Genomic DNA, 57,671 nt, shown 5'->3' with positions numbered 1-57,671 from the left:
AGCAATTGGTATTCTAGATATAGGAGGCGCTTATTATGACGAACCAAGTACATTTTAGAATGAACGAAGAGGATAAAGAAAAGTTCAGAAAGGTAATGCAAAGCATAGGTTTAGAGCCTAATGAAGCTTATCGTATCTTTGTAAAACGTTCAATTGAAGTAGGCGGAATTCCCTTTGAAGTCTCTGTCCCAAATTCTCAATTAGAAGAAGTAACGAAAAGCCAGGATTATATTGAATTTGAAAACGGGAAGGAAGGTTTGGATTGGTTAAATGAAGAATAGGCCTAAATATAAGTCTGCGTTCGAATGAAAATTTAAAAAGTATTATAAAAATGCTTAAAGGTGATCGTTATGAAAGAGAAGATTTTGAAAGAGTTTATTGGAAACTTTTTTGTGATAAACCTCTGGAATCTCAATATAATGATCACTTTTTAGTCAGCCGGACTGGGGATTAATTTATAAGTATGATGGAGCATTTGTCCGATTTATTGATACAGGCACGCACGCAGATCTTTTTAGCTAAGAGGTAACTTTAACGCTATAACAAAATCGTCTTTGTGTTAGTAATTAATACGGTTAGTTTCGAAATAGGGAGAGGCTCACTTTGATCCTTTGACAAAAATTCTTTTTCATTTCTTTTTTAGAATTTAAAAAAAGAAATGTCATAATTTATTCACTTTTTATCGTTACATTAAAAGTGTACCAACGAAACACCCTGAAACACTTTTTCATTTTTTAACTCCTTTCCCGTCAGTTACCCGCTGGCGGGTCTTTTTATGTTTTATTGTCGCATGTCAAAAAACCAACGCAAAGTGTTATTCATTTCATCTATGACCTCTTTTTTTGAAATCCTTTCTTGATTTTTTAACCACCAAAAAGCCGCTTGTTTAAAGGTACCTAGTAAAACTTGTAGACTAAAGTCGATATTGGTTGGTAGTTGATAGCCCATATCATAGAAATGACGTAACCGTTTTTCTAACTGCTGATGTAGCTTGTCATCTACTGTTTCAAAGATAAAAAAGCTTGTGGCATCAATTTTTAAAGGTAAAAGTACTTTTTGGTACTCGTCGATGGCATCAATCATGGTTTGAAAAAGGGTTGTGAAATAACGGACGGGATGTGCATCATCTGTTTTTTCTTCTACTTTAGCTAGATAGTGTTCTTGTAATGATTGGACAGTAAAATGAAAAAAGTCGTACTTATCATTAAAGTGTTTATAAAAGGTTGGACGACGGATTCTAGCTTTTTGGCACAGTTCATTGACTGTGATTTTATCGAGGGATTTTTCCTTTGTTAATTCTAATAAGGCAGTAATAAGTGCATCATATGTTTTTTGAACACGTAGATCGAGTGAGCTTTCCATGCAAAGATGTTCCTTTCTTAAAATTTTAATAAACAATTTTGGTAAATCTGTCATTTAAGTTCCATATTCTGCCAAGTTGTTTGTTGTAATTTTTACCAAGCCTATTATAATCAATAAATGAACATATGTAAATAAACGGTCATATGTCATTTAACATACTTTTGTAAATGAGGAGCGAAAAGATATGTCAGTGATTGAAGTCGAACAACTAACAAAAGATTACGGTTCTCATCGTGGTGTATTTGATGTATCTTTTGAGGTTGGAGAAGGCGAAGTTTTTGGCTTTTTAGGTCCAAATGGCGCTGGAAAAACCACAACGATTCGTCATTTAATGGGCTTTTCGAAGCCACAATCGGGAGCAATTAAAGTATCGAATAAAGATTCATGGAAAGACGCAGCGGCGATCAAACGGGAAGTCGGTTATTTGCCCGGGGAGTTAGCTTTTCCTAAAAATATGACAGGAAAGGCCTTTATCGATTTTATGGCAAGAGAACGTCAAATTTCAGATATGACCAAGACGGATCATTTAATCGATATGTTTGAATTAGATATTTCTCCTAAATTAGATACGATGAGTTTGGGAACTCGCCGGAAAGTGGCGATTGTGACAGCTTTTATGCATGATCCAGATATTTTGGTGTTGGATGAACCCACCAGTGGTTTGGATCCCGTCATGCAAGAACGCTTCATTGAATTTCTATTAGAAGAAAAAAGAGCTGGCAAATCGATTCTTTTATCGAGTCATATTTTCAGCGAAGTGGATGCAACCTGTGATCGGATTGCCATTATTAAAGAAGGCGAAGTGGTTTCGACGGTGGTTGCAGATGATATTCGGAAAAATGAAAATAAGACTTACAAAATCGAATTTGCTGATGAAAATGAATATCAACGTTTTGTTGACAATACCTCCTTAGATACGACAGTCAAACGACCAAGACAAAATCAGGTGAAAGTTGAAATCAAAGATGAAAATATCAAAGAACTATTTACCGATTTGAGTCAATATCAATTGAATTTTATTACCGAAGAGAAGTTCTCATTAGAAGATTACTTTATGAACTTCTATGATACCAACAAAAGTGTTTCATCTGGAGAAGAGGTGTTGAGCCATGGGATACATTGATTTAGAAAATTTAACCAAGGATTATGGACAAGACAGCGGCGTATTTGATATTTCTCTTTCAATTGAACAAGGAGAAACCTTTGGGCTGGTAGGTATTAACGGTGCCGGGAAGACGACTACTATTCGCCAATTGATGGGTTTTATCAAGCCTGATAGTGGACAAGCTTTTATTAATGGTATGGATACGCAAAAAAGTAGTGCTCAAATCAAACGTTTTGTCAGCTATGTTCCTGGAGAAATCAATTTTCCAGCAGACAAAACAGGTGAAACCTTCTTAAAACGGCAGATGGAAAAAGCCGGTCGCGGTAGTTGGCAACGCTGTAAACAAATCTGTGAAAGACTGCAGTTGGATTATACCGCAGGACTTAAAACGATGAGTAAAGGTATGAAACAAAAAACAGCCTTGGCTGCGGCGTTCTCTTTAGACTCTGATGTATTGATTTTAGATGAACCTTCCACAGGGTTAGACCCTTTAATGCGTGATGTCTTTATTGATTTGATCAAAGAAGAAAAAGAAATGGGGCATACGATATTCTTGTCGAGCCATATTTTTGAAGAAATCGAACAAACTTGTGATCGCGTGGCCATGATCAAAGATGGTCGTATTATTGATCAACTCGTCATGAAGGATCTCCTTCATAATAAAAACAAAACCTATAAATTAGAATTTAAAACGAAGGAAAGCTTCCAACAATTCCAAGCGTTGGGTTATGAGTTGTCAAATGTCAAAGAAGAGGATCTGCAGTTAAATGTCAACATCAATGATAAAGATATCAATGACTTGATGAATGACCTTCAATATTACGATGTTTTATTCTTTAAAGAAATCAAAACGAATTTTGAAGATTACTTTACCAATGTATTCAAGGAGGAAGTCGCCAATGTTTAGTAAACCAATTTTTAAACAAAGTGTACGCAGTAATGGGCCCTTATGGTTAGTCATCACTGCTGTTTTAAGTATACTTATTACTATTTTTATTGTGAGTTTTGATGCGGATGATATCGGTCAGATCGTCAGTGCAGCAGAAGATACGTCCTTTGGTGATCAAGTTTCTGATCTAGGTACCTTAATGGGAACGTTAGAAATGTTTTTTAAGATGGTCGCCATTTTACTTGGTTTAATCTATGGCGTATTTTGCGCCAATAATTTAGTGGTAAGTGAAATCGATAGTGGTTCGATGGCTTATACCTTATCCACACCGATCAAAAGAGGCACGGTCATTTTTACCAAAATGGTTTATATGATTGGTTCCATTATCTTGATGTTTGCTGTCACAGCAGGCGTTGGTATGGGCGTCACAGAAATTGTTCATAATAACCTTTCGGGCAATGCCATTACAGAAGATGTGGAAGAAGCTGCGGCCGCTCTTGATCGCGATCCTTCTTATGTGCGCGATAATCTTTATATGATTAAAGATGACGATTATGCGCTACAATCTGGAGCAGATGCGCGAGGTATGGATGAAACGGCCTATGGCAAATATCTAGATGAAGCGATGAAACGTGATAGTTTGGATAAAGCTTCTGATGAGATTACAGACAGTCGTAAAGATGAATACGATGATGACGACGATATGGATAAAGATGACATCGAAATTACCACAGACGAGTTAGCTGATGATCCAGGCATGATTTTAAACGATAGCGATGCCTTGCAAGAAGGTAGTAAACCTCTAGGTATGAACGTGAATGAATATCGTAATTATGTTAATGATTTAGTGGACGAAAATGAAAATGAAGAAGATGAAGATACAAACGGTCAAATGAACCCATCCGCTGTTTTATCCACAGCTAAAGAAGTCACTGAAAGTGAGCTAGACGTAAGTTCAGCTACGGTAGATGACAATATGAATCTGATGAAAAATGACAATGCGCTAGAAGCCACTTCTGAAGCTACCGATGTTCCAGAAGATCAATTGTCTGATATGATAGATGAATCCATGGTCTCTTCTGCGATTGATTCTGATGAAGGCACTGAATTTGACCTTGAAACCTTTGGCTGGTTGATTTTAGGCTCATGCTTATTGACATTAGCTATGGGAAGTATTTCTTTTTTTGCAAGCACGTTATTCAATCGGACCAATGCGGCAATGGCCGTAGGTGGTGGCTTGCCACTGGCATTTTACATTGTCAGCATAGTGATTGAACAAAATGATAATCTAGAAGATTTGAAGTATATTACGATAACTACTTTATACAATACAAGCGAAATCATTGCTGATGGTGATTTCTTAATTCAAATGGGTGTACTTGCCGTAATACCTGTTGTCTTGTATACAGTTAGCGGATTTATCTTTACCCGTAAAGATTTGCCGCTTTAATAAAAAATAACTTGGGATGAAAAATAGATTCTCTTATCCTCTTATCTAAGAAAATAACTTTTTAGATAAGGGGATTTTATTAATTATTTTTTAGAACTATTCTAATAGAAAAAAACATATAAGCTATTGCCAATGATTATCGTTCTCAATTACGGTTTTCTAGTATCAATTGGAAAAAATAAGTGCTAAGCTGGGATGGAAAGTTGGAGGGTGATGAAGTGAGTAATTTTAAAAAATTTGTCCTAACGATTTTTATTGGCATTATTGCTTTAATTATGGAATTTATGTTTAATCAACCGCAAGTTGCCTTTTGGATTATCGCTATTGCAGGAGGCGTCATGGCAATTTCTATGTTTATTGGCATGATTCAGACCTTAAAATCTGGGAAATACGGGGTAGATATCTTAGCGATTACGGCTATTGTCGCCACCTTGTTGGTTGGTGAGTATTGGGCAAGCTTAGTAGTATTGGTAATGCTTACAGGCGGAGACAGTTTAGAAGACTATGCCAGTCATCAAGCGGGTCGTGAATTGCGCACCCTTTTAGAAAATTCACCGCAAGTTGCCCATAAAATCGTGAATGAACAGTTACATGACATTGAAGTAGAGGAAGCCAGTGTCAATGACCTTCTTTTGATTAAGCCAGGCGAAATTGCTCCGGTAGACGGGACAGTAGAGACAGGAACAACGCTGGTGGATGAATCGTCTTTAACAGGAGAATCCCGACCCATTGAAAAATCGGCTGGTGATGAAATAATGTCGGGCTCCATTGTGAAGGATGCTTCAATCCGTATACGAGTAATCAAAAAAGCAAGTGATAGCCAATACCAAAAATTAGTCAAATTAGTGGAGGAATCGAAAGCCAAACCTGCTCATTTTGTACGGTTGGCGGATCGGTACGCAGTTCCTTTTACTTTAATTGCCTATATTATCGGAGGCTTTGCTTGGTTTATTTCTAAAGATCCCGTACGTTTTGCGGAAGTTTTGGTTGTAGCTTCGCCTTGTCCATTAATACTAGCTGCGCCGGTTGCTTTAGTGGCAGGTATGAGCCGTTCGAGTAGAAACGGTATTGTCGTTAAAACAGGAACAACGATTGAAAAATTAGCTAAAGCAAATACCATTGCCTTTGATAAAACGGGAACTTTAACTAAAGGAAAGCTTTCTGTCGATGAAATTCAATCTGAGAATAAGCAACTTTCTGCAAAAGAGTTACTAACTTTAGCAGCAAGCGTCGAACAAGAATCGACTCATATTTTAGCACGATCGTTAGTTGCGCAAGCAAAAGAAGAGAGCCTTCAACTGCGAGCTGTGAAAAACCTACAAGAGGTGACTGGAAAGGGCGTAGAAGCTTTTGTTGCTGGAAAAAAAGTTCGCGTTGGCAATGCTTCATTTGCTGGAAATGGTTTTGTAGGGCAAACGAACAAAACGGTTGTTTATCTTACAGTAGATGAACAGTATGTTGGTTATATTACTTTTAAAGACGTACTTCGTTTAGAAGTCAGAGAAACCATCAATCAATTAAATCAGCTAGGGGTCGAAAAAACCGTAATGTTGACAGGTGATGATGCAGAAATTGCTTATCAAATTGCGGAAAAAGTAAATATTTCTGATGTTCATGCTCAATGTTTGCCTGAAGAAAAAATTCAAGTCCTAAAAGATCTAGAAGAAAAGCAACGTCCACTTATTATGGTAGGCGATGGTGTCAATGATGCGCCGGCTTTGGCTACGGCAGATATTGGCATTGCCATGGGCGCGCATGGGTCGACTGCGGCCAGTGAAAGTGCGGATGCGGTTATTTTAAAAGATGACTTAACACGAGTATCAGAAGCCATTCGTTTGTCAAAAGATACCATGAAAGTAGCCCAGCAATCTGTTTTGATTGGAATATTTATTTGTGTAGCTTTGATGTTGGTTGCAAGTACTGGTCTTATACCGGCATTGTTAGGGGCAGCTCTACAAGAAGTGGTGGACACGGTGTCGATTTTGAGCGCTCTGCGGGCAAGAAGGGAAAAAAGCCATACAAGAATGCATATGAAGCCCAGAATAAGTTAACAATTGAGAAAAAGTAGTATAAGAAAGGGTAAAAAGCATGAATAATATCGTACCTGTCTGAGGAGGTTAATGTTTATCGTATCTTATCCACAAAACAAGATTATATTAAAATCTTGAAACTGGAAAAACTTTAGAATGGAAAAAATGTCTATCAAGGCTTTGGTAGGCGTTTTTTTATGGCTAAAAATTTAGCTTTTTTCGCTCATTTGATAAAATACGTACTGATTAAATTCGTGTGATAACGTTGATAAAGCGTTTGTATAAACATTTACTGCGTTGTTTCCTTCTGGAAAACTTCCTTGTTATAGGAAAGAAAATTTTACGAAAAACACTTTATCCTGAATGATTTATAAATTTTTCCCAGGATCATTCAATCCTTGGCATGTGCTTTTTTCTAAAGGTTGAGTTGCTTCACCTTCTGGGTGTACAAAAAGAACGCACTTCGTGTTATTGTAAAGTCAACGAAACATAACAATAAGGAGTGCGTTCTTATGTCTTTCACTTTACAACAAAATTCTCTTACATTCAATAAGCAAAAAGCCATCTTGATCGCCAATGACGGTGGCACCTTAACCAATGACGCGGGGCTCGTCTTACTTTCGGAGTTTCTAAATCAAATTCGTTTTGATTCCCTGTTAGCGCAATACGTTCATATTCCAGAGTATCGTGCCTTCGCCCAACATGAATGGCTGGATGTCGTAAAACAATGGCTATATCAATTGATCGCTGGTTATTCTCGAGACCGAGACGCCAACACCTTACAATATGATCGCCTTTTTAAGGAAGCATTGAAACAAGAACGCCTTAGTTCGCAATTTATGATGTCTACTTTGCTTCATACCTTGACAGAAGAAAATGTTAATCAACTATTACAAGTGGCGAAAAAACTTGGCGATTTAGGCATGGACCAGCAAAACAGCCAACAACTCGTGCTTGATCTGGATTCCACCTGTTGTCCCACTTACGGAAAGCAAGAAGCAGGGGAATATATTTACCACTATGGCCTCAATGGGTATCATTCATTTGTGGCATTTGAAGGTTTAACCGGATTGGCATTAGATGTTCGCCATCGTCATGGCAAATCTTATACCTCCACCCACGCCGAAGATTATCTCGTAGAAATGTTGGCGCATTACCAACAACGTTCGAGTGATCCCACAATGCTTGTACGCGGGGATAGTGGCTTTGCCAAACCGGAAATTTATAAACAATGTGAGTGTCGAGGCGCCCATTATGTGATTAAATTGAAAAATAACGTACGGTTGATTCATTATGCGCAACATCTTGTCCAATATACCAACGGTACGGACTACACAAAGTCCGAACATCAATATTTTAAGATGGCTTATCAAGCAGATTCTTGGGACCGATCTCGAACAGTAGCCATCAAGGCTACTCGAAAAGCCGAAACTTTACTTTTTTCCGAATTTCAATTTGTGGTGACCGATTTCGCTCATCTTTCGCCCCAAACCATTTTTCAGCTCTATCAAAAACGAGGGAATATGGAAAACTTCATTAAAGAAATGAAGACCGGATTTTTCGCTGATAAAACGGACAGTCCTTCCTTTTTAGCGAATAAGGTTCGCTTAGCCCTAAGTTTTATCGCCTATAATATCATCCACTTGATGAAACAGCTGACTTTTCCGCAAGAGAAAAAGACGACGGTGATTGACACGATCCGTTTTCAACTATTTCATATTGCTGGAAAAGTCACAGAACACGCGCGTCAAGTGCAAATTCACTTATCAAGTACGAATGTTTACAACACGCTTTTTTGGGAAGTCCTTACACGAATTCAGCGATTGAATCTCTAGTTTACTTTTCCCCTTTTCCTCTTGATAAAAAAGGCTTGGCTTTCATTCTCTAGGAAGAATTTTATCTTTTTTTAGCGTCGTTCGATCATCCCTTTCTATTCTTTATTCAAAAGCGGCGATAAAAAGGGAAAATAACATAAAAGTCACCTCGTTGAACAGTCGAATGCGTTATCCACAAATTTTTATAAATCATTCAGGTTTATAATTGCAAAAAACACTGGTAGGATTTATACGATGAACAAAAAAGGGATGTTAATGGTGTTAATAACAAAGTTATACATTTGTAACTGTTAGATCCCTTTTAAATTTTATGGAATGGAAGAGGCGCTTAGGAATGCAATTCGTGTTTTTATTGACCGGTTTAGCTTTTGTTTTTGTGGTGGGCTGGCTAGCAAGTAGTAATCGGAAACAGATTAAGTTTAAAAAGATGGGCATGATGTTTGTCTTGCAACTCATTATTTCTTTCCTCTGTTTGAATACGTCAGGTGGCGTCCATGTAATGGAAAGCATTTCTGTCTTTTTCGGTTGGCTAATGGAACAAGCCGCAGGTGGTGTTGACTTTGTTTTCGGCGGATTGATGGTTCAAAAAGGAGCATCTGTCTTCTTCCTGGACGTTTTAATGCCCATCGTTTTTATTTCGGCATTAGTGGGGATTTTAAATTATCTTAAAATTTTGCCCTTTATCATCAAATGGACAGGGTATTTATTAAATAACTAAAACTTGAAACCTATTTTTCGATACGTATCCCTTGGTATACTAAGCATCTTATGCACAAAATTAACTTCAACCTGCTTGCTTGAGCTGTTTTTGTATAGAGGAAGGTAGTTTTTCAAGGAACTGTTCGATAATGTTATTTAATACGGCTTCATCCAAAACATATTCATCCGCAAAAGCTTCTTGGAATAAAACGAGTAATTGCAGAATGGCTTCCGATACAGAAAGCTCAGAAAGCTCATCAATGAGAAGATAAAATAACTCGCCAAGCGTTCGGTCGTCTTTACTTTCACGTTCTTGCACCGCTAGGATCATATAACCGATAGCTACCAGTGTCGTATGCGCAAAGATCCCGTCATAAGAAATCCCTTGGTACTTGGCTAATTTTAAGTATTGTTTGCACATCTTGAAGTAGACTTCCACCGACCAGCGTCTAGCATAGAGCTGAATGATCTCGTCTTCGGTCAGATCGATATCGGTCGAAGCTAAGACCAAATAGTCGTTTCGTTTATTGCGATTGCGAATATATACCAACTTAATGGGAAGGATTTTCCCTTCTACGACAGCTTCTACTTGGACACTCAAAAGATAGCGAGAACGACCGCGGCGCTTTTTATTTCGTTTGAAGATTTCTTTGACATCCATCTTTTGGCCTTGATAACGGTAGTAGATCTTTTGACTACGTTTGACCATCGCTACGCAGTGGCATTTCAGGTCACGGATCTGTTGGAACATTTTGGGACTGGAAAACCAAGTATCGAATAAGACATAATCCGCATGGATCCCTTGGTTCAAAGCCGATCGAAGCAGTTCCAGTGTCACTTCTGTGCCTTTACGAAGCGCTTGAGCTTTACGTTTCCCCCTATTCGTGCGTTGGTCCCCGATATCAAGATCAGATTGGAGCTTTCTTTTCCCGGAGAGCAAGGAAAAAGCGACGGGGACAAAGCTGTTGCCATCACTCCAGCCTAATTGTAAATAACGAAATCCTTTGAAATATTTTTTCTTGGCATGGTCGTATTGTAAAGCGGCACATTCCACTTTTTTCGCATTCGAGCGGGTATACATGGAGTCATCCACGATAAATGTGGTTTTTCGGGCATCATCCGTCAATGGACGTAGGAAAGTAATGACGGATTTAGCCACTAAGATCAGTAATTTTTGCCAATGAATGTGCGGATCATTCAAAACGTTGCGAAATGTTTTATCTGAAAATGATAGCTGTTCCTTTTGCTTTTGGTAAAACCGATAGGTAGAACCGTTGGTAAAGATCGAAGCTAATAGGAACGAAAAAATAACAGAAACGGAGAAACCCTTCCTGTGCACGGCATTCGATTTTTTAAGAGCAGAAGCTACATGGAACTGATGAAAAAAATCAGACACAGAGGTAGAAATTTTTTCTGAGTTTGGCGTTGTTTGTGTTATAATTGACATGGCATGAACACTCCTTGGTTAGTGGTTTTTCGTTGATTCTATTATACCAGGATTTGAGTGGTTCATGCTATTTTTGTATAAAAAAACGTTTATTTATCAAGGGATGAACTGTATTTTTGAACTTTCAAGTTTTAGTTAAATAAGATAGCCGGGATGGGAGAGCTCGAAAGTTACTTTGCAGTATCTACTGCTATATTAGGGCAACCTGAAGTATTTCTCACCATTAAAGACAAAATTCCAAAATTAGATGAGAAGCGTCTCTATACGATTTGTGCTTCTGCAATGAGTGCGGTGTCGGCGACTGTTTTAGCTTCTTATATGCAATTAGTACCAGCTAAATTTGTGGTGACAGCAGTATTTTTAAATATTTTATCTGCACTGATCGTCTCTTGTATCATCAATCCTTATGATGTGGCCCCTGAAGAAGAGCTTTCCATGAACACGAATGAGTCGCTAAATGTTAGTAAAGAACCGTTTTTTCAAGTCCTTGGCAATTATATCCAAGATGGGTTTAAATTAGCAACCACAGTTGCAGCGATGCTCATTGGTTTTGTCGCTCTAGTTACCTTTTTAAATAGTACTTTTGTAGCGATTTTTAATGTCGAATTTACGACTGTCTTAGGTTACATATTTTCACCGATCGCTTTTTTGATGGGCGTTCCTTCAGAAGACATCACACAAATTGGTAGTTTAATGGCAACAAAAATTTTAACCAATGAATTTGTTGCTTTAGGTGAACTCAACCAAGTAGCTGAAGCATTAAGCCCAAAAGGCAATGCAATTATTTCTTCTTATTTAATTTCGTTTGCCAATTTTAGTGTGGTAGGTATTATTACTGGTTCCATTAAGTCTATCAGTGAAAAACAAGGAGGATTTGTAGCCAAATTTTCTATGAAGCTTTTACTAGGTGCTACCTTAGTTTCTATTTTAACGGGAACAATTGTAGGTGTATATTTTTAATAAGGCTGAAATAAGAAAAGCAGAAGAAGTTGACAAAGCGAAGTTCAACTTTTTCTGCTTTTTTTATGGGTAATAATGCTATTCTTTCAACGCTTAATTCGTTTCCTCTTTATAAGAATCATCGTTTTCAATAGAGATGATTTCGTTCATATCATTAAGGTCTAAAGCTTCGGCTATTCTTTGCATATGACCAAGGTCAATACGCTTCCGGTCGTTTCTGGCTAAATGGCTTAGTGAAGAAATTTGAATGTCCGTGTCTATCCCCATATCCCTTAAAGAGTCATAATTTTCTTTGGCAAGTTTATCAATATGTAAAACGATCTTCTTAGGTTGGTATCCAGCTTTCATGGCAGTCTTCCTCTCGTGATTTATTTAACTACCAAAAGCATAGTATAGCCGTAGTAAAGAAGTGTTATACGTATCTATATCAAAGGATGAAAAATATAAAAAACGCATAGAAATTCTATGCGTCTTCTTCATCATCTTCAATGGAAATAATTTCGTTCATATCATTTATATCTAAGGCTTCCGCAATACGTTTAAGATGACCTAGGTCTATTCGTTGTTTTTTTCCACTAGCAAGCGGGCTTAACGCAGATATTTGGACATCTGCTTGCCTTCCTAGTTCCCGTAAGCTTATATTTTCTTGTTCAATGAGTTCATTAATATGTATCACTATTTTTTTTACTTTCATCAAATAAGCTCCTTCACTAGTTGCATTTAAAAAAATTATAGTATATAATAACTTCAGAAGTGATATAGATTCCTATATCAAAGTGCTTTTCATTTAATTGTTAACTTTTTTATTGAAAAAGTTTTTTACATCATGTGTTAATTACAGAAAGAATTAATGAGGAAACAATAGTTTTAGTCAAAAAGGTATAAGTTTTGAAGGAGAGAGGAGAATGTACCAATAAAAACATGGTCGCTAAGATTTATGTAGGGAATAAAAGGTAGTAGTTAATGTAGAAAAAAATAGGTTTATTTTTTTGCCTAAAAATAATCACTATTTATAAGTAATTATTTAATTAATCTATTTGAAAATAGGATACGGGGGGTAACTAGACAGAAGGCTTAACCCAATTTCTCCTAACTTTGTTTAGGAGAAATTGGGTTTTTGTTTGTCCACGTTTTAGTAAAAGTGATTCATCATAGATTTTTTCAAAATTTATATTTAATTTCAATTTTATGAAAGCGCTAAATTTAATATCACTAAAATATTCACATGATACTAATGCTTGGTTGTTAGCAGGTAACAAATTTCGATTGTCATGATCAGTAGTGAGCAATTTTTTGAGAAAAATGAAAAATTAAAAAAAAGGAGTGGTAGAAATCGATGGGAGCAACGGTTAGTAGCACGCAACTATTAGTTGGTTTATTAATTGGTATAGCAACTTTAATATTTCTGGCAATGAAAACACGTATTCACACGTTTGTAGCGTTATTAATTGCCTCTATAATTACAGGACTAATTGGAGGTCTGCCTTTTGAAAGCGTAATGGAATCCATAACTGAGGGGTTCGGAAGTACTCTTGGAAGTACTGGTATTATTATTGGACTAGGCGTCATGATGGGAGCAGTTTTAGAAAAATCCGGCGCAGCTGAGAGGATGGCCTTTTCAATCATTAAATTGATCGGACAAGGAAAAGAAGAATGGGCCTTAAGTTTTGCAGGGTATATAGTGGCTATTCCAGTTTTTTCTGACTCAGGATTAGTTATTTTAACTCCGCTAGCTAAATCTCTTTCTAGAACTACTGGGAAAAGCGTTGTTGGGCTTGGTTTGGCCTTTGCTACTGGTCTTCAATTAACGCATGTATTTATTCCACCTACCCCGGGTCCCTTAACTGTAGCAGGAATATTAAATATTGATCTTGGAATTATGATTATGACGGGTATAGCACTAACAATACCAACAATTATCGCTTCTACGATCTATTGTATTTGGGTAGGTAAAAAAATTTATCAAGTGCCTAACGAGGATGGAACAGGCTATATACGTAAAGATTATAAAGAAGAATATATTAAATCTATTGATAATATTAAACAGATGATGGAAGAAAAAAACTTACCTAATACGATGATGTCTTTTGCACCAATAATAGTTCCGATTATTTTTATTCTTTCTGATACTGTAATGAACTTTTTAAATATACAAGGAACTTTAACTACAATAACCGGATTTATTGGGAATCCGATTATTGCTTTGATTGTAGGTTTAATTCTTTCTATATATGGTCTTGCGAGAAGGTTTACAAAAGATGAATTGATGAGTGCTATGGAAGATGGAATAAAAACAACGGGAATGATCATGCTTGTTACAGGAGCAGGCGGAGCTTTAGGATATGTAGTTCAAGATGCTGGAATTGGAAATGCACTAGGAGAAGCTATTATTTCATTAAATATTCCAGGGATCTTAATTCCGTTTATTATTGCTGCAGTAATGCGGATTTCTTTAGGAAGTGCGACAGTGGCTTTAGTAACTGCAGCCACTTTAACAGCACCATTAGTCTCTCAGTTAGGGTTAGATTCTACTCTTGTAGGAATGTCTACTTGTGCTGGGGCAGTATCTTTTAGTTATTTTAATGATAGCGGATTTTGGGTATTTAACGGTTTATATGGTTTGAAAAACATAAAAGACCAGTTTATGTGTAAGACTGTAGTTTCATTTGTAGGAGCAGGGACTGCATTGGTAGTAGTGCTAGTTGCTAACGCTTTTGTAGGTTAAGAAAGGATATTTGCGATGAGTAGAAAACAAAATGCTATAAAAGTTGATGAAAGGGACAACGTTTGTACAGTTGTTACCTCAACAGGACTCAGTCCAGGGGGTGTTCTTTTAAATGGAGTGAAAGTATTAGAAGAAATACCATATGGACATAAAGTAGCATTGAGTAGCATAAAAAAAGATGAGCCAATTATCCGTTATGGTGAAACGATAGGTTACGCTAACGCAACTATTAGTGAAGGGGGGTGGATTAATGAAGATAAGATGCATGTCTTAGAACCAGTAGACATTGCAAACTATTCAATTAAATCTGATGAGCCTGATAAAGAATATCGGTTTAGAGGAAAGGCTGTCAAAAAAAGGTATTTTATGGGGTATCTTAATAAAGATGGCACAGCAGGCACTAGAAATATTTTAGCTATTAATACAACTGTTCAATGTACTGAGGGAGTAGTAAATAAAGCAGTTGAAAAAATAAAACAAGAAATCTTACCTAAGTATCCTAATGTAGACGATGTGATAGCAATTAACCATATTTATGGTTGTGGTATAGCTATTGATGGGGAAAACGCTGATATACCAAAAAGGACTATCAGAAACATAGCTGAAAACCCAAATTTTGGAGAAGAGAGATTGGTTGTTTCACTTGGATGTGAAAAGCTTATCCCACAAGGAGCTTTCAATACGAGTCATCTAAACGAAAATGACTATTTAATTACTTTACAAGATTATAAGGGTTTTTACAAAATGATGGATGCTATTTGTAAAAAAGCTGAGGTGTTGATAAAGCGCTTAAACAAACGTAAGAGAGTGCTATGCGATTTAAGCCATTTGGTTATAGGTTTGCAATGTGGTGGAAGTGACGCGCTTTCTGGAGTGACAGCCAACCCTGCTATAGGATACGCAGCAGATTTATTAGTACAACATAAGGCTAAGGTAATGTTTTCGGAAGTGACGGAGGTACGTGATGCTGTTCACTCACTATTTAAGAGGATAAGAAATAAAGAACTAAGAGAAAAATTGATAGCCGAAATGCTATGGTATGATAATTATCTTAAAAAATCAAAGGTAGACCGTTCTGCAAATACAACTCCTGGAAATAAAAAAGGAGGACTTTCGACTATTATTGAAAAGTCAATGGGTTCGGTGGCTAAGTCGGGAACTTCTGAAATTGTAGATGTACTTTCTCCAGGAGAAAGAATTAAAAAATCTGGATTATCGTTTGCAGCTACTCCGGCTAGTGATTTTGTTTGTGGATCAGAGCAATTAGCTTCCGGTATGACGCTTCAAGTCTTTTCTACTGGAAGAGGAACTCCTTACAATTTACGACAAGCACCAGTAATTAAAGTAGCATCAAATAACGGTTTATATAACAAGTGGGAAGATTTGCTAGATGTAAATGCTGGAACAATTGCAGCAGGTGAAAAAACAATTAAAGAAGTTGGCGAAGAAATATTTGAAACAATTATTGAAGTAGCTAGTGGGAAAAAAGAAGTGAAATCTGAAAAGCATGGATTATATAATCAATTAGCGATTTTTAATCCCGCCCCTGTTACTTAAATAATTATAATTTTCAAGTAGATAAATAAAACAATAAAGGAGAATGTGAAATGTATATAGGATTTATCGGACTAGGAATTATGGGCAAGCCTATGGCAAAAAATGTTTTAAAAGCGGGTTATGATGTTTTAGTTTTTGATTTCAATGAGAATTCAATAACTGAACTTGCTAATGAAGGAGCGAACAAAGCTAGCAGCGGAAAAGAAGTAGCAGAGAAAACAGACGTTATTATCACGATGTTACCAAACTCTCCTAATGTGGATGCTGCACTTTTTGATGAAAATGGGATTGCTGAAGGTTTATCGAGTGGAAAAACTGTTATTGACATGAGCTCAATTTCTCCTGTAGCGAGCCAAGAATTTTCTACTAAACTAGAAGAATTAAACGTTGACTTTTTAGATGCTCCAGTATCTGGTGGAGAACCAAAGGCCGTTGATGGAACTATTGCCGTAATGGTTGGAGGAGATAAATCAGTATTTGATAAATATTATGACTTAATGATGACAATGGCTGGTTCAGTAACTTATGTTGGTGAAGTAGGCGCAGGAAATATTACTAAATTAGCTAACCAGATGGTGGTCGCTACAAACATAGCAGCGGTAGGTGAGGCAATGACTTTTGTTAAAAAAGCAGGAGCGGATCCAAAGCTAGTTTTTGAAGCTATTCGTGGTGGACTGGCAGGAAGTACAGTAATGGATGCTAAAATGCCTATGATTTTAGATAGGAACTTTGAACCAGGTTTTAGAATACAACTTCATATTAAAGATTTGCAGAATGCTTTAGATACATCACATGATGTAAATGCTTCAATTCCAATTACTGCTCAATTAATGGAAATTATGCAATCGCTTAAGATAGACGGGCTTGAAGGAAAAGACCACGCAAGCGTTGCTCAATATTTTGAAAAAATTAATAATATAACTATTGAAAGTGAATAAAAACAGTTAAGGAGTAAAGCGTTGAAAGTACTAAATAAATAAAGAAAGGAAGAATTAAAAGTGAATACAACTCCTAAAGTAAGAGAAATGACTGTTTATCCAGTAGCTGGCTATGATAGTATGTTATTAAATTTAAGTGGAGCGCATGGGCCATTTTTTACACGCAATATTGTAATCTTGGAAGCAGATAACGGTGAAATTGGCGTAGGAGAAGTTCCGGGCGGACAAAAGATAACTAATACTTTAATGGACGCTAAAGAGCTCGTTGTTGGAAGAAGCATTGGAGAATATAAGAATGTTTTACGTGATATCAAAGAAAAATATATCAAGTTAGATAGTAGTGGCAGAGGCACGCAAACTTTTGATCTACGAACGACTGTACATGTTATGACAGCTGTGGAGGCTCCTTTATTAGATTTACTTGGTAAGCATTTTGAAGTGCCGGTAGCTGCTTTAATGGGCGATGGTCAAGTTCGGGAAAAAGTAGAAGTCCTTGGTTACCTTTTCTATGTAGGAAACAAAGACCGAACCGATTTACCATATATTGAAAATGATGATACTTCTGATGATTGGGGCAAGCTTCGAAGGGAAGAAGCAGTTACTCCAGATTCAATTGTTCAACTAGCGAAAGCCGCTTATGACCGTTATGGTTTTAAAGATTTTAAATTAAAAGGCGGTGTCTTCGATGGAAAAGAAGAAATAGAGGCAATAAAAGCATTAAAAGAAGCTTATCCTAATGCTCGAATTACGCTAGACCCAAATGGGGCATGGTCTTTAAATGAAGCAATCGAGCTATGTAAAGATATGCATGGCACTTTGACATATGTAGAAGATCCTTGTGGAGCAGAAGACGAATTCTCTTCACGAGAGATAATGTCAGAATTTAAGAAAGCCACGGGTCTTCCAACAGCCACGAATATGGTAGCTACAGATTGGAGACAAATGAGGCACTCTGTAACCTTAGACAGTGTAGATATCCCGTTAGCTGATCCTCATTTTTGGACAATGGAAGGTTCTGTTAGGGTCGCGCAATTATCTCATGATTTCGGTATGACGTGGGGCGCTCACTCTAATAATCATTTTGATATTTCTTTAGCTATGGTTGCTCATACAGCTGCTGCAGCGCCAGGAAATGTAAATGCCATAGATACACACTGGATTTGGCAAGATGGGCAAGATTTAACGAAAAATGCCATGAAGATTAAAAACGGAAGTATTGATATTCCTAGAGATATGGTTGGTTTAGGGATTGAAGTGGATATGGATAAAATAAAAGAAGCAAACAAGCTCTATGTTCAAAACAACCTTGGAACTAGAGATGATTCGATAGCAATGAAATATCTGATCCCTAATTGGACTTTTGATAATAAAAAGCCGTCTTTCGTTAGATAGATATAGTTATCTCTGTCAATTTAGGTTCTTCTAAATCGACAGAGATATTATTTTTCTTGAAGAGTGAAGCAAAAAAGGAGATTAGAAATGAATACAGATAATTTAAAGGGGATAATTGTCCCTCTTATTACACCTATCACTAATGAGGAAGAAATAGATGAAGAAAAATTAAAATTCATAGTAGAACATGTAATTGAAAACGGAGTACACGGGATTTTAATCTTCGGAAGTAATGGCGAATTTTTTATGTTTAACGAAAAAGAAATGAAAAAAGTGATTGAAATTGTTTTGGAACAAACAAACCACAGAGTCCCTGTTTATTTTGGAATAGGAGAAATACGGACGAAAAAATGTATAGAACTAGCTAAAATGGCAGAAGAACTAAATGTAGACGGAATTTCTATTTTACAGCCTATGTTTATTGATCCAACTAGTGAAGAATTATATCAGCACTTTAAATCAATTGCTTCCACTGTACCAGAGATCCCAGTTCTTTTATATAATAATCCCGGAAAGACTGGGTATACTATTTCAGCAGATTTAGTATCAAAATTAGCAAGAGATGTTACAAATATAGTAGGGATAAAAGATTCAAGTGGAGACTTCACACAATTGTTTGAGTTTATTCGGCAAACTAAAGATCTCGACTTTAAAACTTTTGCGGGAAAAGATACTTTAGTTTATCCAGCTTTATGTGTAGGAGCAGCAGGTGCTGTTTGTTCAACGTCAAATATGCTTGGAGAATTAGTAAATGGTATTTATGACAAGTATGAAAAAGGAGATTACACAGGAGCGCTAGAAAACCAACTTATTTTAAATCCGATAAGACTTTCTCAGAACGAAGCGACTTTTCCTGCAGCTACAAAAGACATGGCTAATATAATGGACTTAAATATGGGAAATCCTGTTTTACCAGTGACCTCTTCTAAGGGACAATTACGTAAAAAAATGGAAAGCGAATTAAGTAAGGCAGGGTTTGTCCGTTAATCTATTAATAATAAGTAAATTATGATAAGGGTTGTTTGATAGCATGGATATAAATAAACAGAAAATAATTATCGCTAGTGATTCTTTTAAAGGAAGTGCTTCTTCTTATGAAGTCGCTCAGTATATAGAAAACGGAATTTTAAAAATAAATCCAGTATGTGAAGTTCTAAAATTTCCGATTGCTGACGGTGGAGAAGGAACGGTAGATTCGTTGGTAATCGGGCTAAATGGAGAATATGAATATGTAGAAGTTATAGGTCCTTATGGTAATACAGTTAAAGCAAAATTTGGTCTACTTAATGAAGGAAAGACCGCAATAATTGAGATGGCTGAAGCGTCTGGTTTACATTTGATTGAAAACGAGGTAATGGACCCATTTAAAACTACAAGTTTTGGTACTGGAGAATTGATAAAAAAAGCTCTCGATTATGGAGTCGAGGAAATTTTCATAGGAATTGGTGGAAGTGCAACCAATGATGGTGGAGCAGGGGCGGTCCAGGCTTTAGGAGTGTCTTTGAAAGATTCATATGGAGAAGAAATTGGGTTTGGAGCTGAAGAATTAAACCGGATTTTTTCTATAGAAATGAAACATTTAGATAAAAGAATTAATGACGTTTCTATTAATATTCTTTCCGATGTTACAAATCCCTTATGTGGGGAAAAAGGAGCCTCTTATATTTATGGACCACAAAAAGGAGCTTTAGAAGAAGATTTACCGGTGCTAGATGAAATATTAGAGAACTATGGAAAAAAAGTTGAAGAAACACTTGATACAAAATTAATTCACAAAAATGGAGCAGGAGCTGCAGGAGGTATGGGCCTAGCTTTGATTGCATTTTGTAGTGCGAAAATGATGAGTGGCATTGATGAAATCCTTGATTTATTAGCTATTGAAGAAAAAATGGGGGAAGCTTCACTTGTTATAACTGGTGAAGGCAAAATGGATGGTCAGTCATTACAAGGAAAGGCGCCTATAGGAGTCACTAAACTAGCTAAAAAACATAATCTACCTGTTATTGCAATTGTTGGAAGTGCAGATTATGATTTGAGTAAAGTGTATAATGAAGGAATAGATTTGGTTTTAGAAATTATATACAAACCTATGCTTTTAAAAGAAGCTTTAGCACAAACTTCGCAATTAATAGAACGAACAGCAGAAAAAGCATACCGGGTATTTCGTTTTAATAAATAGTGTGCAAACTTGGAAGTAATAATTTAAAAGAGGACGAATTGTTATAGTTGCATAACAGTTCGTCCTCTTTTCTTAAAATATATTTTTTATACTTCTTCTTGTTCCCCAGCTACGGTCCAATTAATCCAACCTCTAACATTATTAAAACAAAATACCGTGTACATAACGGCTACTTGTGTTACGCCCAGAGAAGTAAACATATAAATAGAAATAACATTTGTTAATGTCCAAATGATCCAACCGTTTTTGTTTCTATTCATGTGCATCGTTTGTGCAATAATAGCTGTAGCATTCGTTACAGCGTCTAATATAATATAATTTCCGCCTAAAAAGTAGGAAACAATAGCAATACCAACAGAAAGAAATAAAATCATAATACTTACTTGTTTCCAGTTTGTTTTCGAATGGGTAGTTACTTTACCTTCATTATCTTGATGCCCAAACCAATCTTTAATCCCCCAAACTTGAGATCCGAAGAAAAATAAAGACATCGCAGCATCTCCGAATAGCTTTGCTCGGGTATTTACAATGAATCCAACAACATTTTGGCTCATATTAAATAAGAAATTCCCTTTCCATCTGTAGGCAATCCCGATAACTCCAATAAGACCTAACCATGACATTAAATTTGCTAGGTTCAGCCAACCATTATTAAAACTTCCCCATACTGTAACGATAACCATCGCAAAAGTCACAAAATAATTAAAAAGTTTTAATCCTTTAGAATCATCACTTACTTGATGCAATTTATTTTCTGCTAAATATAACGCGTTTAATCTTCTATGTTCCATATTCCTGTCCACCTTATCTAATTTACTAATCTAACTTATTTTTATTGTTTTAATATTCTTTTCTATGTAAACATTCCTCCAGTTATTATTATGAATTCAATACTTTTTCAATATAAATCAAGTAAAAAAACACTAAATAAAGTGTTTGATTATATATTTAAGCACAATATATAGTATTTTATGCCACTAGAAATTGTACAATAAGAAATAAATGATGTGAAGAGGTTTTTTGTAAAATCACTTAAGTAGCCGCCAAGAAAAATTGTTAACAAAATAAAATTAAGCCTTTTTATCCTATTAAATAGAGAGGTTTAAATTGAAAAATCTTAGTGATTTTATAATAAAAATAACAATCTGAGAATTGATAAGGAAAATAAATAAGAATAAAATTATGGTGTTTTTGATAAATCCTTTTCTTTAATTATTACAATACTAGGGTGCTTAACTGTTAATACCTATAGTAATGAAGCCAATTGGGCATATTTTTTTTAATTAGCATATGATTTCGTAATTATAAACCGGTAAAAGACGAAAAAATTAATAAAATAAAAAGATAGCAGCTTCTCATAAAATTTTTTCAGGAAGTTGTTATTTTGTTTAGTTTACATCTCGAATAACTTACTACTTCTATATTTTCCACTTTCAAAGTGGAAAATAAAAAATTTAACTCTTTTTGGAAACGGTTTATATTTGTAATAGAAGGAAGGGGGAAAGGAAATGAGTGAAAAAAACGAAAGTAATGAATTAGATTCTATGACAATCATCTTACATATTGGTAATGCTAAAAGTGAAGCTTATGAAGCACTTAAAGCAGTAAAAGAAGGGGATATAGAAACATTTGATCAAAAATATAAATTGGCAAAAAATGAGCTTCGTATTGGGCATCGTGCACACGCTGAAATGTTACGCAAGCTTTCATCAGAAGAACGTATGAAAGATGTTGATTTACTAATGATCCACGCTGAAGGTCATTTATCATCGACAGATATTGCAATAGATATGATTGGTGAATTAGCTGAACTATATAAATGGAAGGAGACTATTAATGAATAATAATTTTTTATGGGGGAGCGCAACAGCTTCTTATCAATGTGAAGGTGCTTGGAATTTAGATGGGAAAGTAGAATCTATGTGGGACCGCTATTTGCATGAGAATAACTTGGAAAATGGAGATATCGCTAGTGACCATTATCATCATTTTGAAGAAGATATTCGTATGATGAAAAAAGGAGGACAAAATGCTTACCGTTTTTCGTTATCGTGGCCAAGAATTATAAAAAATAAAGAAGGTGAGGTAAATCAACGAGGGATTGAATTTTATCAACGTGTATTAGACGCTTGTCACAAAAATGATATCGAACCCTTTGTCACGTTATACCATTGGGATTTACCTCAATATTGGGAAGATGAAGGGGGTTGGTTAAACTTAGAAGTAGCTTACACTTTTGAACATTATGCTAAAGTTTGTTTTGAAAATTTTGGTAAAAAAGTACGTTATTGGTCAACTTTTAATGAACCCAAATGGTTTGTTGTTAATGGTTATTTTATAGGAAATTATCCACCAGGTTTGCAAGATGTACAGAAAACAATGATTGCTGCTTATAATGTTATGTTTGCTAGTGCATTAGGTGTTCGTTCTTTCCGTCAGGGAAAATACGACGGCGAAATAGGTATTGTGCACAGTTATACGCCGGTAAATGGTGTAGATAATTCAATTGAAACACTCGTTGCAATGCGCTATGCGGATAACTATAGTAATAACTGGGTTCTAGACACTGCAGTTTTAGGGGAGTTTCCAATTGATTTAATAGCGAAATTATCCGAAAACTATGATATTAGTTTCATGAAGCAAGAGCATTTAAAAGTTATTAAAGAAAATACGGTTGATTTTATTGGGTTAAATTACTACGCTCGTGCTTTAGTTAAACCTTATACTTCTGGAGAAACGCAACTAGTTTTTAATCATTCTGGAAAACCTGGAGAAAGTAAAGTTGTTATTAAAGGGTGGTTTGAACAAGTAAGAGATCCTAATAGTGAGTTTACCGCTTGGGACACTGAAATTTATCCTAAAGGTTTACAAGATGGACTGATAGAAGCCTGGGAGAGATATCATTTGCCAATTTACGTAACAGAAAACGGGGTAGGAGTTCGTGAAAATATTGAGGTAGAACAAGTAAATGATGACTACCGTATTTCATTTATGAACGATCACATTAACGCAATGATGAATGCCATAGATTATGGAGTGGAGATACGTGGCTATTTTGCCTGGGCTTCTTTTGATTTATATTCGTGGAAAAATGGTGTGGAAAAACGTTATGGTCTTGTAGCAATTGATTTCCAAAAAGAACAAGTAAGAAAACCTAAGGCTTCATTTTATTGGTTTAAAGAAATTATAGAAAGTAATGGAAAAAAGATTAAACGTAAAAAAATTAACTAAGGGAGTAAAAGGTGATGAAAAAAATTATATTAGTTTGTAATGCAGGAATGTCTACTGGGATGTTAGCTAAGAAAATTGAAGCAGCTTCAGATCATACTTTAGAAGTAAAAGCGTATAGTGAAGCAGAATATAAGGATTACTTAAAGGACGTTTCTTTAGTATTGATTGGCCCGCAAATACGTTTTTTAAAGCCTCAAATTCAAGATGCAGTAGACGTACCCGTTGAGGCGATTTCCCCTATGAAATACGGCATTATGGATGGAAAAGGTGTGTACGAAGATATAAAAAAATTGATTGGAGAGTAAATAAAGATGAATTTTGATAGTATTAGTGCAAAAATGGATCAATATATATCTCCAATAGCTAATAACTAAAACTTGAAAGTTCAAAAATACAGTTCATCCCTTGATAAATAAACGTTTTTTGATACAAAAATAGCATGAACGACTCAAAACTTGGTATAATAGAATTACCAAAAAACCAATAACCAAGGAGTGTTCATGCCATGTCAATTATAACACAAAAAACGTCAAATTCAGAAAAAATTTCTACCTCTGTGTCTGATTTTTTTCATCGGTTCCATGTAGCTTCTGCGTTGAAAAAATCAAACGCAGTCCATAAAAGGGGTTTTTCGGTTCCTGTTATTTTTTCTTTTTTATTGGCCTCGATCTTTACCAACGGTTCTACCTATCGGTTTTACCAAAAGCAAAAGGAACAGCTATCATTTTCAGATAAAACATTTCGCAACGTTTTGAATGATCCGCACATTCATTGGCAAAAATCACTGATCTTAGTGGCTAAATCCGTCATTACTTTCCTACGTCCATTGACGGATGATGCCCGAAAAACCACATTTATCGTGGATGACTCCATGTATACCCGCTCGAATGCGAAAAAAGTGGAATGTGCCGCTTTACAATACGACCATGCCAAGAAAAAATATTTCAAAGGATTTCGTTATTTACAATTAGGCTGGAGTGATGGCAACAGCTTTGTCCCCGTCGCTTTTTCCTTGCTCTCCGGGAAAAGAAAGCTCCAATCTGATCTTGATATCGGGGACCAACGCACGAATAGGGGGAAACGTAAAGCTCAAGCGCTTCGTAAAGGCACAGAAGTGACACTGGAACTGCTTCGATCGGCTTTGAACCAAGGGATCCATGCGGATTATGTCTTATTCGATACTTGGTTTTCCAGTCCCAAAATGTTCCAACAGATCCGTGACCTGAAATGCCACTGCGTAGCGATGGTCAAACGTAGTCAAAAGATCTACTACCGTTATCAAGGCCAAAAGATGGATGTCAAAGAAATCTTCAAACGAAATAAAAAGCGCCGCGGTCGTTCTCGCTATCTTTTGAGTGTCCAAGTAGAAGCTGTCGTAGAAGGGAAAATCCTTCCCATTAAGTTGGTATATATTCGCAATCGCAATAAACGAAACGACTATTTGGTCTTAGCTTCGACCGATATCGATCTGACCGAAGACGAGATCATTCAGCTCTATGCTAGACGCTGGTCGGTGGAAGTCTACTTCAAGATGTGCAAACAATACTTAAAATTAGCCAAGTACCAAGGGATTTCTTATGACGGGATCTTTGCGCATACGACACTGGTAGCTATCGGTTATATGATCCTAGCGGTGCAAGAACGTGAAAGTAAAGACGACCGAACGCTTGGCGAGTTATTTTATCTTCTCATTGATGAGCTTTCTGAGCTTTCTGTATCGGAAGCCATTCTGCAATTACTCGTTTTATTCCAAGAAGCTTTTGCGGATGAATATGTTTTGGATGAAGCCGTATTAAATAACATTATCGAACAGTTCCTTGAAAAACTACCTTCCTCTATACAAAAACAGCTCAAGCAAGCAGGTTGAAGTTAATTTTGTGCATGAGATCCTTGGTATACCAAGGGATACGTATCGAAAAGTAGGTTTCAAGTTTTAGCTAATAAGCTAAGTCAACAAAGACATTTAAAAGCCATAAGGGATGCTTTTATGTCAATGTTACCTATTACTCTATTTGGTTCAATTCCCATTATTTTAAATGCAGCTCCTGTAACAGAGGATACAACCAATATTTTTTTACTTGCTTGGGCAGATTTTGCAGAAAAAAACAGTTTAGCTTTAAACTGGATTAGCGGACTAACTCTTAACGCAATGTCATTGTTTATATGTATGGGTGTTGTCTACTTTTTGTGTCGTCATTACAAAGAAGATGTTTTAAGACCGATGATGTTTGCCATTGCGGGTTTTTTAATGCTAGTATTAACACCCATGAAGATGGGGTGGGAAGGAAACGAAGTAGAAATTAGCTTTTTAGACGGACGAGGAATACTAATGGCCCTTTTTGTAGCTATTGTTACTGTGGAAGGCTATCATTGGATGCGTAAAAAAAATATAGGTCGTATCACTATGCCAGATAGTGTTCCTGCCTCGTTATCAGAAACGTTTGCAGCATTAGTTCCAGGTGTAATATTAATGACCTTTTTTGCGATTTTATTCGTTATTTTCCATAATTTTAATACAACTGCTGTCCAATTTATATATGAAGCGATGTCCCCTAGTTTGCAAGCAGCAGATAGTCTGCCATTTACAATTTTAAGTATTTTCTTGATTCATTTATTCTGGTTTTTTGGTATTCATGATGCTGCTTTAGCTGGAATATTAGGTCCTATTCGTGATGGGAATTTGTCGATTAACGCAGCGGAAAAAGTGGCAGGGAGTGATCTATCAAGGATTTTCACAACACCATTTTGGACTTATTTTGTGATTATTGGTGGATCAGGATCGGTTTTAGCTTTGTCATTACTAATGATCTTTTCAAGATCAAAACAACTAAGCACAGTGGGAAAGGTTGGTTTTATTCCTTCAATATTCGGGCTTTCTGAGCCAATGATTTTTGGAACACCTTTAATGTTAAACCCAATTTTCTTCTTCCCATTTATTTTTACTTCTGTATTTAATGGAATTGTTACTTACTTGTGTATGGCAGGAGGAATAGTCGGCAAAACTTTTGCAGTTTTTTCTTGGCAAATGCCTGCGCCTATTGGGGCATTTTTATCGACAATGGATTGGCGAGCAGTAGTCCTTGTTATTTTGTTGATTGTTATTGATGGCTTAATCTACTACCCATTTTTAAAAGTATACGAAAAAAATTTAATTAAACTAGAAAGTGAAACAGTTTCAGAAGAATGAATTTTAATGATGAAGGTTATAAGCTGATTGTTATGGGTAATTAGATTTATATTGATAGGAAAAAACAAACAGGACTGTGTTTAAGGCAGTTCTGTTTGTTAGTTATAGATAACTACTAGATAAAAAGTTGTTATAATTAATAAATTAATTGCTTTTGAGGGGGAAAGACGATGGCTAATATCTTGTCCAGGCAAAAAAGACTAGTAAAATACCTAGCAGTTGCAAAACAACCACTAACGGCTAAGGAATTGGCAGGAACCCTAGAAGTATCTATTAAAACAGTTCGTAATGATATACAACAAATTAATTTATCATTAGATAGTAATAAAATTGTTTCAAAAAATGGGATAGGCTTTTACTTTAAGAAGCAATTGGATAATGATACACAGTTACAAATGGAAAATGATAGTCCTAATGCTTTATATGACTTGCTTTTACAACTATTAGATCATAAAAGTTGTAATTTTTATGATTTAGCGGATTTATTTTTTATTAGCGAATCTACCTTAAATCGATATATAAAAGACCTTAACTATATGTTGTTAAAAGACAATAGTTCTTCTTTACCAATACAGCGGAAAAACAACCAAATATTTATTCAAGGCAAAGAAGAAGATAAACGAAAAATTTTTAATCGCTTTTTAAATCAAGAAGTTGAAGAAAATAAATTAGACTTAGAGGCATACTCAGATTATTTTGAAAAAAGTAATTTAAAACAGCTCTCAAAATTAATTGTGTCTTTTCATCGAAAAGAAGAGATTGAAATGAATGATTTTTCTACGATTACATTTATTCTACATATAGCAGTTTTAATTGAGCGCGTTAGAAAAGGGAGTTATTTAAATATCCAGCTATCTACTATGATTGATAAGAAAAGTAGTTATTTGACGACGAAATTAGTTGAAATTTTAGAGAAAACATTTTCTATTGAGCTTCCAAAGGAGGAGTTTGCCTATATTTACCGCATGTATGCCGGATCGGTTCTTGCTAATGAAAATTTAAGTAATGAGTATTTAAAAAAAGCAGTTGAGCAAATGTTTGAAAATATTTATACAACATTTTATTCCTGAATGATTTATAAATTTTTCCAAGAATGATTCAATCCTTGGTATGCTCATTTTTCTAAAAGTTTAGTTGCTTCACCTTTTGGGTGTACAAAAAGAACGCACTTCGTGTTATTGTAAAGTCGACAAAACATAACAATAAGGAGTGCGTTCTTATGTCTTTCACTTTACAACAAAAACCATTAATGTTCAATTCTCAAAAGAAAATTTCTATCGCCAATGATGGGGGCGCCTTAACCAATGATGCCGGAATGGTATTGGTTGCCGAATTTTTAAAGAAGATTCATTTTGATCAGTTATTAAATGAACGGATTTATATCAACGATGGCCGCAAATTTTCACATCATTCCTGGCTAGAAATCTTGAAACAATGGCTTTATCAATTGATTGCGGGATATTCACGCGATCGAGACGCCAATAAAGTGCAATACGATCGCCTCTTTCAAGAAGCGCTTCAACAAGAAAACCTTAGTTCGCAGTCCATGCTTTCGACCTTTCTGCATACATTAACGACAGAAAATGTGTCGCAACTTTCACAAGTAGCCAAAGACTTAGCGGATCTATGGTTAGACCATGACAATACACAACACTTAGTGCTCGATTTTGATTCGACGGCTTGTCCCACCTACGAGGAACAAGAAGAAGCCGAGTTTATCTATCACTATGGCATCAATGGCTATCATCCGTTTGTCACTTTTGAAGGATTGACCGGGCTTGCTTTAGATGTTCGCCATCGTCACGGAAAATCCTATACGTCTACCCATGCCGAAGATTATCTCGAGGAGATGTTAGATCGATATCAGCAGCGATCCAGTGATCCTCTGATCATGGTTCGTGGAGATAGCGGATTTGCCAAGCCCGAAATTTTTTCCCATTGCGAAGACCGTCAAGTCCGTTATGTGATCAAACTCAAAAGCAACGCCCGTTTGCTCGACCACATTCAACATCAAGTCCTTTATCAAGATGACACCGATTATACGAAAACCGAACAGCAATATTTTCTAATGGACTATCGGGCTAACAAATGGCGACAATCACGTCGAGTCGCCATGAAAGCCACTCGTCTTGCCGGGTCCTTACTTTTTAGCGATTTTCAGTTTATCGTTACAAACTTTGAGAATCTCGATCCCAAGACGATTTTTCAACTCTATCAAAAACGAGGGAACATGGAAAACTTCATTAAAGAAATGAAAGGCGGCTTCTTTGCCGAAAAAACAGATAGCGCTTCGTTTACCGCCAATCAAGCGCGTTTAGCCTTAAGTTTTATGGCTTACAACATTATTCACTTGATGAAGCATCTAACCTTTCCTTCGACAGAAAAAGCGACAGTGATCGATACCATCCGTTTTAAACTGTTTCATATAGCAGGCAGAATGACGGCGCATGCACGACAAATTCAAATCCATCTTTCGAATACGAATGTTTATGACACTTTATTCTGGGACGTTCTTGCCAGAATCCAGCGACTGAATCTATAAAAATGAGAAAAAAAGAAGAAAAAATAGCGTCTTGATTTTCGCCTTAAAGACATTCTAGGAAGAAGTATGTTCACTTTTAGATATAGAAAGTTGTCCAGCACCGTCATTTGCCAAAAAAGGCAAAGAAATGATTCAATAACATCAAAAAGACGCTTTCATTCGGCACGAAAGTTATCCACAAGCTTTTTAGAAATCATCCAGGTTATATTAGCAGCCTTTATTTTATGTTTTGTTAGTATCTATGCTAACTTTGTTATTATTACTTGGTTGCCTGAATTTTTAATTTCAGAACGTGGATTTGCCGGTTCAAGCGTTGGTTTTATTTCTTCACTTGTACCATGGGCTTCTATCCCAGGTGCGTTAATTTTTGCTCGTGTAAATGACAAAATTGGAAAAGCAAAACCTTTAGTTTATACATTGGTACCTATTGCGCTGTTATCTGTCTTTGCGATTGCTTTTGTAACAAATCGTCCGCTTTTACTTACTGTATTAGTTATTTATGGTTTGACAGGAAAATTAGCTTTAGACCCAATTTTGATTACTTTTGTAACGAAAAATGCGCCAAGAGGAGCTTTGGGTACATCTTTGAGTGCTTATAACTTTATCGGAATGTCTGGTTCAATTTTAGCGCCATATATTACTGGTGCTTTATCAGATAGCCTAGGTTCTATGCAAATTGGTTTTTATTTAGCTAGTGTGTTGTTAATTGCTGGTTTAGTTGTCTTTTCATTTATGGCTAAAGATAAACCGGTGAATGGATAATAGAGGAGGAAATATATCGTGAGTGTAAATGTAATTGCCCTTGGTGGAAATGCGATTCTAGAAACAGATCCTACAGATGAAGGACAAAAAGAAGTTGTAAGAAATGCGGCGATCCATATCGCTAAATTTGTTAATGAAGGGGAAAAAGTAGTTGTCTGTCATGGGAACGGCCCCCAAGTTGGAAATTTGTTATTACAACAAAAAGCAGCAGAAAGTGAGAAAAATCCTGCAATGAAGTTAGATACTTGTGTTGCAATGACACAAGGTAGCATTGGTTACTGGCTTCAAAGTGCGTTAATTAATGAATTTAACAAATTGCAAATGTCTCAACCTGTTGTTTCATTAGTGACACAGATGCGTGTAGATGCTGATGATCCTTCATTTGATAATCCATCTAAACCAATTGGTCCATTTTTGTCAAAAGAAGAAGCAGATGAGGAAGCTAAAGCTGATGGATCTGTTTTTAAAGAAGATGCAGGAAGAGGTTATCGTAAAGTTGTGGCTTCTCCAATGCCTAAAGAAATGGTAGAAACAGAAGCAGTGAATGCACTGATTGCTTCAAATGCTGTGGCTATCTGCTCTGGTGGCGGCGGTGTGCCTGTTGTTGAAAAAGATGGTCAATTTGAAGGTATCGAGGCAGTTAATGATAAAGATTTTTCAGCAAGTGTTATTGCTGAAGAAGTTGGCGCTGAACGTTTAATTATCTTAACAGGTGTTGATAATATTTATGTTAACTTCAATCAACCAGATCAAAAAGCGTTAGAAACCATTACTGTTTCTGAAGCAGAACAATATACTTCAGAAGAACAATTCGCAGCAGGTAGTATGTTACCGAAAGTGCAAGCCGCACTTAAATTTGTCAAAGGACACAACGACCGTAAAGCAATTATTACGTCAATTGAAAATCTTCCACATATCTTTGAAGATAAGGGAACGATTATTGTAGACGACTAAAGCTTTGGATCGTTGGGTATAGTAGGAATGCTAACAGAAACTGTAAATAAAAGTAGAAGCTGGGACAAAAAGCCTAACCTAACTTTGAATCACAAAAAAATCCGGGGAAGTTTGTATGAACTAACAAACTTCCCCGGATTTTTCCTTTTTCTTTCCTTATTTCTCTTTTCTTTTATGGTATTTTCGTAGATTATTCGCCATAAAGATCAGTTGGGTTTCATTTTCCACCTTAGATTGCCCACGGACAGAAAATCGAGTGAAACCTAAATTCGCCTTCACTTGTCCAAAGGCGGGTTCCACATCGATTTTACGCTGTCCGTAACGTTTCGCGCCTTCTTTTGATGAAAGCTTTTCTTTGATTTTTAATTTGTGGGCTTCATAGTCGTAGTTTATCCATAAAGACTTTTTCCCGTTTTGATAAAAAGGGTCCGTTGAGCGATAAACATGAGAAAACCTTACATATCCGGTGTTCGTTTTCTGCCGTCGAATATAATTAAAGGCGTAATACGTCCCATCGGGATGGACATAAGCATTTTCTTCTTGTATGTAGGTCCAGTTGGCTAAATTTTTTTCTGATTGAAGATATTTCCGTTTTTGCTCTTTTTCATACATGCCATATTTTACGATTCCCGTCCAAGGTGAACTTTCTAGGAATTCAAGATTCTCTTGGCTGCCATAGCCAGCATCTGCGACCACATAGGTCGAAGGTTTTACGCTCTCTGGAAAAGTATTCATAAAAGGAATCAATGTTTGGGTATCCGTTGGATTGGGATAAATTTGGGTATGCAAAACGAACTGGTTTTCTGTCGCAATTTGCACATTATAACCAGCTTTCAATTGCCCATTCATCATAGCGTCATCTTTCATACGCATAAAAGTTGCGTCGGGATCGGTTTTAGAAAAACTATTTCGTCCTTTAAACGTTTTATAATACCTTTCGTATTTCTGCTCTCTGGGAATAAAATCATTATGACATTGGTTTCGGTACTTTTTTAACTGACGACGTTTTTTCTTTAAAGAGCTGCTTTGTTCTTTCTTTGTAACCGTTTGTAATTCTTCGTTTACTTTTTCAATTTCTTCTTGTAAAAGATCATTTAACGTGAAAATTTCTTCTTTTGTAAATGCGTCGTTATTTTCTCGTATCATTTCCTGTTCGATCAAAGGCGCGATTTCTTCCTCATAAATTTTCATTTCTTTTTCTTTTAATTTAGGATAGAAGCGATCGACCGCTTTCTTCCAAACAAAAGTATACTTATTCGCGTTCGCTTCCACTTTTATTTTTGCATAGCTTAAACTTTATTAGGAGGATATAACAAATGGATTTATTGATTAAAAATGCTCGAATTGAAGATGATCGGCCTTTACAGGACGTTGCAATTGATGATGGAAAGATCATTCAAGTTGCAGAAGATATAGGAGAACAAGCAGAAAAAGAGATCGATGCAAAGGGGCGTGTTTTAGTGCCAGGATTTGTAGAAAGTCATGTCCACTTGGATAAAGCACTAATTTCAGATCGCCGTCCTAATAAATCTGGAACCTTACAAGAAGCGATAACGGTTACTGCAGAGTTAAAGCCCACCTTTACTAAAGAAGATGTTTACGATCGTGCACGAAGAGTATTAGATATGATTGTGGCTCACGGCGTGACAGCCATTCGTTCTCATGCAGAGTTTGATCCGGCGCAAGGTTTTACGGGTTTTGATACGATTTTGGACTTGAAAGAAGAATACAAAAACCTAGTTGATATTCAAGTCGTTGCTTTTCCACAAGAAGGGATTTTTAAAGCGCCTGGGACAGAGAAAATGATGCATGAAGCAATGGAAAAAGGGGCAGATGTTGTTGGAGGAATCCCGTATAACGATGCTCCTGCCAATGAGCACATTGATTTAATTTTTGAGATCGCTAAAAAGTATGATAAAGACATCGACCTGCATCAGGACTTTAGCGATGAAGCAGATAATATTTCCATTGAATATCTGTGTAAAAAGACTATCGAAGAAGGTTACCAAGGACGTGTAACAGTTGGACATTTTACTGCTATGCATGCGCTACCTGATGAAAAATTGTATCCTATCATTGAGTTGATGAAAGAAGCAAATATTCACGTGATTTCTTTGCCACCGACTGATTTGCATTTAGGCGCACGTCATGACGAATATAATGTTCGACGGGCAATTACCCCGATTCGCAAGTTCCGTGATAGTGGTCTTAACGTTTCTATTAGTACAAATAATATCCGTAATGCTTTTACTCCTTATGGTAATGGGGATATTTTACAAAGTGCAATGCTTGCGATTCCTACGGCTCATTTAGGAGGAGCAGATGACATTGTGACTGTGTTACCTATGATCACAACAAATCCAGCTAAAGCCATCGGTTTAGAAAAATACGGGATTGAAAAAGGGAATAAAGCAGATGTCGTGCTTCTTGATACAAAAGTAGTAAAAAATGCGATTATCGATATTCCAACCAGGCTGTATGTGATTAAAAATGGGCGGATTACAGTGGAAACCAAAAAAGAGATTAAAATTTTTCGCTAAATAAAGAGGAGCAGTGAGATTGTCTTGCTGCTTCTTTTCTTGAATAATATAAATGAACGGATTTTCATCTTTTTAGTTTACATTTGTAAAAAATATTGTTATTATTTTAATTGTAAATGAAAGGGGATACAGAAAATGACATTAAAAAAAGAAGAATTGGCTGCTTATTTGGATCATACAAATTTGCAAGCAAATGCAACTAAAGAACAGATTCAACAAACTTGTGAAGAGGCAAAAGAATTTAATACGGCAGCTGTTTGTGTGAACTCTTACTGGGCTTCTTTTGTAAAAGAAAGATTGGCTGATACTAATATTGAAACTTGTGTAGTTGTTGGTTTTCCCTTGGGAGCAATGACTACAGAAGCCAAGGTTGCAGAAGCAGCGTCTGCTATTAAAAAAGGTGCTGATGAAATCGATATGGTGATTAATATCGGCCAACTTCTTAGTGAAAATGATGAAGCTGTTGAAGGAGATATTGTCGCCGTTGCAAATATCGTACACGAATATGGAAAAATATTAAAAGTTATTATTGAAACTTCTTTCCTTGATACAGATCATATTGTCAAAGCTTGTCAATTAGCAGAAAGTGCTAAAGCAGATTTTGTTAAGACTTCGACAGGATTTAGTTCAGCTGGGGCGAAAACAGAAGATGTTCGTCTAATGCGCGAAACAGTTGGCGATCGTTTAGGCGTGAAGGCTTCTGGCGGCATTCATAGTTATGACGAGGCTGTTGCAATGATAGAAGCGGGCGCGAGCCGCTTAGGCGTCAGTGCGACGAAGAAAATTTTAGCTTGAGGAGGAAGACTATAAATGAGTTATAAACGTATTTTTACGATTGTATTAGACTCAGTAGGAACAGGTGCTGCACCAGATGCAGACAAATTTGGAGATGAAGGCTCGGATACTTTAGGGCATATTGGAGAAGCTTATAAAGGAAAACTTGCACTACCTAATTTACAAAAGATGGGGCTTTCCAATTTGCGTGGGCAAGCCATTGAAGGAGTTCCTGCAGTGGACAGTCCGCTGGGTTATTATGGCAAAATGACAGAGATATCAGCTGGTAAAGATAGTATGGATGGTCATTGGGAAATGATGGGACTTCCTGTTACCCAACCATTAGATTTTTTTCCAGAGGGATTTCCTGATGAATTATTAGCTAAAATTGCGGATTTTTCCGGACGTAAAATCGTAGGAAATCGACCCGCTTCAGGGACGAAAATTATTGAAAAATTGGGCGAACATCAATTAGAAACAGGAGATCTGATTATTTATACTTCTGGAGATTCTGTTTTGCAAATTGCAGCGCATGAAGAAGTGATTCCACTAGAAGAATTATATCGAATTTGTGAGTACGCTCGTAGTTTGGTTAATGGTCCTAAGTATACGTTAGGACGTGTGATTGCTCGTCCTTATGTGGGCGCAAATAAAGATAATTTTACACGGACCTCTCATCGCCATGATTATTCATTAGAGCCAACAGGTCAAACGGATTTGGATTATCTACAAAAAAATGATATAAAAACAATTGGTATAGGAAAAATCAGCGATATTTTTTCTGGAAATGGTTTAGATGAAGTTTACCATAATGAAGATAATATGGATGGTATGAACCATGTCGATCATGTGATGGCACAAGATTTTAATGGCTTTTGCTTTGTTAACTTGGTAGATTTTGATTCAATGTATGGTCATCGTCGTAATCCTATTGGTTTTGGACAAGCTTTGATGGACTTTGATCAACGTTTGGCGACTGTATTAGAAGCATTAAAAGAAGACGACTTATTACTTATTACTGCCGATCACGGCAATGATCCTGGATTTAAGGGAACAGATCATACTAGAGAACAAGTCCCCCTTCTAGCATATTCTCCAAGTATGGGAAAAAATGGAAGCTTGGGTGTGCGAGATACCTTCTCAGATCTTGGTGCCACAGTATTAGACAACTTTAATGTAGAAGGAACAGCTAAAGGAAAGAGTTTTTTGTCAGAATTGGTTTAGAAGATGGTGGAAAAAATGGCAAAAAAGGATAAAAGAGCCAAACTAAAACAAGCGATGACAATTGCTAAGCTTTACTATGAAGAAAATCTTGGTCAAACTGCGATTGCAGAGAAGTTGCAGGTGTCCCGACCAACAATTTCGCGGTCTTTACAAATTGCTAAAGAAGAAGGTTTGGTTAAAATTAAGGTAGAAAATCCTTTTGTCGATTTTCAAACTTTGGCAGAAGCTTTAAGCGAAAAATATAAAGCAGATATTCAAATTGTCCCTGACCAATACCAATCACAAAAAACAATGCTTAATCGACTAGGCGCCTATACTGCGCTGTATTTAACAAAGATTGTACAGCCGACAGATATTATTGGTATTGGTTGGGGTAAAACGATTCATGCGGTGACGTCCCATTTAGAAAAGCAGGAGATTACAGGGGTTCAAACTGTCCAGTTAAAAGGAGGCTTTAGTTTTGATTATGAAAAAACTTATGCCTATGAAAGTATTAATGAATTAGCTAACGCCTTTAATGCTCAAGCACAACACCTACCTCTACCGACTTTTTTTGATGAACGAACCACTAAAGAATTTGTTGAACAAGACCGTTTTATTCGATCAATTCTGAATCTTGGAAAAAAAGCTAATATTGCGTTGTTTACAGTCGGCTCTGTGCGTAAGGACGCTTTACTTTTTAATTTGGGCTACTTAGATGAAAGGCAAAAGAAAAAGCTGCGAGATGAGGCTGTAGGCGATATTGTCTCACGTTTTATTGATGAACAAGGACAGATAGTTAACCACGAGTTAGATCATCGCACAGTTGGCATTGAGCTAACAGAATTGAAAAAGAAAGAGCATTCAATTCTGGTTGCTGGTGGCGCTAAAAAAGCTGCGGCAGTACATGCCGTATTAAAAGCAGGTTATGCTAACTATGGGATTTTTGACTCAGTTTTGGCGCAAAATTTGATAGATTATGAGCTATAAAATAGAGAGTTAGAGAAGTTAATTAATACTAAGCTAAGGCAAGCAATTTTTTGTTTACCTTAGCTTTTTTAGCTGATTTGTTTAAAAAGTAAGTAAATTTGTGTATCCTTATATAAAAAGGGAGCAACTCTATGGAAAATTTATTCAGGAAAAAAAGAATCAATATCGTTCTATTTATTTTACTCCTAGTTGTCATAATTTTTGCTGTAATATTTTATTTTAATGTTAGGTCAAATCCTGATAATGAGAATGAAGACGTAGATGCTAGTGATACACGAATTGCTGCTGTTGGCGATAGTATTACCTACGATATGTATATCGCAGCGACCGAAGGCGATTTCTATCCTGAACAATTAGAAAACTTACTAGGAGAAGGGTATGCAGTGCGTAATTTTGGCGTGTCCAATTACGCTGCCCAATCCTCTAGCGACTTTCCTTATGAAACGACAGAAGAATATGAGGAAAGCTTAGATTTTGATCCTGAGATTGTTATTATCATGTTGGGAACCAATGATACAAAGGCAACTAATTGGAATGGTGCAGATCAATTTAAAGAGGAATATGAAGCACTTCTTAAAAACTATCAGGATCTAGCAAGTGTTTCCAGAATTATTTTAGCCTCACCACCGCCAGCTTTTATTGAAAATGACGTTATCAGTGGTTCTATTGATCCAGGTGTTGTTATTAACGTAAGAGATGTAGTAGAAGAAACAGCCGATGAGTTCGGGCTAGAATTTGTCGATATCTATGAAGAAATGATGGATCATTCAGAATACTTTCCTGATGGAATTCATCCAGACGAAGAGGGTTCAGAAGCGCTAGCAGAGATTTTTTATCAGCAAATCACCAAAGAAGAATAAACATTGTATTGCAAAAAAACACCAATAATTATTTGTTAAACAATGTCTAAATTGCACGTTGCTTTCTTGATAATATCTAGTTAAACCTATTCTCTCAGTAATACTGCTGTTTTATATTTTTAATTAAAAAAACATGCTATCTTTTTAAGTTTGTAAGTGATATCATTAATAAATAAAGAGCGTTGGGACGCACAAAAACACATTGTGTATAATTCTCCAAGATTCTTTCTCAACGCTCTTTTTTAAATCGAAAGAGAAATAGCATAAATTTAAAGGTTTTAGAAAATAATTATCACAATTTATTCATATTTCTTCGTTACATTATAAATGTACCAACGAAACAACCCTAATAAACACTTTTTCATTTTTAACTCCTTTCCCGTCAGTAGTCTACTGACGGGATTTTTTTGGTGCGCTCGGCATGGGCGATAACTTGGTGGTGAAAGTCCACTACAGGCTTGGCAGTAGGAACTGTTAGCCAAAAGCAAGGGTGTCCACTGCGAAGTGGAATCTGAAGGAAGCTGGAGGCAAACACTCGCGCTGACGAACAGAAACCTCATAGGAAGGCTGGATTGGGACGGATGAGCTTGCCAAACAAAGCAAAGTCCAATACTGCCCGAACCCCATACAGTAAATGAGGCAGCGGCATGAGTGGAAGGTTATCACTCCTTACCCGAGGATATCTATCTAGCGACAGCTGTCGTAGTAATAACGAATAGATAGAAGTCAGCTGAGGTCATAGTAGGGAAAATGTACCGAAGGACCGAACAATATTCATACAAAGTATAGATTGGAGGTTAGAGGAAGCAAAGAAGACAGAAAACAACCATAAGGTTGGCAATCTACAGAGGGATAAGGTGGAACCTGAAAGCGTATGTAGATGTGTCGAGTTATCCTCTAGGAGAAATGAAAGAAATGTATCGTAAGTCTTCATCTTTGATGAAGTCCGTTGTAAGAAAAGAAAATCTTAAGACAGCCGCAACAAGGGTCCGACGTAATAAAGGAGCCGCTGGTGTCGATGGTATGGCTGTGGATGAAGTAGAAGACCACATTGAGAAGTTGTATGCGCCACTAAGGCAGAAATTGCTTCAAGGGACCTACCAGCCACAACCGGTCAAACAAGTCGAAATACCGAAACCCAATGGTGAAAAACGCCAATTGGGAATCCCATGTGCGCGTGATCGCGTAGTTCAACAAGCGATTCGACAAGTCATTGAGCCCATCATTGACCCATACTTTCTTCCACAAAGCCACGGATTTCGCCCGAATAAGGGAACACACACTGCTTTGAAGCAATGTGTCGCCTATTATGAGGAAGGCTATAAAGTGGTGGTCGATTGTGACTTGAAACAATGCTTTGACACACTAAATCATGACAAGCTCATGTATCACTTAGAGCAGTTTATTCAAGATAAGGCAATTCTCAAGGTTATTCGTAAGTTCTTGACGAGTGGTGTGATTAACCTGTCTAGCGAATACGTAGAAAGAAAGTCGGGTGCACCTCAAGGGCGGTCTTATCGCCTCTTCTCTGTAATATTTACTTACATGAACTGGATAAAGAACTTGAGAAAAGAGGACACCAATTTGTTCGTTATGCCGATGACTTCGTCATCTATGTCAAGTCAAAACGTGCGGGCGAACGAGTGTTAAAAAGTGTGACCCGTTTCATTGAAAAAGATCTTAAACTCATTGTTAATCAAGACAAGAGTCAAGTGGGGGCACCAACGCGTTTAAAATTCTTGAGCTGTCTGATAATGAAAGTCAATGGCACCTGTCGTTTTATCCCTACCAAAGAAGCCAAGAAGAAATTCAAAGCCGAATTGAAACGTCGAACAAGCCGTAAGCGTGCGGGTGATTTTCGAACGATCATAGAGGAAATCAATCAAGTCACGCGTGGCTGGATAGGCTATTTCGGATTGGGATTTATTCGAGGTTTTATTCAAAAGGAAATTGAACCATGGTTACATCACCGCATCAGGCAGCTGATCCTCAAACGTTGGAAAGTTCCCAAAACGAAAATAACGAAGTTATTGTCTTATGGTTTAGATTTAAACGGCGCCAAGAAAATCGGATCCTCTAGAAAGAAATATTGGCGACTGTCCAAAACGTCTGAAGTTCATCGGACACTTACAAACGAAAGACTCCACCGATGGGCTTAGTTTCACTAAGCGCCTTGGTAGAGTCTGCTTACGCAAGATATTGAACCGCCGTATACGGAACCGTACGTACGGTGGTGTGAGAGGTCGACTAGCCAATTAATGGCTAGTCACCTACTCGATTGCGCTCGGCATGGGCGATAACTTGGTGGTGAAAGTCCACTACAGGCTTGGCAGTAGGAACTGTTAGCTAAAAGCAAGGGTGTCCGTCGTGAGGCGGAATCTGAAGGAAGCTGGAGGCAAACACTCGCACTGACGAACAGGAATCTCATAAGAAGGCTGAATTGGGACGGACGAGCTTGCAAAACAAAGCAAAGTCCAATACTGCCCGAATCCCATACAGTAAATGAGGCGGTGACGTGAGTGGAAAGTTATCGCACCTTACCCGAGGAGGTCTGCCTAGCGATAGAAATCGTAGTAACAACGAATAGGCAGAAGTCAGCCAAGGTCATAGTAGTATCCTATGGATATGAAGGACTGAACAATAATAACTTTGAAGTAAACAAGGAGGTGGACGTGCTCACCAGGACCGCAGCCAATACCGTGGTAAAGACCGGTAGGTAGCTCACTCGTGGAAGGATAAGCTGGAAGCAAAAGAAGAAATGAGGAGCGCGTAAGGGAGCACGACAATAAGATGATGAACCAAAGTGGCTTTCCATTAATGAACGAACTCGTCAGCTCAATGAATATAGATCGAGCGATCGAGAAAGTCAAAAAGAACAAAGGAGCACCGGGAATCGATGATATGACGGTATCTGAAATCAAATCTCATTTGAACAAGTATCGTCGTCCCTTTGTACAAAAGCTGAGAGAAGGGACCTATCGCCCACAACCAACAAAACGTGTGGAAATTCCTAAAGGAAACGGCAAGAAACGAAAATTGAGCATCCCCGTCGTACGGGACCGCGTAGTACAACAAATGATTTTACAAGTCATCACGCCCTTGATCGACCCGACCTTTTCGGAAAACAGCTATGGGTTTAGACCTGGAAAAAGCTGTCAACAAGCAATAGCGAAGGCAGGCCAATATTATGAAGAAGGCTATGACGTGGTTGTCGACTGTGATTTAAAGAGCTATTTCGACACGATTAACCATCAGAAACTTATGCATCGTATGCGATGGTACATCGAAGAAAAGGCCGTTCTCCAACTTATTTGGAATTTCTTAAACGCAGGAGTAATGGAGGGCGAAATTCTTCGTCCAACTTCAAAAGGAGCCTCCCAAGGGAGCCCGCTTTCTCCTCTTTTAGCCAATGTTTATCTGGACCAATTGGATAAGGAACTCGAAAGAAGAAACCATCGGTTTATTCGATACGCGGACGATTTTATTATCTTTGTCCAAAGCGAGCGGGCCGCTCAGAGAGTCCAAGAAAGTATTACCCAATTCCTGGAAAAGAAATTACGATTGACGGTGAATCAAGAAAAGAGCCAAATCATTAAGGCGCATCAATTAGAATACCTGAGCTATCGTATGAGAAAAGATAAGGGAAAGTAAAGAGCCGACCCACAGCGTCGGCCAAACAAAAGTTCAAAAGAACGCTGAAAAGATTGACGAACCGAAAAAGGGTGGGCACGCTAGATGAGATGATCAAAACCATCAATCAGTACACCCAAGGTTGGATTCAATACTATAAAGACGGAGAACTAAAAACTTTCCTAGCTAAACAGATGGAATACTTACGACATAGGTTGCGAGCCTTGATTTGGAAAAGATGGAAGAAAGTCGATACGAAATACCGCCAACTGAAGGCAAGAGGGGCCTCTCATAAAGAGGCCATGACGTATGCGAATAGCCGGAAACAGTATTGGCGAATTTCAAAATCAAAACTTCTAAATAGAATCTTCAGCAAAGAAAAGTTCAAACAATGGAAACTCAAGGATTTCATTGAAATCCTTGAGAAATAAAAGCTTAAATTATTGAACCGCCGTATACGGAACCGTACGTACGGTGGTGTGAGAGGTCGACTAATCAATTAATGGTTAGTCTCCTACTCGATGGCTTTTTTAGGAAAATGCTGATTAATTAAAAAAATTATCAGTATATTCGTTATTTTCAGACAACTCTATTGCAATTTGGATTTGCTTTCGTTATAATAATCGATAAATAAAAATTCTGAAAATTTTCAATTTAACTATAGAAAATAGCAGAAGGCTTATTATAAAGTTTTAGGAAATTTATAGGAGTTGAAGGGAAGCGAAAATTATGGAAGAAGCACTAACACCGAAAAGGTTTTTGAATAAAATATTAGCAGGAACAGCAACAGGAATTATTGTTGGGTTAATCCCCAATGCGGTTTTATCTGTCATATTAGGAGCCTTTGGAGATAATTCATTTGCAGTTACTTGGACTCAGACGACGGAACTTTTTCAAATTGCAACCCCTGCAGTTATCGGTTTTTTGATTGGACTACAATTTAATTTAAATCCGATGCGAATGTCAGTTGTCGGTGTTGCGGCTTTAATTGGCTCTGGTTCAATCCAATTTAATGATGAAGCAGGAGCGTTTATAGGTGCTGGTACTGGTGATATTATCAATACGATGATCACAGCAGCAATTGCTGTAGGCTTAATTTTATTAATCGGTGATAAATTTGGTTCAGTTGAAATTATTGGAACTCCTATTGTTGTTGGTACTGGAGCAAGCTTAATCGGCCTTTATTTATATCCTTATATTACTGCTATCTCTGCAGCTATTGGTACAGCTATTAATACATTTACAACTTTACAGCCGGTTTTGATGAGTATTTTGATTTCTTGTTCATTTGCTCTATTGATTATTTCCCCAATCTCAACCATTGCTATTGGTTTAGCGATTCAATTGGATGGCGTTGCTGCCGGTGCCGCAGCAATGGGTGTCGGCGCGACGACTATTGTTTTAGTTGTTAATTCATGGAGAATTAATAAATCAGGTATTACCATCGCAATTGCTTTAGGCGCAATGAAAATGATGATGCCAAACTTGTTCCGTAAGCCTATTATCTTAGTACCATGCTTTTTCACAGCTATTGTAGCTGCTCTTCCTGTAGCATTTTTAGGTATTACAGGAACACCAGCTTCTGCTGGTTTTGGTTTGGTAGGTCTAGTAGGGCCATTTGCGGCGATTGATGGTGGTCAAGCACCTATTATGGCGCTTATTTGTTGGATTGTTGTCCCAGCTGTTGCTGCGATTGTTTCGCAATATGCCTGTGAAAAAGTGTTGAATTTATATAAACGGCAAGAAGTATTTGAATTTTTGGGATAACATTTTAAAAAAATATAATGAAAAAAGTTCTGCAAAGCTACTATAATAGCTTTGCAGTTTTTTTGCTGTGAATTCTGTAGCTCTTTTTATTTTAATTAAATTTTTTGAACGCATGTTATAATAAAAGAGACTAGAATAAGAACAAAATCGATGAAGTAATTTATATTCATTTTTTGAAAATTATTTGGAGTAAAAATATGTTGGAAAGGCAGTGGAAAAACTTGGAAACAAATATTGAACAGGAAAAGCCAAAAATACTTTTGGTATTATTTTCGCATTAATGATCGGTTATTCAATGGTATATATGGATAAGACAATGATTTCTACCGCAATTATTCCGATTGCAGCAGAATATAACTTAGCGGCGAATCAAACGGGTTTGATTATGTCATTATTTTTCTTAGGTTACTCATTAATGCAAATTCCAGGCGGTTGGTTAGCAGATAAAATCGGTGCAAAAAAGGTACTATTACTATCTTTAGGAATTATTGCATTCTTTTCATTTGCTTTTGGTGCAGTAAGTAGTTTTATGTTATTTCTGGTCATTCGATTTTTTGCTGGTGTAGGGCACGGAGGTTATCCGCCTAGTTGTTCAAAAGCTGTTGCAGAAAATTTTGCCCAAGAAGGACGTACTTTTGTACAATCTTTAATGTTATCCACCTCTGGTATTGGTGGTGTTTTAGCATTTACGATAGGGGCTAATTTAATTAGTATGAATTGGCGTTATGGTTATATAGTACTAGGGTTATTATTTGTATTATCAATTATTCTAGTAGCGCTTTTTGTCCCTAAAGATTTAGCTGTAAAAAAAGGTCCCGTGCAAAATTCGGCTTCGTTCAAAAAATTATTGAAAGATCGAAATGTATTGATCTTATTTTTTGCGATGCTTTTAATCAATATCGTCATGTATGGCAATATGTCATGGTTACCATCTTTTTTGGAACAAAAATTCAGTTTAGATATCACAACAATTGGTTATTTACTTTCTGCTAATGCCGTATTTCAAACCTTGGGAACGATTTTTGCTGGTTCGATTTTGACGAAAATATTTTTGGGTAAAGAAAAAGGATTTATTTTCTCTGTATCGTTGATATCTGCTGTATTGGTTTTGTTATTTGTATTTTCCAATTATTTGATTTTTTCAATGCTAGCGTTAATTTTACTTAGTATGGTCGTAGTTTCGGGTTTTACGGCGATTTTTACTTTACCACACAAAATTATGGATGAGCATTCCATAGGCTCTGCTATTGGGATTATTAATACTGGAGGCACCTTAGGCGGTTTTTTATCCCCTATGATTTTAGGTCAACTGATTGAAATAGGAAACGGGTCATTTATACTTGCTTTTGGCTTTCTATCAGTAGTAAGTATCGCCTGTGGTCTGACAATTTTAGTTGTAAAAAAATAAAGAAGCGTTATTATTGATGAAAGATGCAAAACAAGAAATTAATGAACTGATTGAAAAAGAAACCTTAACAAAACAGACTTCTTAGTTTATTAGAAAACATTTTATGTCCACGAAAAAAGTTACAGAAATTAACTTTACATCAATTCTGTAACTTTTTGAATTTAATTTAAACTTCTAGCCAGTCATATTCTAAGAGTTGATAAGAATCTTTATCAATAGGAAGCCATAGATCGGCCTCTGCAATTTTTAACATGATCTCCCAAAAGACTGTATCTTTACGCTCAGCCATATTAAGATTTAAATAAAGATAATGTCCGTTGCTATCTCTGGCGATAATAAATGGATAAAACACTTTCCTTATTTGTACGGAAATAACATTAGATTTTGTTAGCATTTTAAACGAACACGTCCTTTCTTTATTGCTATTACAATAGATACTGTAAAATAACAAAATTAAAATAGCTAGTTAGGTAATGATAACTTTATTTAGTTTATGGTAATTTAAAAACCTAGGAAAATTAATGAAAATAAACGTAAGGTAAATTAATATTTGCGCTATTTCCTTTTATTTTAACCCTAGATAAAGGGATGCTATAATTTAAATAGAGGAGGCATTTTCATGAAAAGACAAGATGAGGTAAAGGTTCAAGCGCTTTATTTTATGGATGATGGATCAATTCCTAACAATTCTCAGTTTCCTCTACTTATTTATAAAAATGTCATGGAAGCAGAGGAAGAAGCAATGCAAATACTTTATCAAAATCATTGGTCAAATGCTTGGCGCAATGGCGTATTTCCTTATCACCATTATCATAGCAACTCACATGAAGTTCTCGTAGTTGATAGTGGGAGTGCATTGTTACAAATGGGTGGTGAAAATGGCGAACAGTTAGAGGCCCAACAAGGAGATGTATTCATTTTACCGGCAGGTACAGGCCATAAATTGCTGGAAAAACAAGCTGATTTTTCGGTTATTGGGGCTTATCCCAATGGACAGGATTATGATATTTGCTATGGGAAAAAAGAAGAACGTCCAGAAAAATTGAATAATATTAATGAAGTTTTGATACCTGATAACGATCCAATTTATGGCAAACAAGGAATACTATTTTCTTATTGGCGTTGATTATGTTAAAAACTAATATTTTCTGCTACTGTTATTAATAATTTAATTTAATCAAAATAGTTTCGTCACATATTTTTCATAAAAATTAGTTACATTATAGTTGTACCAACGAAGCAACCCTATAAACACTTTTTCATTTTAACTCCTTTCCCACCAGTTACCCCCTGGTGGGTTCGTTTTTTTATAGTAATTGATATTGAAGCAAATCTGTAAACCAAATAAAGTTTTAATTTTTATTGAATTAAAATAAAATGATCATAATTTGTTCAAAAAATTTGTTTATATTAATAATTGTACCAACGAAACAACCCTATAAACACTTTTTCATTTTTAACTCCTTTCCCGTCAGTTACCCGCTGGCGGGTCTTTTTTTGCTGATTTTCTTCACGTATTTTTAACTAACGTTATGTTATAATAAATACAATTCAAAAGAAAAGGATGAGCGTGGAAAATGAAAGTTAGAAAAGCAGTTATTCCAGCGGCTGGTTTAGGCACGCGTTTTTTGCCGGCTACCAAGGCAGTTGCTAAAGAAATGTTGCCAATCGTAGATAAACCTACGATTCAATTTATTGTAGAAGAAGCGATGGCTTCAGGGATTGAAGATATTTTGGTTGTCACAGGTAAAGCCAAACGTCCAATTGAAGATCATTTTGATGCAAATATAGAACTCGAGCAAAACTTAAAACGAACAGGCAAAACCGAATTACTGAAGTTAGTAGAAGAAACAACAGATATCAACCTACATTTTGTACGTCAAAAACGTCCGTTAGGTTTAGGTCATGCTGTTTTACAGGCTAAAGCATTTGTAGGCGACGAACCTTTTGTGGTAATGCTAGGTGATGATATTACCAGCAATAAAGTTCCTTTGACCAAGCAGTTGATCAATGATTACGAAAAAACAAAGGCTTCGACATTAGCGGTGATGTCTGTTCCACATAAAGACACCTCAAAATATGGTGTGATTGAACCTAATGGCGAAGTAGACAAAGGTTTATATGACGTGAATTCATTTGTTGAAAAACCAGCCCCCGATAAAGCCCCCTCTAATTTGGCTATTATTGGACGTTACCTTCTAACACCAGAAATTTTTGATTTGTTAGAAAAGCAGGAACCTGATCAGGGTGGTGAGATTCAATTAACAGATGCTATTGATGAATTAAATAAAACACAACGTGTATTTGCGCAAGAATTTAAGGGAAAACGTTATGATGTAGGAACTAAAATTGGATTGTTAGAGGCAAATATCGAATACGGTTTGCAACATCCAGATACAAAAGAAGAGCTAAAAAGTTATTTAAAAAATATGTCAACTAAACTTTAAAAAAATGAGCTTTGTGATGATGATGGTCACAGAGCTCATTTTTGTTAATCGCTTTCATTTTTTTGGCAGAAAATTTTCATTAAAATATTTTTCAATAACCATAGCATCATGGATTTCTTGGTATTTTTGATAAAAGTCATTGGCAAAGCCTGGGATATGTTGATATTGTACATCTCTAGTAACTTTTCTGGTGATACGGGTGGAACTGATACCTAAATATTCCAGTAAATTCATTGTTACATTGATCGGTTGGTTTTCAATATCACGCTTGACAATTCCATGAATTAAAAATCCCCGCTTCATTCGATTTAAAATTGCGCGTTGTTGGCGATCGATTTCGATATTAAAGCAATTGGTCAATTGAATAATCGTGCGTGCATTGTTTGCTTTGAAAAATAATTCTTTAATTTTCCCAGGATTAATCCAGCTGTAGGTCGTAGGGCGAAAATCTAGACTAAAAGGAACTAAACTAAAGTCATGATTAGCAATTGGCATGGTATGAATGTTTTTATTTAAAAATACTTTCATCGTTTTTTTATAACTTTCCATTTCCATATGTAAGTGTTGTTTTAAAAATTTTTCAGCTAGTAAATTAGCTGAATTGTCAACTTCTCTTATGGTGTCTTTATAAATGATAAATGATTGCGTGTAGTGTTTGCCGTAAGGAAGAATAGCATAAATTTCTTCTTTAAAATTAGCCTGATTGCTAGTAGCGATTTCTTTGTGTAATAAATCTAAATCAACTGGAAAATAAGGTTGGCTAAGATGGAAGGCAGGTAGCTCGTTTAACTTTGGATTGAATTTTTTCTCTAGTTGTCTTTGATCATTTTGGGGAAGTAAAGCGTTCTTCATTATTTCTCTCCTTTCTTAAATTACATCTATTATATAATAAAAATGAAAAAATTAAAGAGGTGCTTAAAAAAATTCAGTAAAAAGTTTAATATAAAGCTTGTAATTTACTAACGTTTAATGCAAGAATATAAATAGAGTATTAGGTGTTGTTGAATTTGTTGGAGGAGTGAGAAAATGAAATATTGTAATCATTGTAAAAAGGAGTATTCAGACGATCATAATTTTTGTGAAGTTTGTGGTAAAAAGCTGGTAGAAAAAACTGAATCCCAAAGTAAAGGCAACATTTGCCCTAATTGTGGTAAAGAAAACCAAACAACTGCTCGTTTTTGTGAATCTTGTGGCACAAGTTTACAAGCAAGTAGTAAAGCAAAAGAAAAGCAAGAACTTTCGAAAGTGCTTACTGCTTATTATAAACATAAAAAATTATATAATACTTTATTAGCTGGTTTAGTAGTTTTGCTTATAGTTAGTGTTGGGTTATATAAATATGGAGAGCATTATTATTCCAAAGAGCAACAAATAGAACGTTATCAAAAGGTATTAGCAAAAAATGATCCTGAAGAATTAGCTGAAACGGTTGTTTCTTCAGATAAAAATTTTAAACCAAAAGCGGATAATTTAAGTACATTTACTAATTATACAAAAGATAACAAAGATTATAGCAATTATATCAGTGAAAACTTGCAAAATATAAATGATAAGCGTCAAGACCTTTATTTGAAAAAAGATGGCAAGTATTTCTTTTTGTTTGATAAATACGATTTGGTCATACAACCTTTTTATCTTGATGTGAACACTAATGTTGAAAATATGCAACTAAAAGTAAACGATAAAGAAGAGGGAACATCTGATAATGAAGATTACACTTGGAAATTAGGTCCACTAGTTCCTGGAGCTTATCAATTAGATGGTCGTTTTCAAAGTAATGGTCAAGAAGAGGAAATCGAACAAAATGTTGAGCAAGTGAATCGCGAAAATTTAGAAAATGATGGTAGTCGAGAGTTATCTTTTGCAGCTAAAAAAGTGAAATTTGACGTCGATTCGGATATTTCTTCTGGAGAGCTACTGTTTAATGGACAGTCAGTGGGTACTATTAAAGATGGGGAGTTAGAAGGGGCTGGCTTTATTTGGAATGAGGATGGAAACTTGCGGATAAAGCAAGAGTTAGGTGATTTAGAATTACTTTCAACGCCACTAGATTTTGACGGAGATGAATATTTGGAAAAAGACTATAGTCAAGACCAAAGCACTTTCCAACCCGAAAGTTTTCATATTGTTCCAGACACGAATGCGACAAGTGGCGATTTTTATATTAATGATAAAAGGGCCGAAGCATTTGATAAAGAAGATGACATTTATAGTATAGATGTCGTTCCAACCCAAAAGCCTTACAAAGTACAACTTAAACAAAGCTTTGAAGATGAAGAGATCAATTCTGATACCGAAACAGTTGAACCTACAGATTATGTCGACAGTACAGCTTATGTCACTTTAGATGTAGAAGAGGAAATAGACGAGTTTGACATTGAAAGTCGATTGGACGAACTGTATTTCGATGTCTCTGATTATACAGATGAAGATCTTGATTTTGATGAAACAGATACTAAGTCGTTAGCTGGTTATTTTTCTGGCGGTACGGATAATGAGGAATTTATCGATTTTAAAGATAACTTTATTGGTCCTAGTCGAAAGTCCGATAAAAAAGATTATGTGGTGTGTTATTTGCAAGAAGTAGAAGACGTCACGCGTACAGGAGAAAATAGTTACGATGTACAATATGTTGTTAATTACGATACTTATTATGATGATGATACAGATCATAATAATCAGTATTTCCGCTATAAAAAAGCGAATTTGGTCGTAGAAGATGAAACTATACGTATTAAAGACCTTGGTGGCGCCGATAATTTTGAAGAGGTCGCAGCCAGTGATTATGAATAAGTAAATTAGGGGGAGTAAAAATGAAATATTGTATTAATTGTGGTGCGCAAATAAAAGATGAAGCGAAGTTTTGTCCAAACTGTGGTCAAGACCAAGCAAAAGAAGTAGATAATGAACAACAAACAGAATCGTTTACAGAAAAAGAGGCTGTTAAACAAAGTCTTGCTATAGGGAAAAGTTATTTTGGTTATTTTATGGAAAAGTTACGACGCCCCAATGCTGACTTGACAGGAAACTTGACCTATTTTGGTTACATTTCTTTAGGAATTTATTTATTATTACAAGCTTTATTAACCACCATGGTTATTTCAAGAGGGTTGAGCGCAATTGATCAATTTTTTGGGCTTATTGGGGCTTATGATTATGGCTATGATCCCTTTTCCTTCAATGAGAGTTTAGGAGGTAGTTTGGGAATTACTTTCTTTTTACGTATACTTTTCTTTTATGTATTAATTTTAGTGATCACCATTGGAATTACCTATGGGGTTGAAAGACTTAGCTTGAAAAGCCCAGTTTCCTTTAACCAAACAGTGAATCAATTGGCAAACTTTTTAAGTGGTATTAATCTATTTTTACTACTCTTCACCTTTGGCTTATTTATTCGTTTATTTTCACCAATATTTTGTCTAATTATTATGTTACTTGCAGTTTTATTCTTTCAATCTTCGATCATTTTTGTTGTACAACGTAACGCAGATAATAAACAAGCTAAAATTGCTCCTTTTTACATTGTTTTACTCGTCTTTGTTTTAAATTCAATCGTTAATTGGTTTTTAACAATAGCGACAATTGGCTAAGCTTATATTGCACATTCTAGCTCTAGACTTTGCTGTTTAGAGCTTTTTTAACAATATTTTTTGTTCAATATAACACAAATATAAATCTTTATTGAAAATAAATAAAAAAATATTGAAAAAACTATTGAATTTATAAGAGGGAAAGTGTATTATAATAAGTGAAATATTTCACATAAAGAACCGACGGCAATAATTTTTATTTGGAGGGAATCATTTATGGAAAAAGCAGTTCAAGTAACAAAAGAACAAGTTACGGTAAGTGAAGAAACAAAAGAAGAAGCTGCTCGTAAGTATACTGATACGTTAGTAGAAAAAGCTTTACAAGCAGAAAGAGAATTCGCTACATTTACTCAAGAACAAGTTGATAAAATTGTGAATGCCGCAGCACTTGCTGGTTCTGAAGCTGCATTAGAATTGGCTCATGAAGCAGTAGATGAAACAGGTCGTGGTGTTGTTGAAGATAAAGATACTAAGAACCGTTTTGCCACAGAAAATGTGTATCATTCGGTTAAAGATGATAAAACAGTCGGTGTAATTGGGGAGGATAAGGTTTCAGGTAGTGTCAAAATTGCTTCACCACTTGGGGTTTTGGCAGGTATCGTTCCGACAACGAATCCGACATCAACCGCAATGTTTAAGTCTTTAATATCATTGAAAACTAGGAATGCAATTGTTTTTGCTTTTCACCCTCAAGCACAAAATTGTTCAGTGCATGCGGCAAAAATTATCTATGACGCGGCAGTAGAAGCTGGGGCACCTAAGGATATTATTCAATGGGTTGAAAAACCATCGCTTGAAGCGACATCTTCCTTAATTAAAAACCCTAAAATTGCTTCAATTTTAGCAACAGGCGGACCTGGAATGGTCAATGCAGCTTTACAATCAGGAAACCCTTCAATGGGTGTGGGTCCCGGAAATGGCGCGATTTTTGTAGATCATACAGCTGATGTTAGTCGTGCTGTAGAAGACTTATTGTTATCTAAACGTTTTGATAATGGAATGATCTGCGCTACTGAAAATTCAGCCGTAGTAGAAGCCCCTGTTTATAAAGAATGGTTAGAAAAAATGCAGGAAAAAGGTGCTTATTTGCTGCCTAAATCAGATTATAAAAAAGTAGCGGATTTTGTTTTCAATGATAACCATGGCGTTAACGGTGCTGTAGCAGGAATGCCGGCGCGTTGGATTGCTGAACAAGCAGGAGTCAAATTACCAGAAGGAAAAGATATCTTATTGTTTGAATTAGATTCCAAAAATATCGGAGAAAAATTATCTTCAGAAAAATTATCGCCATTGCTTTCAGTTTATAAAGCTAAAGATCGTCAAGATGGCATTAAGATTGTAGATGATTTGTTAAACTACCAAGGGGCAGGTCATAATGCGGGGATTCAAATTGGTTCCCAGATTGATCCGTTTGTGGAAGAATATGGAGAAAAGACCAAAGCTTCACGTGTTATTATTAACCAACCAGATTCTATTGGAGCCATCGGCGATGTTTATACTGATGCATTAAAATCAAGTCTAACTTTAGGAACAGGCTCATGGGGGAAAAATTCATTGTCTCATAACTTATCAACAGAAGACCTATTGAATATTAAAACAGTTGCCAAGCGTCGTAATCGTCCGCAATGGATTCGTTTACCGGAAAAAGTGTATTATGAAGAAAACTCACTTTCCTATTTACAAGATGAATACGAAAAAATAGAACGTGCTTTCATTGTGGCCGACCCAGGGATGGTACAATTTGGATTTGTTGATAAAGTATATGAACAACTAGAAGTTCGCGATGATCCAGTAAAATCTTCAATCTACGGATCTGTAAGACCTGATCCTACGCTAGGACAAACCATTGAAATTGCACAACAAATGCAAGCTTTTAAGCCTGATGCTATTTTAGCTGTTGGTGGCGGGTCAGCTTTAGATGCGGCCAAAATTGCTCGTTATATCTATGAATATTCGATCGATCAAGAACCTGGATTTTTAGATAGTTATGAAAAAGTAAGTGAAGTATTTGTCCAATTACAACAAAAATTCTTAGATATTCGTAAACGTATTGCGAAATTTCATCATTCTGAACATACAAAATTATTTGCAATACCAACAACTTCAGGAACTGGTTCGGAAGTCACGCCATTTGCTGTAATTACGGACGATCATACACATGTGAAGTATCCATTAGCAGATTATGAATTAACCCCACAAGTAGCGATTGTCGATCCGGCCTTTGTAATGACCATGCCAAAAAGAACAGTTGCTCTATCTGGACTTGATTCGTTATCTCATGCTTTGGAGTCCTATGTTTCCGTTCTTTCGTCAAACTTTACTCGGCCTTGGGCGTTAGAAGCCATTAAATTAATTTTTGAGAACTTAGAAGCATCTTATAAGTATGATCCAAAAAATCCGACATCAGAAGGTGAAGCTGCTCGTGAAAATATGCATTATGCAGCAACGCTTGCAGGTATGTCGTTTGCCAATGCCTTCTTAGGAATTAATCATTCGATTGCACATAAAATCGGAGGCGAGTTCGGATTACCACATGGCTTAGCGATCTCTATTGCCATGAACCCTGTGATTCGTTTCAATGCAGCTACTGGAAATGTGAAACGTACACCGTTTCCACGTTATGAAGTTTATCGTGGCCAAAAAGATTATGCTGAAATTGCACGTTACCTTGGGCTACAAGGGACAACGGACAGTGAATTAGTTGAATCATTATGTGCGAAAATCGACGCGTTAATGAAAGCTGTTGAAGTAGAACCAACACTTTCAGCTAATGGGGTAACGAAAAAACATTTTAACGAATCCCTTGATAAATTAGTTGATTTAGTTTATAACGACCAATGTACCTCAGCCAATCCACGTCAGCCTTATTTGGAAGAATTACGTCAGTTGTTGATTGGTCAATTTTAAAATATATACTAAAAACGTCAAAACTAAAAAGTTTTGGCGTTTTTTGGTTTTTTATCAAATAGGCTTTTTTAAGCAGAACTTTATAAAAAGGAAGGATTTGAAGACGCCCCTAAAGGTAGACCAAACAAATCTAACTTTGGGGATTTTTAGTGACTAAATATGGTTTCATAAAAAAGTAGAGGAATTAGGCATCTCTTGACACAAAAAACGGAAACGCTTACGATTGCTTAAAAATAGATGTTATCTTTAATGTATAAAACATATCTATTTTTAAAAGTTGATACAAATGAAGTTGTTAGTAGATGGGGGGCCTGCTATTGAAGGTAGATTAAGAAAAGGCAATTCATGAATGAATGGATTTTTTAAAGAAAGCTGGAATGAGATTTATGTTAGGGGCAACGTAGTTTAGCGATAATATTTTTTTTATTAGCTAAAAAGGAAATATTATTACGCCCTGCCATATCCTCTTCAGAAGAAGATGATCAATTTGAGTGCGGAACAGACATTGTTAAAATCTTTCCAGCAGTCATATCTACTGGAGCTTCATTTTTTAAACAAATTCAAGGTCCACTTGACCCAAAAAAGTTGATGGCTGTAAGAGGCGTCAATTTACCAAATGCTAAAGTTTTCGTAGCGGATGGTGCGAGTTATTTAGGGGTTGGCTTCAGTTTCTTTAATGAAGACAATGTTCAAAATTTAGAAGAAAAAGCTTTATAATATTCGGTCGAGGAATTTATAAAAGTTGTTTATTAATTGATTTGTTGTTATTAAAATTTAAAACGTGGAGGATTTAGTTACTATGCCATTATTTATTGTTATACTCGGAGTAGCACTATTAATATTTTTAATTACAAAACTTGAACTTAATACTTTTGTTTCGTTAATTATTACTTCGTTTGTCGTTGCTTTATTTCTTGGAATTCCACTTGATGAAATTCCAACAACCATTACAGACGGACTGGGGTCGCAACTAGGAGACCTAGCCATTATATTTGGAATGGGATCTATGCTAGGCAAACTTGTTTCTGATTCTGGTGGAGGTCAACGAATTGCGCATACTTTAATTGATAAGTTTGGATATAAGCGTATTCAAATTGCCGTAATTTTCGCCTCATTTATTATCGGTTTAGCCTTGTTCTTTGAAGTTGGTCTTGTAGTATTACTTCCTATTATCTTTATTATTGCCCGCGAGATTAAGATGCCGCTAATGGAACTGGCTATCCCTATGGCCGCAACGTTAAATGTGATGCACGGGTTTATTCCTCCTCACCCTGCTCCGACAGCCATTGCAGGAGTTTTTAACGCGAACATTGGCCAGGTAATTTTATATGGAATTATTGTAGCTATCCCAACAATTATTGTTTCAGGGCCTGTCTATAATCGCTTTCTTCGCAAAAGATTTTCACAAATTTATAAAGTAAAAGAGGAAATACCAGCATTAGGGAAAGTGGAAGAGTTTGATTTAAATCAAACACCAAAATTTGGTATTAGCGTACTTACAGCGATGATGCCTGTTATTTTAATTGGTATTGCAACGATTTTGGAATTTATTATTCCGCAACAAATGTTGATCACTCAAATCATCACTTTTATTGGCAATCCAGATTTTGCTATGCTTCTTTCCTTACTTTTTGCTATTTATACGATGGGGATCCATCAACATGCTAGTATGAAAGAAACTGGAAAAACTTTAGAGAACGCGATTGTTCAAATTGCAGGTATGCTATTTATTATTGGCGGTGGCGGAGCACTTAAGGAAGTTTTAGTTTCTGGAGGAATCTCAGATTATATCTCTGGCATCTTTTCCGGTTTAAATATATCGCCTTTAATTGCGGCTTGGTTAGTAACAGCTATTTTACGTGTGAGTCTTGGATCATCAACTGTTGCCGCTCTTACAGGTGCTGGACTTGTCGGTTCTTTAATCGCATCTACTGGAGCAAATCCGGCTTTAATGGTGCTTGCTGTTGGCGCTGGTAGTGTATTTGGAGGACATGTTAATGACGCAGGCTTTTGGATGGTTAAAGAATACTTTGACTTTTCCTTGAAAGAGACCTTTACAGCTTGGACACCATTGACCTGTATCATAGGTGTTGTTGGTTTATTATCAGTCTTGACATTGTCTATCTTTGTGTAAATGAGGTAGTATAAAAACTATTGCTGAAATTCGGAGGGGACCATGGAGACAAACAAACCATCTGTTTACCAACAAACGCTTGATAAATTAAAACGAAATATTATAGATGAAATTTGGAAACCTGGACAACGATTGCCTACTATGAAGCAACTAGCAAAAGAAATGGAAGTTAGCTTAACGATAATTAGAGAAGCAATGCGTACACTTGAGAATCAGGGCATAGTGAGTATAGAGCATGGAAGAGGTATATATGTAAGAAATGATCCTAATGCGGCGTCTTCAAGTGAAGAAAAGAAGAAAGAAAAACTTTCTTTACTTTCCATTTTGCGCGCTAGGTTACTGGTAGAACCAGAGCAGGCGTTTTATTGTGCTAAACAAGCTGAGCCTAGTTTATGTGAAAAACTTCAAGAATTGGCTTATCAGTTAGACCAAGAAATGCAGGTAAATGATTGTTTTTTAACGACTGATTTAAAATTTCATCAGTTGATTGCTGAAGGGGCAAAACAGCCTTCTTTAATGATAATGACAGGTTCGTTGGAAAAATATCAATTAGAAAGCCGTCGTATGACGAACACTCTTCCACAAATGAGGACTAAGGCTTCTTTATATCATCAACTTATTGCAGCTGCGATCACTACGCATAACGCTGAGGAAGCAAAGCAATTAATGATTATGCACATACAGTCAATGATTGCGCCTTTAGAGAAATAAGTAAAGATAATATATGATGAGCATGGAAAATAAAATAATTTTTCAAACATTATATATCCTGAATGATTTATAAATTTTTCCAAGGATTATTCAAGCCTTGGCATGCTCATTTTTCTAAAAGTTTAGTTGCTTCACCTTCTGGGTGTACAAAAAGAACGCACTTCGTGTTATTGTAAAGTCGACAAAACATAACAATAAAGGAGTGCGTTCTTATGTCTATTACTTTACAACAAAATTCTCTTACATTCAATGAGCAAAAAGTCATCTCAATAGCCAACGACGGTGGTACCTTAACCAATGACGCGGGGCTCGTCTTACTTTCGGAGTTTCTAAATCAAATTCATTTTGATTCACTGTTAGCGCAATACGTTCATATTCCAGAGCATCGTTTCTTCGCCCAACATGAATGGCTGGACGTCGTAAAACAGTGGTTATATCAATTGATCGCTGGTTATTCTCGAGACCGAGATGCCAACACCTTACAGTATGACCGCCTTTTTAAGGAAGCATTGAAACAAGAACGACTCAGTTCGCAATTTATGATGTCTACTTTGCTTCATACCTTGACAGAAGAAAATGTTAATCAACTATTACAAGTGGCGAAAAAACTTGGCGATTTAGGCATGGACCAGCAAAACAGTCAACAACTCGTGCTTGATCTGGATTCCACCTGTTGTCCTACCTACGGAAAGCAAGAAGCAGGGGAATATATTTACCACTATGGTCTCAATGGATATCATCCATTTGTGGCATTTGAAGGGTTAACCGGATTGGCATTAGATGTTCGCCATCGTCATGGCAAATCTTATACCTCAACTCACGCCGAAGATTATCTCGTGGAAATGTTGGCGCATTACCAACAACGTTCGAGTGATCCCACAATGCTTGTACGCGGGGATAGTGGCTTTGCCAAACCGGAAATTTATCAACAGTGTGAATGTCGAGGGGCCCACTATGTGATTAAACTGAAAAATAATGCACGGTTGATGCATCATGCGCAACATCTTGTCCAATATACCAATGGTACAGATTACACAAAGACAGAACATCAATATTTTAAGATGGCTTATCAAGCAGATTCTTGGGATCAATCTCGAACAGTGGCCATCAAGGCGACTCGAAAAGCGGAAACTTTACTTTTTTCCGAATTTCAATTTGTGGTGACTGATTTCGCTCATCTTTCGCCCCAAACGATTTTTCAGCTCTATCAAAAACGAGGGAACATGGAAAACTTCATTAAAGAAATGAAGACCGGATTTTTCGCTGATAAAACGGACAGTCCTTCCTTTTTAGCAAATAAGGTCCGGTTAGCCTTAAGTTTTATCGCCTATAATATCATCCACTTGATGAAACAGCTGGCTTTTCCGCAAGAGAAAAAGACGACGATGATTGACACCATCCGTTTTCAACTATTTCATATTGCTGGAAAAGTCACAGAGCACGCGCGTCAAGTGCAAATTCACTTA

The 57,671-nt window shown here is 36.3% G+C and carries 45 protein-coding genes and 6 pseudogenes (1 of these 51 running past the window's edge); 43 read left to right on the top strand and 8 right to left on the bottom strand.

Annotation, left to right across the window (positions count from 1 at the left end; all coding sequences use genetic code 11):
• The first annotated feature begins 35 nt into the window (after positions 1 to 35).
• Positions 36 to 281: a type II toxin-antitoxin system RelB/DinJ family antitoxin gene (locus tag C7K42_RS05550; RefSeq protein WP_061840030.1), complete on the top strand. Its 246-nt coding sequence runs from the start codon at positions 36 to 38 to the stop codon at positions 279 to 281.
• Between the two features lie 499 nt (positions 282 to 780).
• Here C7K42_RS05550 and C7K42_RS05540 read toward each other — a convergent pair whose 3' ends face one another.
• Complete coding sequence (locus tag C7K42_RS05540; protein ID WP_014123912.1) at positions 781 to 1,362, bottom strand: TetR/AcrR family transcriptional regulator; 582 nt, start codon at positions 1,360 to 1,362, stop codon at positions 781 to 783.
• Between the two features lie 184 nt (positions 1,363 to 1,546).
• Between C7K42_RS05540 and C7K42_RS05535 the strand changes: the two genes are divergently transcribed.
• The 6 genes and pseudogenes from C7K42_RS05535 to C7K42_RS05510 all read left to right on the top strand — a co-directional run.
• On the top strand, positions 1,547 to 2,485 hold the full coding sequence (locus tag C7K42_RS05535; RefSeq protein WP_014123913.1) for an ABC transporter ATP-binding protein: 939 nt from the start codon (positions 1,547 to 1,549) through the stop codon (positions 2,483 to 2,485).
• Positions 2,472 to 3,374, top strand: a complete 903-nt coding sequence (locus C7K42_RS05530) for an ABC transporter ATP-binding protein (protein WP_014123914.1) — start codon at positions 2,472 to 2,474, stop codon at positions 3,372 to 3,374. Before C7K42_RS05535 ends, C7K42_RS05530 begins: the two co-directional genes overlap by 14 nt.
• The gene (locus tag C7K42_RS05525) at positions 3,367 to 4,806 is read left to right on the top strand and encodes an ABC transporter permease subunit (RefSeq protein WP_159459079.1); all 1,440 of its coding nucleotides are present in this window, start codon (positions 3,367 to 3,369) and stop codon (positions 4,804 to 4,806) included. Before C7K42_RS05530 ends, C7K42_RS05525 begins: the two co-directional genes overlap by 8 nt.
• A gap of 218 nt (positions 4,807 to 5,024) precedes the next feature.
• Positions 5,025 to 6,857, top strand: coding sequence for a heavy metal translocating P-type ATPase (locus C7K42_RS05520; protein ID WP_124175401.1), 1,833 nt, complete (start codon positions 5,025 to 5,027; stop codon positions 6,855 to 6,857).
• A 491-nt stretch (positions 6,858 to 7,348) separates the two neighbouring features.
• Positions 7,349 to 8,671 (top strand): IS1380 family transposase, encoded by a 1,323-nt coding sequence (locus C7K42_RS05515; RefSeq protein WP_014123917.1) that lies wholly within the window; start codon positions 7,349 to 7,351, stop codon positions 8,669 to 8,671.
• Between the two features lie 334 nt (positions 8,672 to 9,005).
• Positions 9,006 to 9,383, top strand: a pseudogene (locus C7K42_RS05510) (Na+ dependent nucleoside transporter N-terminal domain-containing protein); the annotation flags it as partial.
• Between the two features lie 72 nt (positions 9,384 to 9,455).
• On the opposite strand, the gene C7K42_RS05505 reads toward C7K42_RS05510, so the two are convergent.
• Positions 9,456 to 10,817: an IS4-like element ISTeha4 family transposase gene (locus C7K42_RS05505; RefSeq protein ID WP_014125678.1), complete on the bottom strand. Its 1,362-nt coding sequence runs from the start codon at positions 10,815 to 10,817 to the stop codon at positions 9,456 to 9,458.
• Positions 10,818 to 10,952: 135 nt separating this feature from the next.
• Between C7K42_RS05505 and C7K42_RS05500 the strand changes: the two are divergent.
• Positions 10,953 to 11,777, top strand: a pseudogene (locus C7K42_RS05500) (nucleoside transporter C-terminal domain-containing protein); the annotation flags it as partial.
• Positions 11,778 to 11,870: 93 nt separating this feature from the next.
• Here C7K42_RS05500 and C7K42_RS05495 read toward each other — a convergent pair.
• Positions 11,871 to 12,125: a helix-turn-helix domain-containing protein gene (locus C7K42_RS05495; protein ID WP_014123919.1), complete on the bottom strand. Its 255-nt coding sequence runs from the start codon at positions 12,123 to 12,125 to the stop codon at positions 11,871 to 11,873.
• 115 nt (positions 12,126 to 12,240) lie between these two features.
• Entirely contained in the window at positions 12,241 to 12,471 is a 231-nt protein-coding gene (locus tag C7K42_RS05490) for a helix-turn-helix domain-containing protein (RefSeq protein WP_014123920.1), read from the bottom strand.
• A gap of 642 nt (positions 12,472 to 13,113) precedes the next feature.
• On the opposite strand from C7K42_RS05490, the gene C7K42_RS05485 reads away from it, so the two are divergent.
• From C7K42_RS05485 to C7K42_RS05460, 6 genes are all read left to right on the top strand, one after another.
• Positions 13,114 to 14,502: a GntP family permease gene (locus C7K42_RS05485; RefSeq protein ID WP_103099899.1), complete on the top strand. Its 1,389-nt coding sequence runs from the start codon at positions 13,114 to 13,116 to the stop codon at positions 14,500 to 14,502.
• Between the two features lie 15 nt (positions 14,503 to 14,517).
• A complete protein-coding gene (locus tag C7K42_RS05480; protein ID WP_014123923.1) occupies positions 14,518 to 16,059 on the top strand; it encodes a UxaA family hydrolase in 1,542 nt (513 codons plus the stop codon).
• Between the two features lie 50 nt (positions 16,060 to 16,109).
• Positions 16,110 to 16,997 (top strand): 2-hydroxy-3-oxopropionate reductase, encoded by an 888-nt coding sequence (gene garR, locus C7K42_RS05475; protein ID WP_014123924.1) that lies wholly within the window; start codon positions 16,110 to 16,112, stop codon positions 16,995 to 16,997.
• Positions 16,998 to 17,084: 87 nt separating this feature from the next.
• The gene (locus C7K42_RS05470) at positions 17,085 to 18,389 is read left to right on the top strand and encodes an enolase C-terminal domain-like protein (RefSeq protein ID WP_041591897.1); all 1,305 of its coding nucleotides are present in this window, start codon (positions 17,085 to 17,087) and stop codon (positions 18,387 to 18,389) included.
• 87 nt (positions 18,390 to 18,476) lie between these two features.
• Positions 18,477 to 19,376 carry a dihydrodipicolinate synthase family protein gene (locus tag C7K42_RS05465; protein ID WP_014123926.1) on the top strand — a complete coding sequence of 300 codons (900 nt, stop codon included), beginning with the start codon at positions 18,477 to 18,479 and terminating at the stop codon, positions 19,374 to 19,376.
• Positions 19,377 to 19,419: 43 nt separating this feature from the next.
• A complete protein-coding gene (locus tag C7K42_RS05460) occupies positions 19,420 to 20,568 on the top strand; it encodes a glycerate kinase family protein (RefSeq protein WP_014123927.1) in 1,149 nt (382 codons plus the stop codon).
• An 86-nt stretch (positions 20,569 to 20,654) separates the two neighbouring features.
• Here C7K42_RS05460 and pnuC read toward each other — a convergent pair whose 3' ends face one another.
• Positions 20,655 to 21,359, bottom strand: a complete 705-nt coding sequence (gene pnuC, locus C7K42_RS05455; RefSeq protein ID WP_094243765.1) for a nicotinamide riboside transporter PnuC — start codon at positions 21,357 to 21,359, stop codon at positions 20,655 to 20,657.
• A 717-nt stretch (positions 21,360 to 22,076) separates the two neighbouring features.
• Here pnuC and C7K42_RS05450 point away from each other — a divergent pair.
• The 9 genes and pseudogenes from C7K42_RS05450 (at position 22,077) to arcC (ending at position 31,244) form a co-directional block, all read left to right on the top strand.
• Complete coding sequence (locus C7K42_RS05450) at positions 22,077 to 22,412, top strand: PTS lactose/cellobiose transporter subunit IIA (RefSeq protein WP_014123929.1); 336 nt, start codon at positions 22,077 to 22,079, stop codon at positions 22,410 to 22,412.
• Complete coding sequence (locus C7K42_RS05445) at positions 22,405 to 23,799, top strand: glycoside hydrolase family 1 protein (protein WP_103099898.1); 1,395 nt, start codon at positions 22,405 to 22,407, stop codon at positions 23,797 to 23,799. The genes C7K42_RS05450 and C7K42_RS05445 overlap by 8 nt, the downstream gene beginning before the upstream one ends.
• Positions 23,800 to 23,813: 14 nt before the next feature.
• Positions 23,814 to 24,104 (top strand): PTS sugar transporter subunit IIB, encoded by a 291-nt coding sequence (locus tag C7K42_RS05440; RefSeq protein ID WP_014123931.1) that lies wholly within the window; start codon positions 23,814 to 23,816, stop codon positions 24,102 to 24,104.
• A 200-nt stretch (positions 24,105 to 24,304) separates the two neighbouring features.
• Positions 24,305 to 25,666: an IS4-like element ISTeha4 family transposase gene (locus C7K42_RS05435; RefSeq protein ID WP_124175374.1), complete on the top strand. Its 1,362-nt coding sequence runs from the start codon at positions 24,305 to 24,307 to the stop codon at positions 25,664 to 25,666.
• Between the two features lie 66 nt (positions 25,667 to 25,732).
• A pseudogene (locus tag C7K42_RS05430) lies at positions 25,733 to 26,986 on the top strand (PTS sugar transporter subunit IIC); the annotation flags it as partial.
• Positions 26,987 to 27,156: 170 nt separating this feature from the next.
• Complete coding sequence (locus tag C7K42_RS05425) at positions 27,157 to 28,056, top strand: BglG family transcription antiterminator (protein ID WP_103099820.1); 900 nt, start codon at positions 27,157 to 27,159, stop codon at positions 28,054 to 28,056.
• A gap of 149 nt (positions 28,057 to 28,205) precedes the next feature.
• Complete coding sequence (locus tag C7K42_RS05420; protein WP_124175400.1) at positions 28,206 to 29,528, top strand: IS1380 family transposase; 1,323 nt, start codon at positions 28,206 to 28,208, stop codon at positions 29,526 to 29,528.
• A 204-nt stretch (positions 29,529 to 29,732) separates the two neighbouring features.
• Positions 29,733 to 30,290: pseudogene (locus C7K42_RS05415) on the top strand (MFS transporter); the annotation flags it as partial.
• A gap of 18 nt (positions 30,291 to 30,308) precedes the next feature.
• Complete coding sequence (gene arcC, locus C7K42_RS05410) at positions 30,309 to 31,244, top strand: carbamate kinase (RefSeq protein ID WP_069028725.1); 936 nt, start codon at positions 30,309 to 30,311, stop codon at positions 31,242 to 31,244.
• A 156-nt stretch (positions 31,245 to 31,400) separates the two neighbouring features.
• On the opposite strand, the pseudogene C7K42_RS05405 reads toward arcC, so the two are convergent.
• Positions 31,401 to 32,519 (bottom strand): annotated as a pseudogene (locus C7K42_RS05405) (transposase); the annotation flags it as partial.
• 41 nt (positions 32,520 to 32,560) lie between these two features.
• Here C7K42_RS05405 and C7K42_RS05400 point away from each other — a divergent pair.
• The 11 genes and pseudogenes from C7K42_RS05400 (at position 32,561) to C7K42_RS05340 (ending at position 44,416) form a co-directional block, all read left to right on the top strand.
• Positions 32,561 to 33,784 carry an amidohydrolase family protein gene (locus C7K42_RS05400; RefSeq protein ID WP_014123938.1) on the top strand — a complete coding sequence of 408 codons (1,224 nt, stop codon included), beginning with the start codon at positions 32,561 to 32,563 and terminating at the stop codon, positions 33,782 to 33,784.
• 135 nt (positions 33,785 to 33,919) lie between these two features.
• Positions 33,920 to 34,579, top strand: coding sequence for a deoxyribose-phosphate aldolase (deoC, locus tag C7K42_RS05395; RefSeq protein WP_014123939.1), 660 nt, complete (start codon positions 33,920 to 33,922; stop codon positions 34,577 to 34,579).
• 15 nt (positions 34,580 to 34,594) lie between these two features.
• Positions 34,595 to 35,782: a phosphopentomutase gene (locus C7K42_RS05390; protein ID WP_103099701.1), complete on the top strand. Its 1,188-nt coding sequence runs from the start codon at positions 34,595 to 34,597 to the stop codon at positions 35,780 to 35,782.
• Positions 35,783 to 35,797: 15 nt separating this feature from the next.
• Positions 35,798 to 36,751, top strand: coding sequence for a sugar-binding transcriptional regulator (locus tag C7K42_RS05385; RefSeq protein WP_103099700.1), 954 nt, complete (start codon positions 35,798 to 35,800; stop codon positions 36,749 to 36,751).
• Between the two features lie 131 nt (positions 36,752 to 36,882).
• Positions 36,883 to 37,611, top strand: a complete 729-nt coding sequence (locus C7K42_RS05380; RefSeq protein ID WP_103099699.1) for a GDSL-type esterase/lipase family protein — start codon at positions 36,883 to 36,885, stop codon at positions 37,609 to 37,611.
• Positions 37,612 to 38,517: 906 nt separating this feature from the next.
• Positions 38,518 to 39,296, top strand: a pseudogene (gene ltrA, locus C7K42_RS13070) (group II intron reverse transcriptase/maturase); the annotation flags it as partial.
• A gap of 69 nt (positions 39,297 to 39,365) precedes the next feature.
• The gene (locus C7K42_RS13065; RefSeq protein ID WP_249038024.1) at positions 39,366 to 39,770 is read left to right on the top strand and encodes a group II intron maturase-specific domain-containing protein; all 405 of its coding nucleotides are present in this window, start codon (positions 39,366 to 39,368) and stop codon (positions 39,768 to 39,770) included.
• 631 nt (positions 39,771 to 40,401) lie between these two features.
• Positions 40,402 to 41,262, top strand: coding sequence for a group II intron reverse transcriptase/maturase (gene ltrA, locus C7K42_RS05355; RefSeq protein WP_124175399.1), 861 nt, complete (start codon positions 40,402 to 40,404; stop codon positions 41,260 to 41,262).
• Between the two features lie 53 nt (positions 41,263 to 41,315).
• Positions 41,316 to 41,672, top strand: a complete 357-nt coding sequence (locus tag C7K42_RS05350; protein WP_014123482.1) for a group II intron maturase-specific domain-containing protein — start codon at positions 41,316 to 41,318, stop codon at positions 41,670 to 41,672.
• 298 nt (positions 41,673 to 41,970) lie between these two features.
• Positions 41,971 to 43,008 (top strand): PTS sugar transporter subunit IIC, encoded by a 1,038-nt coding sequence (locus tag C7K42_RS05345; RefSeq protein ID WP_103099879.1) that lies wholly within the window; start codon positions 41,971 to 41,973, stop codon positions 43,006 to 43,008.
• A gap of 280 nt (positions 43,009 to 43,288) precedes the next feature.
• On the top strand, positions 43,289 to 44,416 hold the full coding sequence (locus C7K42_RS05340; RefSeq protein WP_103099880.1) for an MFS transporter: 1,128 nt from the start codon (positions 43,289 to 43,291) through the stop codon (positions 44,414 to 44,416).
• Positions 44,417 to 44,582: 166 nt separating this feature from the next.
• Here C7K42_RS05340 and C7K42_RS05335 read toward each other — a convergent pair whose 3' ends face one another.
• Positions 44,583 to 44,810, bottom strand: coding sequence for a hypothetical protein (locus C7K42_RS05335; RefSeq protein WP_014125471.1), 228 nt, complete (start codon positions 44,808 to 44,810; stop codon positions 44,583 to 44,585).
• Between the two features lie 225 nt (positions 44,811 to 45,035).
• Between C7K42_RS05335 and C7K42_RS05330 the strand changes: the two genes are divergently transcribed.
• Positions 45,036 to 45,542 carry a cupin domain-containing protein gene (locus C7K42_RS05330; protein WP_014125470.1) on the top strand — a complete coding sequence of 169 codons (507 nt, stop codon included), beginning with the start codon at positions 45,036 to 45,038 and terminating at the stop codon, positions 45,540 to 45,542.
• 451 nt (positions 45,543 to 45,993) lie between these two features.
• Complete coding sequence (gene galU, locus C7K42_RS05325; RefSeq protein ID WP_014125469.1) at positions 45,994 to 46,863, top strand: UTP--glucose-1-phosphate uridylyltransferase GalU; 870 nt, start codon at positions 45,994 to 45,996, stop codon at positions 46,861 to 46,863.
• Positions 46,864 to 46,917: 54 nt separating this feature from the next.
• Here galU and C7K42_RS05320 read toward each other — a convergent pair whose 3' ends face one another.
• Positions 46,918 to 47,715 (bottom strand): hypothetical protein, encoded by a 798-nt coding sequence (locus tag C7K42_RS05320; RefSeq protein WP_014125468.1) that lies wholly within the window; start codon positions 47,713 to 47,715, stop codon positions 46,918 to 46,920.
• Positions 47,716 to 47,889: 174 nt separating this feature from the next.
• Here C7K42_RS05320 and C7K42_RS05315 point away from each other — a divergent pair, with 174 nt between their 5' ends.
• The 7 genes from C7K42_RS05315 to C7K42_RS05285 all read left to right on the top strand — a co-directional run.
• A complete protein-coding gene (locus C7K42_RS05315; RefSeq protein WP_103099881.1) occupies positions 47,890 to 49,656 on the top strand; it encodes a zinc ribbon domain-containing protein in 1,767 nt (588 codons plus the stop codon).
• A gap of 20 nt (positions 49,657 to 49,676) precedes the next feature.
• Complete coding sequence (locus C7K42_RS05310; protein WP_103099882.1) at positions 49,677 to 50,453, top strand: zinc ribbon domain-containing protein; 777 nt, start codon at positions 49,677 to 49,679, stop codon at positions 50,451 to 50,453.
• A gap of 216 nt (positions 50,454 to 50,669) precedes the next feature.
• Complete coding sequence (gene adhE / locus C7K42_RS05305; protein WP_103099883.1) at positions 50,670 to 53,360, top strand: bifunctional acetaldehyde-CoA/alcohol dehydrogenase; 2,691 nt, start codon at positions 50,670 to 50,672, stop codon at positions 53,358 to 53,360.
• Positions 53,361 to 53,771: 411 nt separating this feature from the next.
• Positions 53,772 to 54,077, top strand: a complete 306-nt coding sequence (locus C7K42_RS13460; protein WP_103099884.1) for a beta/alpha barrel domain-containing protein — start codon at positions 53,772 to 53,774, stop codon at positions 54,075 to 54,077.
• Positions 54,078 to 54,159: 82 nt separating this feature from the next.
• Positions 54,160 to 55,494, top strand: a complete 1,335-nt coding sequence (locus C7K42_RS05295; RefSeq protein ID WP_028789728.1) for a gluconate:H+ symporter — start codon at positions 54,160 to 54,162, stop codon at positions 55,492 to 55,494.
• A gap of 42 nt (positions 55,495 to 55,536) precedes the next feature.
• Positions 55,537 to 56,205, top strand: coding sequence for a FadR/GntR family transcriptional regulator (locus C7K42_RS05290; RefSeq protein ID WP_028789729.1), 669 nt, complete (start codon positions 55,537 to 55,539; stop codon positions 56,203 to 56,205).
• 212 nt (positions 56,206 to 56,417) lie between these two features.
• A protein-coding gene (locus C7K42_RS05285) for an IS1380 family transposase (protein WP_103099885.1) crosses the window boundary here: on the top strand, positions 56,418 to 57,671 show its 5' portion. 69 nt of this gene lie beyond the right edge of the window; 1,254 of the gene's 1,323 nt are visible here — the first part of the coding sequence; the start codon lies at positions 56,418 to 56,420; its stop codon lies off the right edge, out of view.

Origin of the sequence: Tetragenococcus halophilus subsp. halophilus DSM 20339 (assembly GCF_003841405.1) — a bacterium.
Taxonomy (GTDB): Bacteria; Bacillota; Bacilli; order Lactobacillales; family Enterococcaceae; genus Tetragenococcus; species Tetragenococcus halophilus.
Note: the sequence above shows the minus strand (reverse complement) of the source record. Positions and strands in the feature narration are given on the sequence as shown.

Coding starts and splice junctions, on each gene's coding strand:
- C7K42_RS05290 (WP_028789729.1), top strand. CDS start 55,537: ATGGAGACAAACAAACCATCTGTTTACCAACAAACGCTTGATAAATTA.
- C7K42_RS05465 (WP_014123926.1), top strand. CDS start 18,477: ATGAATACAGATAATTTAAAGGGGATAATTGTCCCTCTTATTACACCT.
- adhE (WP_103099883.1), top strand. CDS start 50,670: ATGGAAAAAGCAGTTCAAGTAACAAAAGAACAAGTTACGGTAAGTGAA.
- C7K42_RS05505 (WP_014125678.1), bottom strand. CDS start 10,817: ATGTCAATTATAACACAAACAACGCCAAACTCAGAAAAAATTTCTACC.
- C7K42_RS05440 (WP_014123931.1), top strand. CDS start 23,814: ATGAAAAAAATTATATTAGTTTGTAATGCAGGAATGTCTACTGGGATG.
- C7K42_RS05315 (WP_103099881.1), top strand. CDS start 47,890: ATGAAATATTGTAATCATTGTAAAAAGGAGTATTCAGACGATCATAAT.
- C7K42_RS05310 (WP_103099882.1), top strand. CDS start 49,677: ATGAAATATTGTATTAATTGTGGTGCGCAAATAAAAGATGAAGCGAAG.
- C7K42_RS05420 (WP_124175400.1), top strand. CDS start 28,206: ATGTCTTTCACTTTACAACAAAAACCATTAATGTTCAATTCTCAAAAG.
- C7K42_RS05485 (WP_103099899.1), top strand. CDS start 13,114: ATGGGAGCAACGGTTAGTAGCACGCAACTATTAGTTGGTTTATTAATT.
- C7K42_RS05535 (WP_014123913.1), top strand. CDS start 1,547: ATGTCAGTGATTGAAGTCGAACAACTAACAAAAGATTACGGTTCTCAT.
- C7K42_RS05425 (WP_103099820.1), top strand. CDS start 27,157: ATGGCTAATATCTTGTCCAGGCAAAAAAGACTAGTAAAATACCTAGCA.
- C7K42_RS05480 (WP_014123923.1), top strand. CDS start 14,518: ATGAGTAGAAAACAAAATGCTATAAAAGTTGATGAAAGGGACAACGTT.
- C7K42_RS05400 (WP_014123938.1), top strand. CDS start 32,561: ATGGATTTATTGATTAAAAATGCTCGAATTGAAGATGATCGGCCTTTA.
- C7K42_RS05445 (WP_103099898.1), top strand. CDS start 22,405: ATGAATAATAATTTTTTATGGGGGAGCGCAACAGCTTCTTATCAATGT.
- C7K42_RS05540 (WP_014123912.1), bottom strand. CDS start 1,362: ATGGAAAGCTCACTCGATCTACGTGTTCAAAAAACATATGATGCACTT.
- C7K42_RS05460 (WP_014123927.1), top strand. CDS start 19,420: ATGGATATAAATAAACAGAAAATAATTATCGCTAGTGATTCTTTTAAA.
- C7K42_RS05450 (WP_014123929.1), top strand. CDS start 22,077: ATGAGTGAAAAAAACGAAAGTAATGAATTAGATTCTATGACAATCATC.
- C7K42_RS05470 (WP_041591897.1), top strand. CDS start 17,085: ATGACTGTTTATCCAGTAGCTGGCTATGATAGTATGTTATTAAATTTA.
- galU (WP_014125469.1), top strand. CDS start 45,994: ATGAAAGTTAGAAAAGCAGTTATTCCAGCGGCTGGTTTAGGCACGCGT.
- C7K42_RS05495 (WP_014123919.1), bottom strand. CDS start 12,125: ATGAAAGCTGGATACCAACCTAAGAAGATCGTTTTACATATTGATAAA.
- C7K42_RS05515 (WP_014123917.1), top strand. CDS start 7,349: ATGTCTTTCACTTTACAACAAAATTCTCTTACATTCAATAAGCAAAAA.
- C7K42_RS05490 (WP_014123920.1), bottom strand. CDS start 12,471: ATGAAAGTAAAAAAAATAGTGATACATATTAATGAACTCATTGAACAA.
- C7K42_RS05435 (WP_124175374.1), top strand. CDS start 24,305: ATGTCAATTATAACACAAAAAACGTCAAATTCAGAAAAAATTTCTACC.
- C7K42_RS05295 (WP_028789728.1), top strand. CDS start 54,160: ATGCCATTATTTATTGTTATACTCGGAGTAGCACTATTAATATTTTTA.
- C7K42_RS05380 (WP_103099699.1), top strand. CDS start 36,883: ATGGAAAATTTATTCAGGAAAAAAAGAATCAATATCGTTCTATTTATT.
- garR (WP_014123924.1), top strand. CDS start 16,110: ATGTATATAGGATTTATCGGACTAGGAATTATGGGCAAGCCTATGGCA.
- ltrA (WP_124175399.1), top strand. CDS start 40,402: ATGATGAACCAAAGTGGCTTTCCATTAATGAACGAACTCGTCAGCTCA.
- C7K42_RS05335 (WP_014125471.1), bottom strand. CDS start 44,810: ATGCTAACAAAATCTAATGTTATTTCCGTACAAATAAGGAAAGTGTTT.
- C7K42_RS05345 (WP_103099879.1), top strand. CDS start 41,971: ATGGAAGAAGCACTAACACCGAAAAGGTTTTTGAATAAAATATTAGCA.
- C7K42_RS05385 (WP_103099700.1), top strand. CDS start 35,798: ATGGCAAAAAAGGATAAAAGAGCCAAACTAAAACAAGCGATGACAATT.
- C7K42_RS05550 (WP_061840030.1), top strand. CDS start 36: ATGACGAACCAAGTACATTTTAGAATGAACGAAGAGGATAAAGAAAAG.
- C7K42_RS05320 (WP_014125468.1), bottom strand. CDS start 47,715: ATGAAGAACGCTTTACTTCCCCAAAATGATCAAAGACAACTAGAGAAA.
- C7K42_RS05330 (WP_014125470.1), top strand. CDS start 45,036: ATGAAAAGACAAGATGAGGTAAAGGTTCAAGCGCTTTATTTTATGGAT.
- C7K42_RS13065 (WP_249038024.1), top strand. CDS start 39,366: ATGAAAGTCAATGGCACCTGTCGTTTTATCCCTACCAAAGAAGCCAAG.
- pnuC (WP_094243765.1), bottom strand. CDS start 21,359: ATGGAACATAGAAGATTAAACGCGTTATATTTAGCAGAAAATAAATTG.
- C7K42_RS05390 (WP_103099701.1), top strand. CDS start 34,595: ATGAGTTATAAACGTATTTTTACGATTGTATTAGACTCAGTAGGAACA.
- C7K42_RS05525 (WP_159459079.1), top strand. CDS start 3,367: ATGTTTAGTAAACCAATTTTTAAACAAAGTGTACGCAGTAATGGGCCC.
- C7K42_RS05340 (WP_103099880.1), top strand. CDS start 43,289: ATGATCGGTTATTCAATGGTATATATGGATAAGACAATGATTTCTACC.
- C7K42_RS05530 (WP_014123914.1), top strand. CDS start 2,472: ATGGGATACATTGATTTAGAAAATTTAACCAAGGATTATGGACAAGAC.
- deoC (WP_014123939.1), top strand. CDS start 33,920: ATGACATTAAAAAAAGAAGAATTGGCTGCTTATTTGGATCATACAAAT.